General features: G+C 52.5%; 50 protein-coding genes and 3 pseudogenes. 25 read left to right on the top strand and 28 right to left on the bottom strand.

The window, feature by feature from the left end; genetic code table 11:
* From BLS94_RS14620 to BLS94_RS09990, 3 genes and pseudogenes are all read left to right on the top strand, one after another.
* Window positions 1-135 (top strand): annotated as a pseudogene (locus BLS94_RS14620) (IS3 family transposase); the annotation flags it as partial.
* Between the two features lie 198 nt (window positions 136-333).
* Window positions 334-846, top strand: coding sequence for an SLATT domain-containing protein (locus tag BLS94_RS09995; RefSeq protein ID WP_090960445.1), 513 nt, complete (start codon window positions 334-336; stop codon window positions 844-846).
* Window positions 847-1,614 (top strand): SMODS domain-containing nucleotidyltransferase, encoded by a 768-nt coding sequence (locus tag BLS94_RS09990; RefSeq protein WP_090960441.1) that lies wholly within the window; start codon window positions 847-849, stop codon window positions 1,612-1,614. It abuts the gene before it with no gap.
* 368 nt (window positions 1,615-1,982) lie between these two features.
* Here BLS94_RS09990 and BLS94_RS09985 read toward each other — a convergent pair whose 3' ends face one another.
* Window positions 1,983-2,447 carry a toll/interleukin-1 receptor domain-containing protein gene (locus tag BLS94_RS09985; RefSeq protein ID WP_256325378.1) on the bottom strand — a complete coding sequence of 155 codons (465 nt, stop codon included), beginning with the start codon at window positions 2,445-2,447 and terminating at the stop codon, window positions 1,983-1,985.
* A gap of 965 nt (window positions 2,448-3,412) precedes the next feature.
* Between BLS94_RS09985 and BLS94_RS09980 the strand changes: the two genes are divergently transcribed.
* Window positions 3,413-4,021 (top strand): DUF1353 domain-containing protein, encoded by a 609-nt coding sequence (locus BLS94_RS09980; protein ID WP_176767852.1) that lies wholly within the window; start codon window positions 3,413-3,415, stop codon window positions 4,019-4,021.
* 398 nt (window positions 4,022-4,419) lie between these two features.
* Here the strand turns inward: BLS94_RS09980 and BLS94_RS09970 are convergent, their stop codons facing one another.
* From BLS94_RS09970 to trbG, 9 genes are all read right to left on the bottom strand, one after another.
* Window positions 4,420-4,962: a hypothetical protein gene (locus tag BLS94_RS09970; protein WP_090960429.1), complete on the bottom strand. Its 543-nt coding sequence runs from the start codon at window positions 4,960-4,962 to the stop codon at window positions 4,420-4,422.
* Between the two features lie 42 nt (window positions 4,963-5,004).
* Window positions 5,005-5,229, bottom strand: coding sequence for a hypothetical protein (locus BLS94_RS14615; protein WP_143021684.1), 225 nt, complete (start codon window positions 5,227-5,229; stop codon window positions 5,005-5,007).
* A gap of 196 nt (window positions 5,230-5,425) precedes the next feature.
* Entirely contained in the window at window positions 5,426-5,881 is a 456-nt protein-coding gene (locus tag BLS94_RS09960; RefSeq protein WP_090960422.1) for a transglycosylase SLT domain-containing protein, read from the bottom strand.
* A gap of 2 nt (window positions 5,882-5,883) precedes the next feature.
* On the bottom strand, window positions 5,884-7,206 hold the full coding sequence (gene trbL / locus BLS94_RS09955; protein ID WP_090960456.1) for a P-type conjugative transfer protein TrbL: 1,323 nt from the start codon (window positions 7,204-7,206) through the stop codon (window positions 5,884-5,886).
* A gap of 5 nt (window positions 7,207-7,211) precedes the next feature.
* Complete coding sequence (gene trbK / locus BLS94_RS09950) at window positions 7,212-7,436, bottom strand: entry exclusion lipoprotein TrbK (RefSeq protein WP_176767851.1); 225 nt, start codon at window positions 7,434-7,436, stop codon at window positions 7,212-7,214.
* A gap of 11 nt (window positions 7,437-7,447) precedes the next feature.
* Entirely contained in the window at window positions 7,448-8,209 is a 762-nt protein-coding gene (gene trbJ / locus BLS94_RS09945) for a P-type conjugative transfer protein TrbJ (protein ID WP_090960417.1), read from the bottom strand.
* Between the two features lie 12 nt (window positions 8,210-8,221).
* Window positions 8,222-9,505: a TrbI/VirB10 family protein gene (locus tag BLS94_RS09940; RefSeq protein WP_090960414.1), complete on the bottom strand. Its 1,284-nt coding sequence runs from the start codon at window positions 9,503-9,505 to the stop codon at window positions 8,222-8,224.
* Between the two features lie 4 nt (window positions 9,506-9,509).
* Window positions 9,510-9,998: a hypothetical protein gene (locus tag BLS94_RS09935; RefSeq protein WP_090960411.1), complete on the bottom strand. Its 489-nt coding sequence runs from the start codon at window positions 9,996-9,998 to the stop codon at window positions 9,510-9,512.
* Window positions 9,999-10,000: 2 nt separating this feature from the next.
* Window positions 10,001-10,567: a P-type conjugative transfer protein TrbG gene (gene trbG, locus BLS94_RS09930; RefSeq protein WP_090960408.1), complete on the bottom strand. Its 567-nt coding sequence runs from the start codon at window positions 10,565-10,567 to the stop codon at window positions 10,001-10,003.
* A gap of 136 nt (window positions 10,568-10,703) precedes the next feature.
* Here trbG and BLS94_RS09925 point away from each other — a divergent pair, with 136 nt between their 5' ends.
* Window positions 10,704-11,168, top strand: coding sequence for a ferritin-like domain-containing protein (locus BLS94_RS09925; protein WP_090960405.1), 465 nt, complete (start codon window positions 10,704-10,706; stop codon window positions 11,166-11,168).
* Window positions 11,169-11,170: 2 nt separating this feature from the next.
* Here BLS94_RS09925 and BLS94_RS09920 read toward each other — a convergent pair whose 3' ends face one another.
* The 4 genes from BLS94_RS09920 to BLS94_RS09900 all read right to left on the bottom strand — a co-directional run bounded on the left by BLS94_RS09920 (window position 11,171) and on the right by BLS94_RS09900 (window position 14,266).
* Window positions 11,171-11,734, bottom strand: a complete 564-nt coding sequence (locus BLS94_RS09920; RefSeq protein WP_090960402.1) for a lipocalin family protein — start codon at window positions 11,732-11,734, stop codon at window positions 11,171-11,173.
* 16 nt (window positions 11,735-11,750) lie between these two features.
* A complete protein-coding gene (locus BLS94_RS09915) occupies window positions 11,751-13,154 on the bottom strand; it encodes an adhesin (RefSeq protein ID WP_090960399.1) in 1,404 nt (467 codons plus the stop codon).
* Window positions 13,155-13,187: 33 nt separating this feature from the next.
* Window positions 13,188-13,724 (bottom strand): Cif family virulence factor, encoded by a 537-nt coding sequence (locus tag BLS94_RS09905; protein ID WP_218124785.1) that lies wholly within the window; start codon window positions 13,722-13,724, stop codon window positions 13,188-13,190.
* Between the two features lie 239 nt (window positions 13,725-13,963).
* Window positions 13,964-14,266, bottom strand: a complete 303-nt coding sequence (locus BLS94_RS09900; protein WP_090960393.1) for a hypothetical protein — start codon at window positions 14,264-14,266, stop codon at window positions 13,964-13,966.
* Window positions 14,267-14,528: 262 nt separating this feature from the next.
* Here BLS94_RS09900 and BLS94_RS09895 point away from each other — a divergent pair, with 262 nt between their 5' ends.
* Window positions 14,529-15,410: an MlaA family lipoprotein gene (locus BLS94_RS09895; protein WP_256325377.1), complete on the top strand. Its 882-nt coding sequence runs from the start codon at window positions 14,529-14,531 to the stop codon at window positions 15,408-15,410.
* A 73-nt stretch (window positions 15,411-15,483) separates the two neighbouring features.
* Here BLS94_RS09895 and BLS94_RS09890 read toward each other — a convergent pair whose 3' ends face one another.
* Both BLS94_RS09890 and BLS94_RS09885 read right to left on the bottom strand, forming a co-directional pair.
* On the bottom strand, window positions 15,484-18,996 hold the full coding sequence (locus BLS94_RS09890; protein WP_090960389.1) for a YhaN family protein: 3,513 nt from the start codon (window positions 18,994-18,996) through the stop codon (window positions 15,484-15,486).
* On the bottom strand, window positions 18,993-20,279 hold the full coding sequence (locus BLS94_RS09885) for a metallophosphoesterase family protein (RefSeq protein ID WP_090960386.1): 1,287 nt from the start codon (window positions 20,277-20,279) through the stop codon (window positions 18,993-18,995). The genes BLS94_RS09890 and BLS94_RS09885 overlap by 4 nt, the downstream gene beginning before the upstream one ends.
* A gap of 695 nt (window positions 20,280-20,974) precedes the next feature.
* Between BLS94_RS09885 and BLS94_RS09875 the strand changes: the two genes are divergently transcribed.
* Together BLS94_RS09875 and BLS94_RS09870 are read left to right on the top strand one after the other, a co-directional pair.
* Window positions 20,975-21,337 (top strand): hypothetical protein, encoded by a 363-nt coding sequence (locus BLS94_RS09875; protein WP_072767437.1) that lies wholly within the window; start codon window positions 20,975-20,977, stop codon window positions 21,335-21,337.
* The gene (locus BLS94_RS09870) at window positions 21,304-21,750 is read left to right on the top strand and encodes a hypothetical protein (protein WP_176767850.1); all 447 of its coding nucleotides are present in this window, start codon (window positions 21,304-21,306) and stop codon (window positions 21,748-21,750) included. Before BLS94_RS09875 ends, BLS94_RS09870 begins: the two co-directional genes overlap by 34 nt.
* A gap of 209 nt (window positions 21,751-21,959) precedes the next feature.
* Here the strand turns inward: BLS94_RS09870 and BLS94_RS09860 are convergent, their stop codons facing one another.
* A complete protein-coding gene (locus tag BLS94_RS09860) occupies window positions 21,960-23,927 on the bottom strand; it encodes an ATP-dependent nuclease (RefSeq protein ID WP_090960373.1) in 1,968 nt (655 codons plus the stop codon).
* Window positions 23,928-24,236: 309 nt separating this feature from the next.
* Between BLS94_RS09860 and BLS94_RS09855 the strand changes: the two genes are divergently transcribed.
* The 6 genes from BLS94_RS09855 to BLS94_RS09830 all read left to right on the top strand — a co-directional run bounded on the left by BLS94_RS09855 (window position 24,237) and on the right by BLS94_RS09830 (window position 28,238).
* A complete protein-coding gene (locus tag BLS94_RS09855) occupies window positions 24,237-24,584 on the top strand; it encodes a DUF3024 domain-containing protein (protein WP_090960370.1) in 348 nt (115 codons plus the stop codon).
* Between the two features lie 80 nt (window positions 24,585-24,664).
* Window positions 24,665-24,868: a class I SAM-dependent methyltransferase gene (locus tag BLS94_RS09850; RefSeq protein ID WP_090960367.1), complete on the top strand. Its 204-nt coding sequence runs from the start codon at window positions 24,665-24,667 to the stop codon at window positions 24,866-24,868.
* 158 nt (window positions 24,869-25,026) lie between these two features.
* Window positions 25,027-25,752, top strand: coding sequence for a DUF4198 domain-containing protein (locus BLS94_RS09845; protein WP_143021683.1), 726 nt, complete (start codon window positions 25,027-25,029; stop codon window positions 25,750-25,752).
* Window positions 25,753-26,097: 345 nt separating this feature from the next.
* The gene (locus BLS94_RS09840) at window positions 26,098-26,349 is read left to right on the top strand and encodes a hypothetical protein (RefSeq protein WP_090960362.1); all 252 of its coding nucleotides are present in this window, start codon (window positions 26,098-26,100) and stop codon (window positions 26,347-26,349) included.
* Window positions 26,350-26,628: 279 nt separating this feature from the next.
* Window positions 26,629-27,075 carry a cupin domain-containing protein gene (locus tag BLS94_RS09835; RefSeq protein WP_176767849.1) on the top strand — a complete coding sequence of 149 codons (447 nt, stop codon included), beginning with the start codon at window positions 26,629-26,631 and terminating at the stop codon, window positions 27,073-27,075.
* A 179-nt stretch (window positions 27,076-27,254) separates the two neighbouring features.
* Window positions 27,255-28,238, top strand: a complete 984-nt coding sequence (locus tag BLS94_RS09830) for a hypothetical protein (RefSeq protein WP_090960356.1) — start codon at window positions 27,255-27,257, stop codon at window positions 28,236-28,238.
* A 111-nt stretch (window positions 28,239-28,349) separates the two neighbouring features.
* Here BLS94_RS09830 and BLS94_RS09825 read toward each other — a convergent pair whose 3' ends face one another.
* Complete coding sequence (locus BLS94_RS09825) at window positions 28,350-29,258, bottom strand: PEP-CTERM sorting domain-containing protein (protein WP_090960353.1); 909 nt, start codon at window positions 29,256-29,258, stop codon at window positions 28,350-28,352.
* 510 nt (window positions 29,259-29,768) lie between these two features.
* Between BLS94_RS09825 and BLS94_RS09815 the strand changes: the two genes are divergently transcribed.
* From BLS94_RS09815 to BLS94_RS09785, 7 genes are all read left to right on the top strand, one after another.
* Window positions 29,769-31,028: an NADH:flavin oxidoreductase/NADH oxidase gene (locus BLS94_RS09815; protein ID WP_256325376.1), complete on the top strand. Its 1,260-nt coding sequence runs from the start codon at window positions 29,769-29,771 to the stop codon at window positions 31,026-31,028.
* A 135-nt stretch (window positions 31,029-31,163) separates the two neighbouring features.
* A complete protein-coding gene (locus BLS94_RS09810; protein WP_072767427.1) occupies window positions 31,164-31,610 on the top strand; it encodes a VOC family protein in 447 nt (148 codons plus the stop codon).
* A gap of 143 nt (window positions 31,611-31,753) precedes the next feature.
* The gene (locus tag BLS94_RS09805) at window positions 31,754-32,038 is read left to right on the top strand and encodes an integrase core domain-containing protein (protein WP_371130270.1); all 285 of its coding nucleotides are present in this window, start codon (window positions 31,754-31,756) and stop codon (window positions 32,036-32,038) included.
* Between the two features lie 700 nt (window positions 32,039-32,738).
* Window positions 32,739-32,945: a hypothetical protein gene (locus tag BLS94_RS09800; RefSeq protein ID WP_090960348.1), complete on the top strand. Its 207-nt coding sequence runs from the start codon at window positions 32,739-32,741 to the stop codon at window positions 32,943-32,945.
* 168 nt (window positions 32,946-33,113) lie between these two features.
* Complete coding sequence (locus tag BLS94_RS09795; RefSeq protein ID WP_090960345.1) at window positions 33,114-34,313, top strand: cupin-like domain-containing protein; 1,200 nt, start codon at window positions 33,114-33,116, stop codon at window positions 34,311-34,313.
* Window positions 34,314-34,639: 326 nt separating this feature from the next.
* Window positions 34,640-37,300 (top strand): MMPL family transporter, encoded by a 2,661-nt coding sequence (locus BLS94_RS09790; protein WP_090960342.1) that lies wholly within the window; start codon window positions 34,640-34,642, stop codon window positions 37,298-37,300.
* A 723-nt stretch (window positions 37,301-38,023) separates the two neighbouring features.
* Window positions 38,024-38,428, top strand: a complete 405-nt coding sequence (locus BLS94_RS09785; protein WP_176767848.1) for a hypothetical protein — start codon at window positions 38,024-38,026, stop codon at window positions 38,426-38,428.
* 250 nt (window positions 38,429-38,678) lie between these two features.
* Here the strand turns inward: BLS94_RS09785 and BLS94_RS09780 are convergent, their stop codons facing one another.
* The 4 genes from BLS94_RS09780 to BLS94_RS09765 form a co-directional block, all read right to left on the bottom strand.
* The gene (locus BLS94_RS09780; protein ID WP_090960339.1) at window positions 38,679-41,051 is read right to left on the bottom strand and encodes a Tex family protein; all 2,373 of its coding nucleotides are present in this window, start codon (window positions 41,049-41,051) and stop codon (window positions 38,679-38,681) included.
* Window positions 41,052-41,522: 471 nt separating this feature from the next.
* The gene (locus BLS94_RS09775) at window positions 41,523-42,038 is read right to left on the bottom strand and encodes an NlpC/P60 family protein (protein ID WP_256325375.1); all 516 of its coding nucleotides are present in this window, start codon (window positions 42,036-42,038) and stop codon (window positions 41,523-41,525) included.
* 444 nt (window positions 42,039-42,482) lie between these two features.
* Window positions 42,483-43,835, bottom strand: a complete 1,353-nt coding sequence (astB, locus tag BLS94_RS09770; protein WP_090960336.1) for an N-succinylarginine dihydrolase — start codon at window positions 43,833-43,835, stop codon at window positions 42,483-42,485.
* A 45-nt stretch (window positions 43,836-43,880) separates the two neighbouring features.
* Window positions 43,881-44,177, bottom strand: coding sequence for a hypothetical protein (locus BLS94_RS09765; protein ID WP_090960333.1), 297 nt, complete (start codon window positions 44,175-44,177; stop codon window positions 43,881-43,883).
* A gap of 328 nt (window positions 44,178-44,505) precedes the next feature.
* Here BLS94_RS09765 and BLS94_RS09760 point away from each other — a divergent pair, with 328 nt between their 5' ends.
* Window positions 44,506-45,273: a hypothetical protein gene (locus tag BLS94_RS09760; protein ID WP_090960330.1), complete on the top strand. Its 768-nt coding sequence runs from the start codon at window positions 44,506-44,508 to the stop codon at window positions 45,271-45,273.
* A 153-nt stretch (window positions 45,274-45,426) separates the two neighbouring features.
* On the opposite strand, the gene BLS94_RS09755 is transcribed toward BLS94_RS09760, so the two are convergent.
* The 3 genes from BLS94_RS09755 to BLS94_RS09745 form a co-directional block, all read right to left on the bottom strand.
* Window positions 45,427-45,801 (bottom strand): VOC family protein, encoded by a 375-nt coding sequence (locus BLS94_RS09755; protein ID WP_090960326.1) that lies wholly within the window; start codon window positions 45,799-45,801, stop codon window positions 45,427-45,429.
* Between the two features lie 156 nt (window positions 45,802-45,957).
* Entirely contained in the window at window positions 45,958-47,742 is a 1,785-nt protein-coding gene (locus BLS94_RS09750) for an ABC1 kinase family protein (RefSeq protein ID WP_090960323.1), read from the bottom strand.
* An 89-nt stretch (window positions 47,743-47,831) separates the two neighbouring features.
* Window positions 47,832-48,509: an HNH endonuclease gene (locus tag BLS94_RS09745; RefSeq protein WP_090960320.1), complete on the bottom strand. Its 678-nt coding sequence runs from the start codon at window positions 48,507-48,509 to the stop codon at window positions 47,832-47,834.
* 524 nt (window positions 48,510-49,033) lie between these two features.
* On the opposite strand from BLS94_RS09745, the gene BLS94_RS09740 reads away from it, so the two are divergent.
* The gene (locus BLS94_RS09740) at window positions 49,034-49,471 is read left to right on the top strand and encodes a hypothetical protein (RefSeq protein WP_090960317.1); all 438 of its coding nucleotides are present in this window, start codon (window positions 49,034-49,036) and stop codon (window positions 49,469-49,471) included.
* Between the two features lie 625 nt (window positions 49,472-50,096).
* On the opposite strand, the gene BLS94_RS09735 is transcribed toward BLS94_RS09740, so the two are convergent.
* A complete protein-coding gene (locus BLS94_RS09735) occupies window positions 50,097-51,299 on the bottom strand; it encodes an SH3 domain-containing protein (RefSeq protein WP_090960314.1) in 1,203 nt (400 codons plus the stop codon).
* Between the two features lie 570 nt (window positions 51,300-51,869).
* On the opposite strand from BLS94_RS09735, the pseudogene BLS94_RS09730 reads away from it, so the two are divergent.
* A pseudogene (locus BLS94_RS09730) lies at window positions 51,870-52,001 on the top strand (IS110 family transposase); the annotation flags it as partial.
* A gap of 62 nt (window positions 52,002-52,063) precedes the next feature.
* On the opposite strand, the pseudogene BLS94_RS15305 reads toward BLS94_RS09730, so the two are convergent.
* Together BLS94_RS15305 and BLS94_RS15300 are read right to left on the bottom strand one after the other, a co-directional pair.
* Window positions 52,064-52,693: pseudogene (locus tag BLS94_RS15305) on the bottom strand (LPD38 domain-containing protein); the annotation flags it as partial.
* A 311-nt stretch (window positions 52,694-53,004) separates the two neighbouring features.
* Window positions 53,005-53,133 carry a hypothetical protein gene (locus BLS94_RS15300; protein WP_256325374.1) on the bottom strand — a complete coding sequence of 43 codons (129 nt, stop codon included), beginning with the start codon at window positions 53,131-53,133 and terminating at the stop codon, window positions 53,005-53,007.
* Window positions 53,134-53,378: 245 nt separating this feature from the next.
* On the opposite strand from BLS94_RS15300, the gene BLS94_RS09720 reads away from it, so the two are divergent.
* Window positions 53,379-54,371, top strand: coding sequence for an STAS-like domain-containing protein (locus BLS94_RS09720; protein WP_176767847.1), 993 nt, complete (start codon window positions 53,379-53,381; stop codon window positions 54,369-54,371).
* Window positions 54,372-54,874 lie beyond the last annotated feature (503 nt).

Genomic DNA, 54,874 nt, shown 5'->3' with positions numbered 1-54,874 from the left:
GCCACCCTGGAATGGGTATCGTGGTTCAACCATCAACGTTTGCTCGAACCCACTGGTTATGATCCACCGGTTGAGGCCGAGGAAAATTATTATCGGCAGCAGGCAGAAAAAGCCGCGGTAGAGGGTCTAACTTAAACCAACCAGCCTCCATGAAATCCGGGGCGGTTCAACCGCCTGTGTCTTTTGAGCCCAATCGCCAGCGGATAATCAATTGTAGTAGTACCTAAGTCCAATAGTTAAATCTTCCTTAAAGTCCGTAAGATTCAACCCGCCGGCGGCTGAGCCCACATGTCCTTTTGATCGAGCCTCTTTTGAGCAAGCCAGGAAACATTAATGAATAATTTGCTTGATCCGAAATTGGTAATTCAGACCGAGCTTAAGCGCATCGAAGAAGATTGCATTCATTCGGGTAAATCGCATTTTAACGCCAGCGATAGATGGACTACATACCACTATTGGCTTGGTGTTCCTTCTGTAGTACTCAGTGCGCTTGCGGGTACAGCCTTCTTACGGGATTACGGAAATATTGCCGGCATCATGTCCGTAATAGTTGGCATTCTTACATCACTCATGACATTTTTAAAACCCTCTGAGCGCGCATCGATTCATAAAGGAAGCGGGGGCCAGTATCTTGCACTTCGCAATGACGCTCGCGTATTCAGAGAAATCAGGCTGACCTGCGTGTGTGATGAACAAGCCGCTATTGATGGTATGGATGAGTTTACTAAACGAAGAAACGAACTCAACCAAGCTAGCCCTCAATTTTCAAAAAAGGATTTTCTGAGAGCCCGCGATGGTATTGACAAGGGCGAGGCGACGCATCGCGTAGATAAGGAAGGGAGCTAAATGTCCGTCATCACCTACCTTGAGAAACGCGCCAGTAACGCAATCCTTTCAGGTGCAGAAGAAATTTCAATCAATAGATCAATCGATACAATTAAAAATAGGCTCGATAGCTATTTTGGCCCAGAATTAAGCGCCCATTTCCGTTTTGGTTCGTCAACACGGGGAACGATTCTTCCGCGTTCTATGGATAGGCAATCTGATATCGACTATATGGTCGTCTTTAATAAAGGTGGATATGCTCCTCAAACGTATCTTGATCGTATAAAGAAATTTGCCGATTTCTACTATTCGAGCTCGGAAATCAAACAATCATCCCCCAGTATCGTTTTGCAATTGGATCATATTAGGTTTGATCTTGTCCCCGCCTTGAGCAATTGGCCTTTTGGCTATCGAATTCCCAATGGTGCGTCCGCATGGCGCGACACCAATCCGAACGATTTCAATGAGACACTAATTGCCAAAAATAATGTCGAGTCTTTTCTGATTAAACCGACGATCCGCTTGGCTAAGTTTTGGAATATGCAACGTGGTGCTATCTTCGATTCGTTTTTATTGGAAAAACATATTGTAGGAATATGGTTCTTCTTATGTAATAACCAAAAAGACTACCTCTTCAAAGCCATTGATAGTTTGGATAGTTACCATAACGCTCAGGGGAAAAGAGAAGAAATTGAGCGTGCCAAGTACATTGTTGCCAAAGTTCGCCAGTATGAGCGTGATGGCATGCCTAACAGTGCCGAGGCTGAAGTGAAGAAACTTATTCCATGACCTGCCCCAACCATTAGCTGTTGCGGCTCGCATTTGAAACGGGCCGTGCTCACATTTGAAGCGTTTTTCGGCTCAGAATATCTGTAAATAAAAAACGGTTCATGCTCAGATTAACTGCAAACATGCTCGCATTCCATTTTCGTGTGCTCAAATTAATTGAAAATGAAATGAGTGGCCGATAACGACGCGTTGCTGCCGGTGAAATTTCTCCAAAGCGGCCTTTCACGTTAGAGGTAAGGGGCCGTCTGGAGGCGGCACGCCGGAAGACGGTACCCGCTTGACCGAAAGGTTAGAGCGCGTTACTTAACATTCCCTCGAAAGCTGACCATGACGGAGCAACAGACAAAGCGACTGTGTGGGCAATAAAGCTAGACAGCGACCAGCTCGGCGATTTTTGCCGCGACCACCGCCATTGAATCTTCTGCAGTGTCCAGGCCGCTTCGAGAGGCGAGCAAAGGGCTGACATTGCGGAGAGCGTCATACGTCGTGTTGTGCACGATGGGAACGAGCCGGTTGCCCGCCAGGAGTGCCGAAAGCTCTTTGTCGGCGACGCTCTCTTTTGGGAGGCGGGCCAGCAGCGCAGGGGTCACCAGCACAAGCCCGATTCGCGAATTCGCTAAGCCCTTGTCGATGGCGCGCATCATCGGCACACCGAGGCCAAGGTCCTTCTCGCTGAACCAAACATTGACACCAGCCGCCACGAGCAAATTGTGCAGCTCTTTGGCTGGCCCCTGCCGGTCGTCCCACGCGTGGCACAGGAAGACGTCACGAAGGTCAGTTTGCTCCGCTGCTCGCGTCTCAACGGTTTGGCGGATTGGCGTGAGTGACTGCACTTGGGCAGGCGTGTACGAAATGGACGAACCCGCTCTCGACCAGCGCGGCCTTGAACTGCTGCTGGACCTACCACCACCGCCGCTGCCCGATGAGGAGTAGGACGAGCCGTAGCCGCCAGAGCGATAGCTACTGCGGTAACGGCATGCAGGGCAGGCTGCGGCTGCGGCCGCTGAGCTATGCCCGCGTACTGGCGCTGTGCATCTAGCCATGTCGTAATCCTTCCATTTGTAATCGCCCTTTCAAGTAGAGGGTTAAGCAGCCGATGCGCTCTAACGTGTTGTATACGACACGACGTGACGCATACTGGTTGATTGTCGCATATTCCGGCAAATCTACCGGCTCGAAATTCGCCTGTATACTGGCTCTCAGTTATTTTGCTGTGCATTTATACCGTGCTGCGTTGACCAATAAAATATCCATCTTCGCTCCTGGCCGTTAGCAGGCATTTCCTGCAATGTTTGTCTCGTATTGGTCTACCCCAGCGAGCCAATGCATTGAGACAATTTCTCTGTCTCAATAGGGTGAAAATTGTCTTTTCAAGACATGTTATCTTGAACGTCTAAAGCCTAATGAGACAGAATCAGGCCCTTTCATTTGCAGTTATTGTGAGCACGACCGGTTTCGATTGCGAGCCGTTACAGTTACTCGAACCTATCGGTTATATTCCGCCGGCTGAAGCTGAGATAAACTATTATCAGCAACTGGCTGAAAAAACCACGCTAGAAGTTTAACTTAAACCAAACAGCCTCCATGAAAGCCGGGGCGATTCAAAACCCCGCCTACCTGGTGAATTTTGTCATTTCGGAGTGACTTTTCCTCACTCTATAAAATATTTCTATCAGCGCTTCCCGAGAAATGCAAGTTAGTTCTTGATGATTTTGGTTTGTAATTACCTCTTTGCCTGCTAATCTAAAATAGCAATAACAAAAAGCTTTTAATGGGCTGCCGGCAGTTAAGAAATAACATGAAAAAACGAAGCGCCGCCATCATTATATTTGCTGCTTTCACTAGTCTCGCTGCTATGCCCGCCTATTCTCTTAATCTTCTGCAGTTCCGAAACTTTGTACAGGTCTCCCCATTCGCTGATGCCGAAAACTGGTTCCTAACCCAGCCGCTTGTGTATGACGTTCGCGATACAGGCAAGGAGATTATCATTCCAGACTATTTCGTTACTGACTTTGCGAGCATACCTCAGCCATTTTGGAGCATCTTGCCCCCTTGGGGAAAATACGGCCCACCGTCCGTTGTCCATGATTTTCTGTACTGGGATCAACGATGCACGCGCGAGCAAGCTGATCGCATTTTTCTCGCAGCCATGGAGGAGTCAAAAGTAACTAAATTTCGTCGGTTCTTCATTCATCTTGCAGTTAGATGGGGGGGCGCAATGTCGTGGGAGGCTAACAAAAAGATTAGAGCAGCTGGCATGACCCGTGAAATTCCCGAATCCATGCGACCCACAGACCCAAAAACCGAATGGAAAGAGTTGCAACAGGCAATATTTAATAGTGGTTATCGGCCAGAACAAAGGCCTTCGTCTGATCCTCCCCCCGACTATTGCTCAGCTGCTGACTGAGGTTCCGAGGTTAATCCTAGAAATGAAAGAGCTTGCGCCAACAGGTGCGCCGCGACGCCTTGGCTGAAGCGGATATCATCGTCGAGGTGATGCCGAAGCACGATGCAGAACAACTTGGGGAATCGTGCGATGGGAGCAGTGAAGATCAAATGCAGGTAGGCGGGGATAAATGCAGGTTCATTTGCAGTTAATTCCGGTTTGCGGGGATGGATAGTTGCAGTTATTCCTGGCTCAAAATCACGCCGAATGCTGGTCGGCACTATTTCAAATGCAGGTTGCTATACTTAGGTATTTTCATTTCGCCCCTTTGTACTTACGCTCAAACTCTTTAACCATTTCCCATATCGGGGTATCTCGGTCAACTGGAAGGGAGTTTTGTATTAAAACTCTGAGCTCGTTTATGATTGATTGGCTTCAGTGTTTTCATTGCGCAACCGCTCAATCTCGCTTGTAGTTGGTCGGACGTATAGTGGCGTGAACCATTTTTTGCGACTCTCATCTTGTAATTCTTCGTATTGGTCCACGTGCCATAACACGCTATTGCTGTCCATATATGCAGCCGGTTCAACGTGGTAGGTCTTAACCATTCGATCCCAAATTTCATCTATAACTGGTCTCGGAGCATCCTTCCCCAACCGCTCCACTTCAACCTCGAGCGCCGCGTTTTCTTGTTCTAGCAATAAGTTTTCTTTTCTAAGCCGCATCACTTCGTTCTGTAGTTCGGCGGGCGGACTGCCATCGATCAACGCCTTTCTATATCTTGCAACTTCTTCCGGTGAAGGCATGGTCGAGAGGATTTCTTCAGCGAATTTATAGACGTAAGGGTTTAAATCTTCTGTCCCATCCAGCTGCTGCTTGAGCTTGAATCCGCAATCCAGAGCTATTGCGCGGATTTGAGTGTCTTCTAGACCGCAGACGTATGGCGGCAACCCTTTTTTCATAGGAACTCCTGTTGGTTATTTTACCTGTTTGATGTAGAGCTATTAAATGCTACTAATCCCTCGCCCCATTAAAGACCGACAAGCACCACCAGAAAAACTCGTCCCGCTGAAAGCATTTGAAGTGGCGGCTGCACCGCGCACGAAAAACCACACTTCCCGCTTCCCTGATCCGCCCGGCGCGGCCTGGTTTAGCTGGTCAAACAGCGAATTGACGCTTTCGGCATGCGAATCCAAAGATTGCTTTCTCTTGCCCATCGATTTCTTCAACGAAAATTTCCGGTTTTATTTAAAGAAAAATCTAAAAATGGCTAGGGCAAGGCCGAAGGCAGCGTCAGAAGGGGCTTATGTGGTGGCGCCCGGTGTGCCTGTGGGCAATCCCTGTGGGAAAGCTGTGGGCGGGGATCTATCCGTCCATCAGATTATCCATAGGGTTGTCCATGGGCAGATTGATAACGAGATTGCCTTACCGTTTAACAGGTGAAGCCGTAATCTGATACGTGACAAAACGGGCATCAAGCCATTTTGTCCATTTAGCGGCCTTGCGCATTAGATCCGCCCGGTACGCTGCATTGAGATGCGGCGTAGCTGAGTGGTAGTTGGCCGCTTTCGTCCACAGATCGCCCTTGTCGTTTTTGATATGCATCCTGAGCCGCCACACAGCCAAATCAAACGCATAGCACCCGGCTCGCGCGACATGGCTTGCGGTAATGCCGAACCGTGCCAGGTCGGATAGATACGCGGTATTGAACTGCATCGGGCCTAAATCGTAGGTATCGTTCGAGTTGCGCACCCACTGCCCTGCCCTGCCGCTTTCCTTCTCCGCCACGGCCAGGACGATGTTTGCCGGCACTTCGTATTTCACTGCTGCCATGATGGAGCAGACGATTCGTTCCTGAATATGCGGCGGCAGATCGGCCATCGCTAGCGCTTGCTGTTCACGAAAGCTTCGGTTTCGGCTTCGCGGTCTACCGTTGTATCGGTGGAATTTGCAAACCGGTTTCCGGTGAATTCCGGCTGTCCCATGCTGGCACGAATGGCCGAGGCGACTTTTCCGCCGGGAGTTTGGCTAACGCGGTCGCCTGCGCCCGCCTTTGCGACCGCCATACTCCCCTTGGCAAGATTCGATCCCATGTTTGCAGCAAAACGCGCACCCGTTCCCATCGCCTGGCCCAAGCCGCCACCGCCACCGGATGGTGATCCACCCTGGCCCAGGCCGGTAGACATGCCGCCGCCGCTATTCATGGTGTCGTGCGCCGCATCGAATGCCGCCTTGATGGCCGAGGCGCCCCCAGCCGCATGGGTGGCTGAAGCCATCATCATGCCTGCTGCCATACCGGTCGCAGCCGCGGCCGTGCCGATCGCGGCGCCACTCCCGATATTGCCGATACCACCCCCGCTACCGCCGACGATCCCGGCCAGCATGGGCGGGATCTTGTTGACCAGCGTAAGCAGAACCATCGACGCCACCAGCATCACGCCCAACTCTCTTAAATTCGACCCAGCATCCATGCTCGCATAATAGTCGTCCAAGAAAGTCTTGCCGATGCCCACCAGCAGCACCATCGCCAATAGCGATACCGCGACGCCCAATACGGTCCGGTAGTAGTTGATCGCTATATCGGAGGTCCAGCGCGACCCGCCAAATCCCAGGAAGAAGATGCCGGCATAGGCCAGTATCCAGCCAGAAACAAGTAACAAAAGCATGTTGACGCTGATAAGCGCGAGGACGATGAGGATAATCAACGAGAGGATGATAGCTACGATGCTGTCGATCGGCTTGCTCAACATGGATTGATCCAGCGCCCGATTATAGATACTAAAACCAATATCCACGATGCTGGATGGGGAACCCATGCCGCGAAGCCCACTGGCCTCGCTGCCAATCTGCTTGAGTGAATCGATAATCGACATAGAGAAATTTGGCCCGTTAATCAGCAGCCACCAGAAGAAGCCCGTGAATACTGTAAAACGGATGAATTCGGCAAAAAATTCCCCCAGGTCGGCCCGCCGCACCGCCATCAACCCGAATGTCCATACCATGCTGATGACCACCAGCAGCCAGAAAAGCCAGGATGCCCTTTCCGTGATGGTTACGGCCCACGCGGATGCCGCTCCCTTGTAACGGAATAAAATGTCGTCAAGCACATTAGCGTTTTCAATCGTCGCATGCGCTTCAGAGACAAAAAGCACCGTGCAGAAGAACACCGACAACATAACCAGAGTTGATCCTGCTGGTGTCCTCATGGCCGCTACCATTCGTAGGGGACACTTTTCTTTGTCCCCCCTGCCATGTAATCCGGGCATTTTTCCAATAGTGCCTTGTGCTCGGCGTTATCGGTTATCTTCCCCAGGTCTTCGCAGGTCGGGTTGGCTATCTTTGTCCTTTTCTCAGATGGAAACTGGTCGCAGCCGGAAAGCACCGCAAGCATGATCCCTGCAACGACAAACAACCGGGTTGAACGCTCCGATTTCATTCTCTTCTCCTTTACCATTCGTAAGGCACGCTCTTCTTGAACGCGCCTTCCCTCATTTGTACCGAAGCGGCGTGCTGCTGGGCTTCGATATCCGCCAAGGCAGCCTGCCGTGCCGCTTCCGCATTCTGCTGCGCCATCAACAGCGCGCGTATAGTCATCAACTGGCTCGCCTGGTTGCTCGCAAGCTGGTTGGCGGCCTGTATGGCCTGCATCTGTCCTTGCGCGCCTTGCGCCTGCATCTGCAATGCCGTCAGCCGGCGCCCATCGGCTTCAAGTTCCTGCTGCTGAAGGTCCAGCCCGCGGATCATGGCATCGTTCGCCCGTTTCTGTGCGTCGGATGCCATCCTGCGGTTTTCAAAGAGCCGGTTGCGTTCCGATTCAGGACAACCGCTGATGCTAAAGCAAGGCGAACTCATGTAGTAGGACGAGTTCTGGTACTTGTACAGGTAGCCGTCGAGGTTGCCCGCCTGATTTCGATAGTAATTAAGCGTATTCGTCGCCCCCAGGATAGCCATGTTCACCCGTTCCACCTGGTTCCACACATACGCTGCCGGCGCCAGCGTATTCTGGATCATGTTTTCGTACTGCTGCAACTGGAGCTGGTACTGCTGCACCATTTTGAGTGTCTGGTTCACGCCCTCAATGGCTGATATTGTTTCTTGCTGCACGCTGGCGATATCGATAACCGGCAGGCCGCCCGCCGCTGCCGGCGTGGCGGCACCCAGGCTCATTGCAACCAATGCCGCAAGAATTCCAGGTGTCGTTGTTTTCATTGAACGCTCCCCTTAATAGTCGAATGCCTGATAGGGCTTGCTGAAAACCATATCCTTGGTGACTGTGACGTTGAAACGGTATCCGGGGCGAATCTCAAGCGTCGGCGAAATGTTGAGATTCTTTGAAATCAGTTGCGAAGTCACGCGCCCCAGCTGCTGCCCCAGGGCGGCACTCAATACGCTGTTGGTCGTGGGCGCGCCGAACGTGCCTGCAATCTGGTTGCGGCTTTGGCTTAATGACACGCCCGCCGTGATCGCCGACATAATCAGTGCCGAACCGAACAGCCGTACGTAGTGATTGTTGACCTGGTCCGACAATCCAGCGTAGCCCGCGCCGCTGGAGCCGGGCATGGCGCCGATATCCATCGTCTTGCCATCGGGAAACACGAAACGCTGTCCGGCAACCAACAGGTTTGCCTGCCCATACGCCACATCGCTGGAGTAAACCCCTTCGAGCTTGGTGCCTTGCGGCACCAGCAAGTGCTTGCCCGTGGGGGTGTCGTACACATCCTGGCTGACCTGCGCGAAGATTTTACCCGGCAGCGTGGAATTGATGCCGGTGATCAGCGTGACCGGTATCACAAAAGTGGTTTGCACCGTATAGGGCGAGCGCGGCGGGAGCAGGCGCGAATCGAGCTTCCACTTATCCTCTCCCCCGCCCGCGAAATCCTCGTAATTATTCCTGGGTTTTCCTGGCTGGCCGGATTCGCTTGGCCGTGTTTCTTCGCTATCTTCCATATCCTCGCGCCCACCCATGCTCGCTTTTCGCAGTTGCGCCAGCCGCGCGCGGTAGACCGCGGCCGGGTCTGTATGGGCGGGAAGGTCAGCCGGCCGCCCACTCGCCGCATCCGGCGCAGAATGCTCGCGCGGCTGCGCTATTTGCACGCCCGTCTTGGCTTTCAGTGCTTCCTCGAACTGTTGCTGCTTCATTTGCCGGATGCGCTCCATGTCCGTTTGATGCTGGGAGGACGGCAGGGACGGCGGCACCGGCGGCAGGTCGGGATTCGCGGGACGGAAATCGGCCTCTTCCGGAAGAACGGGACTGGATGCCGGAATGATTCCATCCGGGCGGTCCCCGGCAAGTTCCTTGGCAAAGAGCGACGTGTTGCCCTGGCGCCTGGGTGTTTCTTCTTCTGTCTGCTTCGGGTTGGCGCGGTCCATTGCCACCAATCCTACGATGAGACGAAACATGGCCACTACTATTCCTATCAGGTACAGCGGCAGATTATTGACCCGGCGCCCGCCTCCGGTTCGTGCCTGGCCGGGGGAGACTGACGGCGGCATTGTCTGGCTCATGGCGCTATTCCTTGAACGTCCAGGCCCCGGCAGGGGCAATGGCGCCGTTTTCGACCAGATAGGCACGGGCCAGCACGGCGCCCCCGACTACCATCGTGACGCGGGAAAGGTCTGCCGAATGGTTAAGCACGTAGCGCAGCTCGATCCCCTCGGGCGCAGGTGTTTTTATCGGCTTATTGCCCTCGTCTGCCGGCTTTGGCGAAAATACCGCGCCAAAGGTATCCGGCGGCATGAGCCGGGTTTTCTCTTCCTTCTCGGACAGCGCATAGCCTTTGGCGCGCAGCCGGTCCGACAGCAGCGCCCCAAAACTCTTAGGCTCGGAGACCACGAGGCTGAATTGCGTCTTGGCCGGCGGATAGAGCCGCGCCAGCTGGTTGACGGTATCGGAAGCAATCTTTTCGTCAAGGGCGGCGAAGGGATTCCCCTTCGTCAAGGGCTGGAATGCACAGGCGCCGAGGCATGCGCACAGAAAGGCGGAAAGGAGGATGCGCATTTTTATTTCCCTCGCTGAATGATGACGCGATCCTGGCTGGAACCCACGCCTGCGACCAGGATGGCCTTGTCGAAAATGCTGTCAACGATGTAGCGGTTGCCCTGCAGACGGTAGTTGACCTGCACCGACTCCTCGTCGGTGAAGAGGCCCCCGTCTTTTCGCACTACCAGCAGGATCGGCGCTTCCGACTGGCTCAAGGCGGCGGGCATCTGGATAATGGTTTTGACGCCATCGTTATAAACGCGCAACGGCTTCCAAGCGGCATCGGCGCCGTCGATGGTGTAGTCGAAATTGAGGTCGCCCAGGTATTCGCCGGTACCAGGCAATATTTGCCGGCTGTGGTTTCTGGCATCATTTTTCTTGATTTCATCCCACTTTGCCATCGCGTCTTGCGGGTAGATGAACGCCACCCGCGGCATGAATTCGGTGCGGTGCGAGCGCAGCCGCAAGTGGTAGGTGCGCCGGTCGGTGGTAACGATCAGGGACGTTTCCAGGCCGGTATCCATGAGCTTGATAATCAGGTGCTGTACTTCATTACCAGCGGCTCGACAGGCGGTTTCTTTTTTTATTCAAACCGGATGGAAGACCAGGCAATGAGAGCCAATATCTATTCTCAACGTTGTAGCAGAACGTGTGCCAACGTACAGACGCAGGTTCAGCATCCTTTTATCGTTGGGACTACGCATTATTTTCCGGAGAAGCGAAATGGACAACGATAAAATCGTAAACGTGCTGAACGGCTTGATTGAAATCTCGCGCGACGGCGCAAATGGCTTCAGGACTTGTGCGGCGGATGCGCATGACGCCGCGCTGAAGTCATATTTTGAAAACCGGGCGCAGAGTTGCGCGCAGGCCGTCAACACGTTGAGTGCCGAAGTCAGGCGGTACGGCGGGAACCCCGATACCGGCGGGACGGTAACGGGCACATTGCATCGCGTCTGGGTCGACCTGAAGACGACTTTGACGAGCAATGATAATCTGGCGGTGCTTGAAGAATGCGAACGCGGCGAAGCGGCTGCCGTGGTGGCCTATGAAAATGCGTTGAGGGAAGAATTACCGGGCGAACTGCGTGCCCTCCTCGACCAGCAATACGAAGGCGCAAAACGTAACCATGATAGGGTGCGCCAACTGCGCGACACCGCAAGGCATGGCAACGCCAGCCCGTTCTGAAGTTATTGCCGCATTGAAGAGAGTGCTCGACTTTGGTCTACATAGATAAGCTTGTCGATGTCGTACCCATGCTTACCCGCTTCGCTTATGAACCGGGTCAACACTTCATCCGAAGCGCGTGGAGTGCGCGAAAGGAGCCATAGGTAATTCTTGTCCGGCCCGGTGACGAAGGAATACTGGTAGTCAATCCTGTCCAGATCGAAGACTACGTACGAACCGTAAAATGGCCCGAAAAAAGACACTTTCAAATAGCCCGTATCGGGGTTTTCCACAGGATAAGCCTTCCCCTCGGCGATGCGCCATTCGTCTTTCTTAGCGTCGTATCCTCGGTTTACAACCTTGATGCCGCCATCATCACGCAGGCTGTAAGTAGCGGTAATATCGCTCAGGCCTTTTTCGAAAGAATGCTCCAGGCGTGCGATCTCATACCATACACCAAGATACTTCTGCGTATCAAAGTTCGTGACCGGGGCAACCCCCTGCGGAAGCCTCAGCTGCGGGACTCCGACACACCCGGTCAATGCCACCACGGCCATCATAGAGAATGAAAAGAGTAATGTACGCATTCCCAACCCCTCCAAGCTACTTTGATATCCGATGCAACGTCAATGCAGGACCACTCTTTGTTTCAAGCGTCGCTGTATTGCCGTCCGCATTCAGTTTGAACGCGGTTGTCTCGGTGTCGGAAAAACCCGCGCAGCCATTGTTATCGTAGGTGAATCCTTTAATCGTTAAACCCTTGCTGCCGGCATCGTAAGTGTATGAAGCGAATTCGATACCCGGGTCACCACAACTTTCATGGCCGGCACGTTCCGGATCCCCGATAGGATCAACCATCATGAACTTTCCGTTGGAAAAGAAAAAGTAGGTTTGTATCTTGATGGCAGCCGGGTCAGGCACCCAAGCCCCGATGATGCCTTTTGGGTCATTCTCCATTTTGGAATACCGGATCTCCTTGACCTCGGTCTTGATAGGTTCCTTCGAAGAGCTTACCTCGAGCGTGCCGGCAATATGGAAGAGCTCGCCGAAGAGACTGGCTTGTTTCCTCGGTCTTTGTACTGTCATGATATCCGAGGTAATCAACTCGGGGCCATCGGTGCGAACGCGCCAGGCGGGCCTTGGGTTTGATAAACCCGCATGAAGGTTGGTATCGATTGTGGGCTTGCCGACAAACTTGAATCCTCTTGTCTCAAACTCAGATACCCTCGCTGCTCCGTATTCCACTCCAGCTTTGCTCAGCAGTTTGCCGCCGCACACACGGTTGGTATCGCACGAATCGTCAGGTGTGGCTTCTCCGTTCAGATATTCGCCGCCGTTAGCGGCTGAAATACGGATGACGGAAGCGGTCGCGTCATCGTTTCTGACCCAGATATTGGTACTGAGCAAAGGTATCCCCTGCGAAAGGAAGTGAGCCTTGGCCTGTTCCGCCGTCTTCACGGCACCCGTAACGCCGCCCGCCTCTCTTGCCTTCTGCAATTCGGCCGATGCGACAAACGCAGCAGGTTCGCTATCCAGACTGATTGAAGCAGTGACAGCCGCCGCGGCGGCAGCCGGAATGGTAATGCCATTTACGGCATTGCCATCCGCGTCCAGCGACTGCAACAGGATAAGCAGGTTTTGCAACCTTTTTTCACTGTCACCGGCCAGTTCCATAGGGGTAATGATAGCCGCGCCTTTCGGTTTCCCGAGAATCAGGCTGCCCAGCTTGAATTCAATCGTATCCCCGTGGCTGTATTTGTAGATACCACTCTCATCTGTATTGCCGGCGGCGCCGGAAGACGCCAGGTAAGCCACGCCGCTCACGGCGGCATCCAGCAGTCTGCCCGTAGCCGGACCTTTTTCGGCGGTTGCGGCGCTATTGTCGCCGCTGCCATTGCTCGCGGCGGGTCCGCTGCCATCACCACCACACGCGACCAGTCCCAAGGCGATTGTTAGTGGCAGCAAGCGGCCCCATGAAATTATTCTTTTCTTGTGATTAGGTTTCATCCAGATGATCCATTCCACGTTTTAATCGACGCGTTATGATATCAAACTATAGCGCGACAATAATGAAAACATTGAGAATGACTTGGGTTTGCTTAAATGGTTTTCTTCGGGCAAAACGAACTGGAATTCCTGCTTGCCGCAAAACTCCCATGGCATACACCGACCGATAATATCGCCGGCCATCTTGCCCGTCGCCCTCGTTTTCATGGCGCCCGCCGTCATTTGTCCGGCACAGGCGCCAGCATGTTGGCATCGCGTGCCAGCACCCAATTTCCGCTTTGCTTCTTGAGGATGGACAGCGTATGGCCTGCGCACCATGGATCGAGCGCCGCCAGGCGGCGTAACGACGACGGTGAGCTTCGTCCACATAAAGGCCCACTCCCCGAGAACCCTGATCTCCTGAATCTCGCTTCTGCCGTCGAATTGCGGAGCTCCCTTGCCTGATTGAGCGCGTGTCGCCACGGCGAATTCAGCCTTGCGCATGACGGGCTGGCCTGCCACAAGAAAGACAACGTCATCCACCATCAATGACAGGACTGTCTCCGTATCACCCGCCTTGCTTGCGGCCATCCAGATGGAACCATCTGCCGGATTTCCTCTTCATCGCTTTGCATAGGGCCCTTTAGTTAAATCTCGATGAAAGAAACAACGCGACCGACAGGCTGCTAGCTCTCGGCATCAGGCGGTGAAGGCGGGACCTGAAGCTTTTCGGTAACGCGCAAGAATCGAACGACACGTGCTCGTCAGTCTTGCGAGTCATGCTGCATCTTATGCAAATTATTTGAATTCCGGCTATTGGAATCGTATGTTCATTCGTCCTCCAGTTCGATAAGTTCGCCGCCTTCATCGACTTCAATTTCAAATTTCTTTCCACCTGGATCCGGCTTTCTCGCCTGTACTTCATAAATCGTGACGGATTTACCGCTTATTGTCCTCGTCTTCTTCTTGATTTCTTCAATTTTGCCCTCGCCCATGTTTTGGGAGATCGTTTTTTGCGCTGCAGCCGGCACCTGAGACCATTTGATCTCGGTCGATTCTCCAGCAAAGCAGCTTGTGGCCGCGCATGCCATGACGAGCGGCAAAATAACGGGTGCGAGTGTTTTGGTCTTCATGACGATTCTCCTGTTTACTTTAACGAAGATTATTAGCGGAAGAAAAGAATAAACTCCGGATAACAAAGGAATCTGTACGATATCGCACGTATTCTTCCTGTCGGGAGCGGATACCAGCTACACTTTGGAAGGAACGGATGGCTTTCCGATAAGCGAATGGAACGATCTGATACTCATTCCATAAGATTGACCGCTGTTCATCGAACCTGCTCCTTTAATTGATATTTTCCCTGGCTTTAGAGTATAGTTTTGGATGAGTTCATTGGAACTGCCAACTGTGCATTCCGTGACGTTGCGGGGGCCGAACGGCAGTGGCTTCGGTATAAATCTCGATAAACTGTCGTCTATTCATTATCTGACCATGAAGCATAGCCATCCCGCCAAAGTCCTGTTGTTAATATGCACAATTCTGTTTACCGGTTGCGCAACCGTGGGTCCGCGCGGTCAGAGCACAGACGCAACGGATCCCCATGAGCACATTAATCGCAAGTCTTATGATTTTACCGATATGCTCGATCGAAAAATTCTGAAGCCAGTTGCCGACGTCTATATTGATTATGTGCCGTCGCCTGTTCGGCGCTCCGTCGGAAATTTTTATGACAACCTGGGATATCCGGACGTAATACTGAATGATTTTTTACAAGGAAAGGTACGCCAAGGGTTTAATGACACCTTGCGATTGACTGTCAATACGACTATCGGAATAGCCGGGCTCTTCGATGTGGCCTCGCGCATGGGTCTACCGCAACATGATGAAGATTTTGGACAGACGCTGGGTGTGTGGGGTGTCGACGCGAAATCCTATCTGTTTATTCCATTGCTCGGTCCAAGCAGCTATCGTGACGCGTTTAGTATTCCTGTAGACGTGTTCACCAATATTCTTTTTTATGTAGGGACTTTTCTGGGTCCTTACGCGATTGGCACCGCCATCGCTGCACCGCTTTCCATCCTTGGCATCATCGACATGAGAGCGAGGCTATCCGGCCCCATGCAACTTCGCGATCAGGCTGCGTTGGACCCTTACCTGTTCGTGCGCGATGCCTACCTGCAGCAGCGTAAGCACCTGATATACGACGGAAGCCCTCCACCCGAGAGTTACGATGATCAGCTGGAAGAAGAACCTGCGAACAAGCCATCGAACTGAGCATGAACAGGGGTTGGGGTCAGAGTATGATCAACTCGCTTTCCGCCATGGTAGTAAATTCATTCCGTTCAGATTATAGTGAGTGAATCGCCAAGACATCGGCCTGCAATACCCCGCTGGCTATATCGATGAGATGGCGGTGGTGCGTGAACAGCATCACCTGCCCACCTTCGGCAAAACGCGCCAGCGCGCTGAATACGTTCGCGGCGCGATGATCATCGGAAGTAATCAGAACATCATCAAGAATCAACGGCATTTGCCGCTGCTCGTTGCGTTGCAGTTCCAGTGCAGCCAAGCGTAGGGCGAGATAAAGCTGGTCTGCAGTACCCTCGCTCATGGCCGATACGCCAATATGCCTGCCATCGTCGCGCTCCGCCTGCAACGCAGGCTGCTCAGCCGAGTCATCCACGATCAGACGTCGATAGCGGCCATTCGTGATTAGCCTGAAATACTCGGAGGCCAGCGTCACCATGGGTGCTTGCGCCTTGTCACGAAAGCGCCTTAACGCCTCGCGCAGGAGTGATTCGGCCAGCTTCAGCTGCGCCCATGGTTTTACTCCAGCGCGATAACGCGCAATGGCCGACTCCATCTGCTCTCTGGCTTCTGCAGCATGATCGGAAGTATCGATCTCATCCAGTGAGCGTCGTGCCGATTGCTCTGCATCCGCCGCTGCGTTGACCTCCTCTTCAAGCTGTTTGATGGATGCCCGGCATTGCTCCCGCTCAACGTCTGTTTCCGCGATATCGAGCCCCGACAAGGCCTCTCGCAATTCCGGAAGCGTTGAGGTCGACGCTTCACGCAACTGCCCAATCAGCGATTCAGCCTTTTCCTGTAATAGCCGTTTTTTGGCCGACTGTTCCTCGACCTCGCTTAGATTATTTGCATCCACGTCACCCGCTGCTTGGCACAGGGCGAGAAGCGCCGCTTCACTCGCCGACTGCTCCGCTTCAGCTTCACGTTTCTTGCGCTGAGCAGCCTCAGCCCGGCGATCGAGTTCGTTATTGCTCCTTTCCGCTGAGCGGGATCTTGTTAAGCGGTCTTGCAAACGATCAACGAAATCATCCACGTGGCGGCACTCAGGCTCGCCCAGTAATGCCGCAAGCCGGTTTGCCTGGTCCAACAAGGCATCCTGGATCGCAACAAGAGCACGGATACGCGACAACCGGTCATCCTGAGCAATTCTGGCGTTTTGCAAGGCATCGAGTTCATCGAGCCTGGCCTTGATTGCCGCCGGCGAACTGTCTTCGGCAAGGAACAGCCGTGTATGCCAGGCAGCCAGCTTGTCCATATGCACAGACAGTGCATCACCGAACTTCCTGATATCCTGATTTGCCGCATTCAGGTCGTTTTCGAGGCTCTTTATTGCATTTTGGCGAGCCGCTTCGTCCGCAGCCACCTTGATCATGGCTCGAATCCAATCCGAAGCCCGCGCAATCATTGGGCTGAGGCTATGTACATCAGCCTGGACCACTTCCCCCACGGCGGACAGCGCCATGCCAAGCTTCGATGCAGCCTGTTCCGCTTCAGCGAGAAGACGGGACTGCTCATTCAATACCTTAACGTGATGGGTGATCCGCTCCAAAACCGCACTGCGCAGATTCAACCATTCCCGCAGCGCTGCCGGTTGATGGACAGGCAAGTTCGCGGCGGAGAGCCTGCCGAGCCAAGCTGACTGAGCCTGCTCTTGCGCGAGTACATTGGCTTGTTTCAACAGAATAATTTCTTTTAATCGTGCTTCCATTTCAGCGACACGTATCTCGCACTCAGCCACCTTGGCGGCTCGCTCGGCGCCTTCGCGCAACAGATCCGCCTGGCGGTCTGCCTCGTTCTGCGAATTCTCGAATGCTTCAGGCAAGGGGCGGTTCGGATCAAATTGGGCGGCAAGCGATTCCGGATTTTCGCTACGCTGAATAAATGCCTTGCGTATCAACTCCCAACCATGGTCGCGATGCACGCGGGCTGCGTGCAAAGTTTGCGCGGTGACCACTTCACCCTCCGCCGCAAATTCATGTTGACGCCGCTGTTGAGCTTGGAGGTCGTGCTTGAGCGCTGTTTCCTCCTTGTGCAGGCTATTGATTTCAGTTTCAAGCCGATCGAATTCCTTTTCCGCAGAGGTTATTTCCGCCCCCAATAATAGCTGGCTGCCTTGCAGTTGTTCCACGGCAGACAGCCCAAGGTCAGTCAAGCCCTGCCGCACTCGCCGCGCATGATCCTCTATTTCGCCTTGCAGCTTCTCGTGGCGCTTTGTGAAATCACCCATTGTTCGTGCCGTATGCAATGCTTCTTCAATTGCTCGTTGCGAAGCCGCATCCGTCATTGGCCGCTTGTCTTCCGGCTGCTGTTGCAGTTTTTTCAGAATGTCCGCAACCCGCTCGTGGCGCGAACTCAAACGTCCCTCCAAGGTATCGCACTGAGCAAGATGCTCATTCAGCATCACCCGGTCGGCCATAGAGGGAACGGCTGCCAGCACATCATCAATTGCACGACCTCCCGCAATTTTGGCTGTCATCGCAACCAGCGCGAGCCGGGCGCTATCGGCCTCAGCCTGGGTTTTCCGTAATTCAACATACGTATAGCTCGCCGTATCTCGATTTTTGATCAGACGCTCAATCGCGGCGGCGTGCCTCAACAATGGCGGCTCGATCATGAGTTGCGCCTTTTCCTGAGCATATTCCACCAGCTCGGCATCCGCTTGGGAAATAGCCTTTAGTGCTACCTGCAGCGACTGTTCGGCGGCCAGGCGATTTTCTCTTGCATCTGTGGGTAATAACGGGATCTCCGTCAGGCCGTTCAGCGCAGCCAGAGCGTCATCATATTGCTTCAGCAGGGGCTGAACTGCCCGCAATTCAGTCAACTCGTTTTCCCTGCGCCGCAGTTTGACCAATCGGTCCCTCAGTTCAGCAAGCTTTGCCTTTGCATCCGCATGGGTGCGCTTGCGGTCTTTCCATTCAGCAGGCCTGGTCAACGCCTGGCGATAGGCACGCTTGTATTCATCAATCTGGAGGCTGGCTTCGTTGAGAGTGGCCTGTTTGGAGCGTGGGATAAAATAGCGGCGGCTATCCTCCTGTAGCGAAGCCAATAGAGCCGTTACACCTCGCGTTCCGGCGCTGGCTTCGAACAATGCCGAGCCAAGCTCGCCATCCGCGCTCAACAGTAGCTTGCCGCCTTCGCGCAGGCGTTCATGATCGATTCCAAACATAACCTCAAACTGTTTCCGATCCAGGCCTCCGGTCAGGGCACGCTCAACGGCGGAAGCGACGGCGGTACCGCCGATCGGCTTACCGTTTCCTGGATCGGCATAGAGTAGCGTCTGCTTGTTTCCTTTGCGGCGCGCCAGGGCAACGCGTTCGCCGCCAATATTCGCGAATACGCCTCCGAGCAGTATACGGCTGTATTCATGAATGAAATCGTCCGTGCTACGCGGGTGGATGCCAAAACGCAGGTCGCCCATCGCGCGTAATGCCGATGACTTGCCAGCCTCGTTCGGGCCATAGATCAGGTGGAAATTGGCGGGCGTTGCCGCGAAATCCAGCGCACGATCCGTGAACGGACCGAAGGCGGATAAAAACAGCTTCTCTATTCTCATCGGATCCCACTTCCATCGGCACGTTCCACGTTCAGGCGCGCCAGCAGCGTTGCCTCGGCATCCGCCAGCAGGCTTCGCAGCGAGGCCGGGTCGTCGAGCCGGGGAAAACCATCACTTGCCACATCGGCCTGTACTTCCAGGGGCAGCTTGGCGAGTACGTCGCCCATCGCCTGCTTCGACCAGTCCGCCAGCATGGCATCATCCGCAGCCAGCTCATCTACCAGGCGGACCAACTCTGCAATGGCGTCTTGCCCTGCCATAGCCTGGGCACGATCGATCGGCGAGCTGATGGCGAGGCGCACTTGCTCGATCCAGACTTCGCAATCGTTAATATCCTGTGCCGCAGCCTGTACTGTGGCGGCCAACGTCCCCGGCTGCTTCGCTTCCAACTCGTATAGATGGGTTTGTCCGATCAGATTGACCCTGACCGCATGCAGGAGAGTGGTTGCACCCGCTATGGCTGCTGCCAGTGCTTTCCGCGCCTGCTCGGCCGCTTGCGCAACATCGTTCACGCCATCGAGTTGCACGGTCACTTGATGCCAGCGCACGACATCAAGTTCAATAAAACTTGCTTCGACAGTGCCCGCATTTACCGTGACCAGTTCGCAGCCTTTGGGGCCGGTTTCGTTAGCATGACGCCCTTGCAAATTTCCGGGAAACACGATGCGAGGCGCTTTCTCGGACACGACCTGCCGGGCATGGACATGGCCCAATGCCCAATAGTCATAGCCCTTGGCCGTGAGCACCGCCAGGCTGGTCGGGGCATAAGTGTCGTGGCCGATGGCGCCGGTCAAGCTCGTATGCAGCACGCCGATATTGAATAGACCGTGCACAGGCTCCGGGTAAAGCGGCACCAGATCATCCGGTACTTCGCGATCCGGAAAGCTGCGCCCGTGGATGGCCACCGCCAGATCATCGAGCCGCACTGTTTCGGATTTCTTGCTGGAAAACGTCGTTACATTGTCCGGCAGGGGTAACTGGCGGCTGATGACTCCCTGCGCATCGTGATTGCCCTGCACGATAAACACCCGAATATTGGCGCGCGCCAGCCGCACCATCTGCTCACGGAAAAATAGGCCGGTATGAAAATCATACCAATCGCAATCGTAGAGATCCCCGGCCAGCAGCACAAAATTTACCTGCTCATCCAGCGCGAGGTCCACCAGTTGCACCAGCGCCCGGCGGGTGGCATTGCGCAAGCGGTCAACAGGCGCCCCGTCATAGCGGCTCAAACCGCGTAGCGGGCTATCGATATGCAAATCAGCCGCATGGATAAAACGCATCTATAAATTCCCCTATTCCGATCGTTACGACCCGGCCGCGCTTGCTGTCCTCCCCTGCCGGTAATCACAAGTTAGCCGGTAATCACAAGTTATTCAGTCGACTCGACAGCAATATTCAAGCACATCCGTAGACAAGCTTTACAGGATATCTTTTTTCTCGGTAAGCAAACTGCCAATTCTAATGAGCGAATGTCTCCACCAAAGCTTCGATCCTGCACGCGCTATCGCTAGCGCAACTGTACTTGAGTCCAGTTGTATTCGCTTTGCGAAAATCGCATTCCTGAAAATCGGCTGAACGGAAATTCGCGACGTGCTGACCAGTTGTAACGGTCTGTCACTGATTGGCGAACACACATCACACGTCCAACTGCCGGATTCAGGATAATTTCCATACACCATTCAAATCTTGTTCAACTGTAGCTCTGCAAGGGCGGGCATTCTGAGCTAGACTATGCACGCCATTCAGTGGTCAGCCGGTTTTTCCATTCACGCGAAAGCGCGGTGGGCTCCAAGGTCGCTGAAGCCGGCCGATGGCGCAAAACGAAACTGGGCTGGGACATACTTCAAGGGTAGAATTCGAAATGTAGAGTTCGCCTGGAATCTACAAGTTTCCGGTTTATGTGACTTTGCGCTGAATAAACTATTTCCCGTCTTTTTTATGGCCACTTCAATTTAATATTTCAAGGAGAATAACGATGCGTATCTCTTACGTTCTGGCAGCTTCACTTGTTCTTGGCTGCTATGTCCCGGTTTCATTTGCCGCCGGCGCTTCGGCCGACGCTTCCGTCGCGATTTCATCACCTCCGGATGGCGCCAAAATTAGCCCGAAAGGCGATGTCAATATCGACTACGAGGTGTCACTGGGAAAAAAAGGTGATCATACGCATCTTTACCTGGACAGCAACGAAGCTGTGACGTTACGCGGATTAAAAGGCACCCACGCACTGGGAACACTTCCGGCGGGCCAGCACGAGATATGCATCAAGGTGGTCAACAAGGCGCACACGCCGATTGGCGCGCAGAAATGCATCAATGTCAGCGTAGAGCCAACCACATAATTGTGTTTGAAAACCTCGACTACGCCATTGTGCAACTCGTGCACAATTTTGGCGCCGCTGCCGTGGTAGGCGTTGCAATTTTTGCGCTCTACCCGGCAGCACAGCCCGTCCCCGTCCAGCGCAAGTTTGCGTGGCTGGTCGGGTTAGGCTGGGCAGCCCAGGCATTGAGCGGCATGGGGTTCAGCGTAGTCAGCTATTATTTTTACGAAAAGCTGCCCGACTTGCATGGAGTAGCCTTTGCCGCGCTGGTTATCAAAATCATGTGTGCGGTGGGCGGCCTCAGCATTGCTGTAATGTATCTGCGCCAGGGCGCTGGCTGGACTGAAGAAAAACGCCGCGCTGCCTGGAAACTGCTTATTGCGCTGGGCGTAACGGCGCTGACCGCAGCCGCTTTCTTACGCTGGTTTGCCTGATTTTACGGCCCTTCCATTACTTTCATCGGACTCAACCAGGTTACTTGGTACATACCAAATTCCTGATCGTCCCGAATAAACATCTCTGCTGCATAGAAGTACTGAAATCCGAAACGAGTTGCCAATTGGGGCTCCACCGCTACCAGACCCGGACCAAACCATCGGATCGGCCTTTTATGCAACGGCATCGCTCTGCCATCGGTATGCGACTATTCCGGCAACAGCGCATTCAACTCGGTAAATAATTTTTCAAACCGGGTAAGAGTGGCTTTCAGATCCGCGCCAAACAATTTCTTGATGATTTCGGATTGGTGCTCCGTGAAATAGACGGCGGGGGCGTAACGGTCGAACTTGGGATTCACGCCCGGGACAACATCTTGTTGCGTACGGAAATGTTCTTCCGCGTACGCGACAATGCGCGCCACCGCACCAGCTGAAGGGACAGGCAGGGCCTGCCGCCCCTTGAGGCCGTAACACGCATTTACGATCTCCACGTAAAGCCCGGTACCAAGCATATCTTCGACATCCGCCTCCTGCTGGCCTGTCGAGGCGCCCATCGAAAAAATATGCGTATCGCGCAAAGTATTCCATCGGCGCAGGTTTTCGACCCTCTCGTGATCTGATGCAAAATCTGTCAGCACCGCAACATGCAAACGGTTACCACCAAAAAAACTCATGAAGGCGCTGACTTTCTCGATACCGCCAGCGGGGCAGATAGTCCAACGCGGATCAAGCGGTATGCGCTTGTGAGAACGCAGTACTTCCGACATTGCCCGCAAGAAAAGAAGATCGGACGGTCTCGTCACCAGCAATGTATGTTCACCGACAAACAGCGATTGGGTCATCTCGTAACCCAGCGCACTCTGCAGTGGAAACAGCGTATCCGGATCGGTACTGAGAACCTCGCTGCCGACTTTGGTACCTTTAACTTCGGGCTCCCCATTCTCATGATAAACAACCATATCCTCGACAGTGCGCACCGAGAGAAGATTGTCGGACGGCACCATGAATGGGGAATGCGTCGTATAGATGACTTGATGGTCAGGTGCAAGACGCTCCCGGAAGTAGCGCAGAAGGTCGGCCTGCGCCTTGCCATGCAAGCTCAGCCCCGGTTCATCCAGCAGCAATACCATCCTTTTCTGGTGTTGCTTCTTCATCTGTGAGAACAGCACAAGAAAGGAGAAAAACCAGACAAAGCCCGTGCTGCGATCGTCGAACGGAACCGTCACATCGTGAAGCTCATTTAGAATGCGAGTCCGGAAGATGCGGCCACTATTGAAGGGAGGCGGGTCACCCGGCAGGGCATGGTCCAGCCGGAAAATTACCTTAAGGAATTTATTCTGGCTCCAGTAACGGAACATTTCAGCGGAAATCTTGTTGGATGCGCTTTCGAAGCGCGAAATGAGGCTCTCGAAATCCTGAATGGAGGCAACTTGTGCAATCGTGGTGGAGGCCATTTTGCAGAGCGCAATGAACACCTGGTCCGCCGCTTCCAGCGTGTTGCTTGACTCCCTCTGCTGAATCTGCTCAAGACTGACCTGACCTTGCATCCGTTGATATTGGGAGAACAGCATGAATTCCGGCAGGTCCAGCAGTTTCACAATAGCCTGGGAAACCGAGGCCTCCGGAAAATCAAGGTCAATTTTCTGGATGCATTGCCATCTGCCCGGTGACGATTCATGAAGCGATTCTGTTTTTGCCTTCAGTTCCGCCATCGTTTGAACTGAACCGATATGCGCTTTTTCATCATCATGGAGACTGCTGGTATCAATGAGATGTTGAACGATGGCCGCTTCATCGAACCTGATTGTCCAGCGGATTACGTTGCCATAGTCCTTTTTTACCACGACTTCGTCGCTCTGCAGTGCTCCAGCACCGAATGCGTTGGAGATAGCCTGTTTTTCGGCGGGTTCGATCGTCCACCATGTTGTGATTACATCCGCATCTTTGCCGTCGTGGCGTTCTTCGTAGTCCGATAAGTGGCGTCGGGGGTAGTCTATTTGCCACTGGAAACCCGCATCCCTGAAGATAGGATTGAGCCGATAAAGTGCCGTCAACAGCGTTGTCTTGCCCGATTCATTCTTCCCGACCAGGCAGGTTATGTGCTCATCAAGGCTGAACTCCCCGGAATCCTCGATATTTCGGAAATTCTGAATTCGTGCACGCACCAATTTCATGTAAGCTCCTCTACTTTAGCGACAATTGTAGACACATACGCGGTTAGTCAGCAATGGATTTACGACGCCACGTGTGCATACGGACTCGGCATCCACACGGTCAAAGTAATTTACGTGAATCATGAGAAGCAGATTTGGCTCCTATCTGTGAAATTTTAGATTTCCTGAAACAAAAGTACAGCAGGCGAATCAATCGAACTGATGAATAACATATGGAAATGCCTGCTGGACAACTCTTCAGTGAATCGGCGGCATTGCAGCGCATGAATATGTTTCAAAAATACGAAAAATACGTTAAGCGCGGCCGACATGGCCTTTAGCGAGATCGAACTCAAACGCTGCGAGAAGGCGCTTGCACAGTTCCTGGCACGCCGGCGACCACCTGTTCATATTCGTGATGAGCTCGATATCTCATACCGCATCGCTGGCCATAGCGTGGAAATCTTTGAGGTTCGCCCTGATTGGCAAAATCCGGCACTGAAGATGGAATTTCCCGTGGCGAAGGCTACGTACGTGCGAACCCGTGATCATTGGAAGTTGTTCTGGATGCGCCAGGATCTTAAGTGGCACAACTACGAGCCAAATTGTGTATTCAAGACGCTTGCGGCTCTTCTTGACGTCGTTGACAGGGATGAGTACGGTTGTTTTTTCGGCTGATATCAAATTAATATCAGATACTGCGCAGCCATCACCTGCTGATGCCCCCTTGACGATCCTCAAGAATTGCCATCGGTGGGATGACTGAAAACGATAAACTCCTGATGGTTGAAATGGTAATTCCGGAAGGCAATGCGCCCTCACTTGGCAAGCTCCTCGATCTCGAAATGCTGATGCTCTTCCTGCACGCTCATGAACGGACAGAAGCCGAGTACCGCGTCTTGTTTAAATGGGCTGGCGGCAGCCTGACCAGAATCTGCCGGCAAAATCCGCATAGAAAGTAATAGAGGGTATACGCATTTAACATAGCGCGGGGCCGCATTATGTGCAAGGCAGAATGAGCAGATCAACTCGAGTGCCATCGTTTACCATCAGTTTAATCGCTATTTTTAAATATTCCAGTTTGAGTTACCTTATCTTTTATTTTCAAGGGAATTACATCATGTTTAAGAAACTGCTTGTTCATGCCGCCCTGGTTCTAACCGGACTGATCCTCGCATTCCCCGCGGCCGCGCATTACATCTGGATCGAACAGGACAAGTCGCATCATGCACGGCTTTATTTCGGGGAATACCAGGAACAGGAAAGAGAGACGAGTCCTGGCAGACTTGATGAGATAAAAGGACCACGAGCATGGATACTCGACGCGGCCGGGAATCGGAATGAGATTAAAGTGGTACGAAAGGAGACTCACTTCGATCTCGGCGTAATTTCAGATCATAAATCACCGATTATCGCCGAGGAGCTTGCCTATGAGGTCAAGAATTGGACCAGGCAAGGTATCGGTATCGTGAAGCCAATGTTTTACACGCGCTTCAGTCCGCTGGCGGAACATACAGCCCCTAAATTGGAACTCATGCTGGATATAGTCCCGGAGAATGGATCCCCTAACGCATTCACTGTTTATTTTCAGAATGCGCCGCTGGCAAAAGCCAAAGTCATGGTCTACGCCCCCAATTTCTGGATGCAGGAACACACGACCGACGAAAACGGCAAGATCAACATAAAAACGCCCTCGCCCGGCCAGTACGTCCTGGAAGTCATACACTTGGAAAGGCAGCCAGGAGAATTTCAAGGGAATAAATTTGAAGCGTTTCGCCATCGTGCAACGCTGACATTCGATATCCCGGCAGGGGCGCACGAAAATAAGGCAAGTAACGAGAAATAAAGATCACATAATAAATAAAAACGGATCGGGCAGTCAGGTTTAACCCGATCTGTTTTCTTTTTCCCCTCCAACGGTTGTTCCTTCGAAACCTTCCCACCAGTACCAGGCTAATGATTTGGGGTCAGCTTTTTGGTAACGACTCAACCGCCTTTTTAAAGCCTCAACAGTTCACGCCTTCGGCAGAAGCTGCATGGCGCCCCGCGCTGTTGGCGGATTCGGCGAGGCAAGCTAGTACCAGAGTCCAATTGCTAACGCCGATCAAGCTCGTAAGATGTGCGCTTGCAGCTGCCGGTGCGCGTACATCGCGCTCACTTGCGGCAAGTACAGTTCCGGAGGCGGATAATCATGCGTCAAACTATTGGCTGGGCGGCTTCATGGGCACTCTATTATCTAAGCGGTTATGTGGACCTTGCCAGAGCACGTTATAAGGCAAAATGGCTTTCCTCCCTGTATTTAAAACTGTTGGACGCGTCCGATGACGTGCAGACCTGGGGAGGTGGCGGCGGCACCTGGGTTTATCTCACGCCCGGCGAGAACAAACGCGGAGCCTATCCATCACCCATTTATGGTAAACGCAACCGCTCGAAGCCTCGATAAACTACCAAACACTTTTCATGGGTTCCAAAAGCCGCCTGTATCCATGCGCAGCGGCCCCGGCGCGTGCCCGGCCACGAACAGAAGGAAGGCAGGTTTGTAAAGGATATGGATGCTCTGTGGTACGTTCTACAGGTATGTTCGTACTCGAGATTCCTGACATCCCTGCGAATAGTTGCTATATTGCGCTCTTTAGCGCGGCGGAAACAGCGGCTTTTTTCGCAGTTTCAAGGACGATTGCACGATTCGCATTCATGAGGAACATTATCGATGGGAACGACAATGAAGTTCGATTCAATCATGGGCCTGGAGCGCGTCATTAAAATATTTCTTGCCGCTGCCTTCCTGAGCGTTGGATGTTTGGCCGGAGCTGCAGAGGCACAAGCCGGGGAAACTTCCGATGGGATAACTCTCACGCCTGTCACGGCGGAGGTGCTTCCGAATGATCCTGGGCAGACACTGACAGCAGTCATCGTAAATCTGGCACCCGACGCCAGGAGTGCCAGCCATCGTCATGCAGGCATCGTCTTCGTCTATGTGCTTGAAGGGATTGTTCGTTCACAGCTCGACAGTGGCGAGCTGATAGAGTATCGCGCCGGGCAAAGCTGGAGCGAACCGCACGGGACCGTGCATTCATTCATGGAGAATCCCAGCAGGACGCTACCTGCGCGCCTGCTCGCCACGATTATCGCTCCGACGGGCGCACAACTGACCACCTACGACAAATAGCCCGGGCTGCGCTGCCAGCGTCGACCCGCTGATGCGGGCTATCCGGCGTTATCCGGCGTATCGCGCCGCTTTTCCGCACCAAACTCCACCACAAGATCGCTGAGGAGTAATCGGTATACTCGACGACACCGAAAAAGCCTCCATGGCATTTTCCCGGAAAAAGGATACGGAGCTTAGGGATGTTTAACGACGGCGTGTGGGTGATAAAAAAGCTCCGGGCGTACATTCCCGAAGATCCGTTCGAAGTCCTGATCAACGGCGAATCGATGGGGATGACAAAGCTTTTATCCTTTGCGAAACGCGTATCCAATACAAGCCGTTTTCCCCAGGTTCTTGTCATCTACTCTTCCGGTTATCTGCGGCTTAAGGCCGGGGCTGATCCAACGCCGCCACTGCCGTTCGGTCAAAGCCTGGTCCTCGGCCCTGCAATCTCCGGCACATCGGCTTCATGCCCGAAAAAGATTTTGTTCTTCCATCCCCAGTTAAAGCGCGTTGCCATTGACACCTCCCAGCTCAATCAAGGTAGCACGGGCAGGATGCTAATCCGGATTACGAACTCCCCCGCAAATCGTTTACGAGACAGCGGAACGACTAATCAGATCATGGATCTCACCTGGCTGTTGGCACTGGAAGAGCCGCATGAGCTTGCCAGCACACTCCATGTGGCGGGAACGTTTGAATTCACAGAGGACGTGATGCCGGATGCCCTGCAGACAAAAACATTCGAGTCGATGCGGCTCCTTCAGGTTTCCAGCATGTTTATTGATAATGTCCGGCATGATGTTGACGCGCTTCGTTTGCATACCGAAAACGATACCGCGACGTTATCCTACGATTCCTCATTGGCAAATCTGCTGCTGCCAGTGACGCCCCACGCACTGAACCCTGCAATGCCAATGTTCGACTCTATCCATACAGATGATGCCGGGTGGCCCAACGGGAATACGCCGAGCTACAGAATCAGGATAAATTCAACCACAGGCCCGACAGCAGGTCCCATTATGGTCCGGGCATTTTTCAACAGCAGCCAGAACCTGCGCCATGACAACCTCGGACTCTGGGCGTTCCAGCAAGTACCTGCATCGATAAAAAAGGGCACAACCGGAACCATCAACTACACTCTTATTGCAGGTGTAAATGCTCATTCCTTGGAAGAAATTTGAAGCTCGACCGCTTGTAGCAAACTACCTTACCGGCGACTTCGCAAGCATGGGTGTTACTTCATTTCCACAGAAAACAAACCCCGTCATCAAGACGGAATTGTCCGAACACAGCTAAACCAGGTTAAGCCTTGTTTTGTGACGCGCAGCGAAACCAATCAGGCACAGGCCAGCCAGCATCAAGGCATATGATGATGGCTCCGGAACAGCAGCCGCCATGGTCGGTTCGGCGAAGACGAAATCGTCGGTGACGGCAAGATCAGTATTACCACTGAGGTTTTCCGGACCAAATGACTGGAAGCTGGTACCGTCGAAGTTAAACAGGGTATTGGTTCCGACGGTCAAATTGACGTCAGTCACAACAGGGTTATCGAACAGCACGCCGAGAAATTGGGGTTCGCCGCTTGCGCCGGTGGGCACTGCGAATGTACCGAGGCTGACCTCGTGTCCGCCGGCGTCATGACCGAAGTATTCAATGCTGCTGCTTCCGGCTTTTTCCACATCGATAAAAATTGCACCGAAACCACGTGTGCCTGCCGCCGTTGCCGTGCCGGGAATGGTAAAGCTTTGACCGATGAAGCGATCGTCGAACTGGTACGGTGTCTGATCCTGCATGACGAAGGTATTGTTGGGGCTAAAAGCGGGGAATTGTCCGGCGGTGCCCGGGTTAACGCTGGCAAAACCGTCACCGCTAACTGCATAGGGGTCTTCGAATAATGCCCCCTGCGCCCGAAAACGGTCGACGGGGATGACGACCGTATGGCCGGAGTCCACCACCTGCGTATTCGGATTTGCGTCGGTGCCATCAAGCTTTACACCATCCCAGCTGATTTCACGGCGCCCACTCGCTTCAGGCCCAGCGGTATTCTTGGCCCCGCCAATCGCGGCGCGGAAAGCGTCGAGGGCAGTGGTGGCGTCAGCGCCAGATCCGCTGTAGACCACAGGCGGCGCGGACAATGCGGACGGAATGTAAAGACTGGCAGTAGCAGCCATTGCTCCGGCAATCATCTTGATTGTGCGCATGATAAATCTCCTTTTCCTTAAGAAGCTGTTTATGAATATATCCACGAAAAAAGCGCCGAACTTTTCCAGAGCTTTTTACAGGTATAGCACTCTATACTTTGAAAGCAAGAGACATTGACACATGGTTTGGAAGAAATCTTTCTGGATTATTCGCCCTTTATCATTCGGGCACGTTGCCACCGTTGCGTTGTTCCTTTTGTGCACCGGCTGCGTTCATACCGTTCCATTCACGGATGCGAAGAATCACATCATTCCCGGCAGCATTGCAACCATGGAAACTGTAACCATCGGCGGCATATCTCAAAGCATCTGGTTTCGTGGCGTAACCCAGTCCAATTTAGCGCTGATTCTCCTGCATTAATAGCATTGCAACAGCGATCCCTTAAGCTACATTACGTTAATGCGCCCCTGAATAGCGTCACGGTGTAGATTTAATGTACGGATCAAGCAACCGGCCGAATCCACGAAGTTGCACAGGGTCAACAGGTACTTTTTCAATAAAGGAAAATCATGACCTATTATGATCAGAGCAAACGCGACAAATCCGAAGGTCCCCCGTCCGTAAGCGAAACCGAAAATTTGATGACTACTGCCACTTTGCGCCAAAGCGCCACTTTGCCCGCTCACAGAAGCGCTGGCCCAAGCGCAATCCAGACCCAATGCCAGAGCGAACACGACCGTGAGGTCCCGGAGGTTGACCTGCTATCGCCGCTGACCATTCGCAGCGTCACTTTCCGCAACCGGATCGCAATGTCACCCATGTGCATGTATTCGGCGCAGGATGGTTTTGCCAATGATTTCCATCTGGTTCACCTTGGCAGTCGGGCGATAGGCGGTGTAGGGCTTGTAATGGTGGAGGCCACGGCAGTTACCGCCGAGGGACGCATTTCGCCGGGTGATATGGGAATCTGGAAAGATGATCATATTGAACCATTGGCTCGGATCTCGAGGTTCGTCGAGGCACAAGGCGCGGTTCCCGGTATACAGCTCGCTCATGCCGGGCGCAAGGCGAGTTGTGATGCCCCATGGACTGGTGGAAACAGCCTGAAAACGGCTGCTGAAGGTGGCTGGCCGGTTATCGGTCCCAGCCCCCTGCCCTTCGATGCAGGAGACCCGGTTCCGGCATCCATGTCTGAAGCGGATATCGAGCATTGCATCGATGCATGGGAATCAGCCGCGCGACGTGCGCTCCAGGCAGGCTTCAAAGTGATCGAGTTGCACGCCGCTCACGGTTACCTGATGCATGAATTTCTGTCGCCGATCAGCAACCACCGCACGGATGAATATGGCGGCAGTCTGGAAAACCGCGTGCGGCTATTGCTGCGAGTCGCGGGACGGCTGCGCGAAGTTATCCCTCAGGAGCTGGCTTTTTTCGTACGCATCTCGGCAACCGATTGGGCGGATGGAGGCTGGGATATTGAGCAATCCATCGTTCTTTGCAGAGAACTCAAAGCATTGGGCGCGGATCTAATTGACGTCTCCTCCGGTGGAACAACGCCCGATGCGAAGATTCCTGTCGCCAGAGGCTACCAGGTTCCATTTGCCGGCTGCATCCGCGCGGGGGCGGAAATCCGAACGGGTGGCGTAGGCCTGATTACCGACTCACAATACGCAGATGAAATCATTACCAGCGGCCAGGCGGATCTCGTCTTTATCGGGCGGGAATTGCTGCGAGAACCATACTGGGCTCTCAAGGCGCAGCATGCAATGGGGGTGGAGCCTGACTGGCCGACCCCCTATGGCTATGCTGTCAAGCGGCGCGCGAAATAAGGAGCGCGTGTACAAATCAAGAACATCGATAAAATTGGGCTCGGTTGGAAGGGGTAGCTCGGCCGTCCTGACCCAACAAGGCAGGCAAAGAGAATTCCCGGCAATAAAACCCGTTAATCATCCGGAGAAAACAGCATGGACGAAAATACCAAACCGCGCCTGGTCGGCATCAACCATATCGCGCTCGAAGTCGGAAATATCGATGAAGCGCTCGCCTTCTATGGCCGCATCTTCACCTTCGAATTGCGTGGCCGCGGCCAGAAATCAGCTTTCATCGATATGGGTGATCAGTTCATCGCGTTAACCGAAGGTCGAACCCAGGGTGCGGACGACGACAGGCATTTCGGTCTCGTGGTCGATGATCGGTCCCGAGTGCGTGAACTGGCAAAAGCGGCAGGCGCAAAAATTCTGGAAGGCGGCTTCCTGGACTTTCTCGACCCGTGGGGCAATCGCATCCAGGTGGTCGAATACCGTGACCTGCAATTCACGAAGACGCCGGCGGTGCTGAAGTTCATGGGGCTGAACCTGGATAAAAGCGAGGAAGCGAAAGCGGAATTGCGCAAAAAAGGAATCGAACCGTAAGAGAAGGAATCGAATCGCAAGAGCCATGCAGAGATGAGCGAGCATCTGGAAATTCGAAGAGGCAGATTAAAAATCCCTGGAAGCTATCAGGAAGCAGCCTTCTGTATTGATTCGATCGAGGCAGGCACACCGGTTAGTTATTCGTGGTCCTCCAACATGCAAATGCAATATACCGCCTTGGTAACCGCGATTCGGCCAATGAAGAAAGCCACGGACAGTTGCGGCAGGATGTCTTGGAGGACGCCAGGCGCAAGATTGATGAGTGGCGGCAGTACTATAATGAGACGCGCCCCCACTCTGCATTGCAGTGGGCAACACCCGCTGAATTCGCCCGCCAGGAAAGAGAAAATGCCTCCCGCCGGCAGACACGTGAACAGGGTTCACCGCAGGGCCTATGTGCGAAAACGTACAGAGACATTGAGAATTAAAACCTAATCTCTGTATTTTTAAGCCGTAAGCAAACCTTGCATTTAGCATCGAGGCAAGGATCAGGGGAGGTGTGAAATGAGCATTTGTAATATGCCGGGATTTACCGCTGAAGCGAGTGTCTACAGGTCGAGCGATCGCAACCCAATCAGAGCTGATGGGGTAAGTAAGCCATTCAATGTCGTTGAAGCCGCGCAAAATCGGACTGCTCCAATGCGGGTGGAGATGTCTGCGCGTAGACCGGAAATTTCGGTTGCCGATTTTCACTTCCAGACCGCGTGGCTCGAGTGCTTCTGTTCGACAACAGAAGGTTGGTGTTCTTGTATGCCAAGGCGGGACGTTATTACTGCCTAACTCAAAACGCGACAAGTGCCTCCCGTCGGTTTTCTATTCGTCGTTTCTCATTGCCGGTACTGCTCCATTTCCTCAATCACGATGCGCTGATAAGCAATGTGAGAGACTAACCCCTCCCAGTCATTTGCTGAGGGCAAATATTCTTCATAGCTATATCGCAAAGCGCGATACCGCACAAGTCAAGACAACCCCCACCTGCAATTCATCGTGCTCCCAAAAACAGATGGGCAGGTCAACGGGACGCTCCGCATGCAGCAATTTGCTCCCGGTTTAATTTAACTGGCCGACCTGAATACTTTCCCCGTTTTTGAAACCAACCTCTATCATGGACTCTCACAGTAAACAGGAATGAGTCGCACCCCCCCTGCCGGCACATTCCGCCAGCCGATCAAGACAGGTGACATAATCTTCATCGAAGAAAAAGCAGGCTTGACGATTGCCGCGGCGTTGTCTAATGTGAAGGGCGTACCAGGCAGCATAAGACGGACGCGCTTCATCGTATGGCGTATGGCTCCAGTGCTGAAATTAATTAGAATCGCTTCCCGCCACCTCTAGCTCGATCGAGACAACTGAATTAATTCGCAACCTTAATTTGTATCTTTCCATCATTTCATCGCCATACCAAACCGGAATCAGACTTGGCTGAACAAATAACGAAGTTTTGCATGAACTAATTCTCAAGGTGAAATTAAACGTAGAGAAGCGAACCAAAGGAGGCATCCGATGGCGAGTACAGGCAAGACAAAAAAAAGAACGACACTGGCGTATGCGAGAAACCTGCTTGCCACACCGCTAGCTGGAGTGGCCACGATTCTATATGTTATGTGGCAATTGGTGGTGGAGCAGCAACTTTTCCTGCACACATTTCTTATTGAGCGAATAGGCAAACGCGGGGTAGCGAAACTGCCCCTGGGATACGGCAATGTGCTGGCGCTGAAAAGCATCATGTTGTGTCAGCACCTATCCCATAATCCCGACTTGTTGCGAGACGTTCGTCGGCGCAGGGAGCAGCGGATACTACGGCGATTGCAAAACTACGGCGTACCGCGCAAGCAAGTTCTGGCAATTTCCGAGTATGGGCCTGGTGAGATTGATCCGCACCGATTTTACCGCGAGCACGTCAAACGATCCATTCCCTGCGTGCTGCGCGGATTTGTAGAAAATGCCTCCGAGGACTGGACCCTTACAAGGCTCGCGGAACGATTTCCGAACACGGTGGTGCAGGCTTTGGACAAGGGTACCAAGAAGATGGTTAATACCTCCCTGCGCCGGATCGCCGAGGATCGCCGCCGCAATTTCATCCCGCAACAATTGCTGCTCGACCAAAACCCGACTTTTTACGAATATTTTGGCATCCCGCGGTCACACGGATATTTTCCTGTCATGGGGCGGCCGTCGAAACCCGTTCTGAGTTTTCTGATTCTGGGCTTGGGAGCGGGTTTGAATGCGAACTACCACTGCGAGGAAGGTCCCAATTGGTATCTGGCCGTATCTGGGTCCAAACATTGGACGCTGATCGAGTCTGAATACTCCTGGCTGTTGTACCCGGCGGCGCGTGGAAACGGCATGCGGCGGTTTGCAGAGTTCAACGCCGATGAGAATGGCGAACCGAGTGATCGTGATGCTTATGCACTGACAGAATATGCGCCGCGCTATGAATTCGACCTGCACCCAGGTGATGTTTTGTTTTTCCCGGCATGGATGTGGCATAAGACAATCAACCTCGATGAAGAGGGCCTGGGCATTACCTGCAGGTATACCGCGCCAACGGAGGTCTCGAACCGGTATTTCCGCGGCCTGCAACTCCTTTCGGGTGGTTTCTGGAAAAGCTGCATCGAAGTCATCAGCTGCAGCATACGCGGCAATATTGCCGATCTCGCCGCCGACACCGCCCATAACGAGCAGGAAACCACGTTATACTGAGAAAATCCGCCTCCGATATAAGAATAGGACGACCTCGGTTGAATTGTTTTCAGAAGTCGTTCTGACAAGGGAATATTTCCCACAAACTGAAGGTGTTCGGACATGCCGCCGCATCGATACCTGTCGTTCACGTAACGGTCTTACAGGATTTCGATATATTACAGATGGAAGCGAGCGTTGTTTATTCGTTTGCGCTTGGGCTCCATTCAAGATTCCCAACCGTATCGAATTTGGTAGTCGCGTCTTCCGCAAAGCTGCTCTCAAATTAATCGAGTCTCAAATAAATTAATCCTCCAACAAATTAATCGAGCCCGATCCGACCGATTATGCCAACAATCCGCAGTTACGCGTTTTGGGGAAACTGGACACTGCGCCACCCTTTTACCGTACTGTCAATGATAATCATGTTCGGTATTTTGGCCGGACACTACGCAGCCGATCATTTGCGCATCGATACCGATACCAGCAAGCTGATCGCGCCCGATGCGCCTTTTCAGCAATATCGCCGCCTGTCTGAGCAAGCTTTTTCCCAGGATTTGAGCACGTTGTTGCTGGTGGTCGAGTCGGATACGCCTGAACTGACCAAATCCGCGAGTAGAAGACTGCTGGGCCTGCTCAGCAATAACAGGGACCACTTCCATTCCGCCTATATTCCCGATGACAACGTATTTTTCCGCCAGAACGGCCTGCTTTATCTGGATACGGACGAGTTGCAGGCGCTATCCAACAACCTGTCGATCGCCCAGCCGTTTATCGGCAGAATTGCCCAGGAACCCGATCTCGCCGGCTTTTTTTCTATTTTTGAGGATGCCCTCAAGGCTACAGATAAGGAGGCAACAGACAAGGCCCAGGTTGTACCTGTCGATTTAGCCTCGCTGGCCGACAAAATAGCATCTGTTTTGCATAAAACGATCAATGGGGAAAAAGCTTTGCTCTCCTGGGAATCATTGATTGCCGAGAAGAGAAGGCATTCCAACAAGGCGTTCATTATTGTCTCACCCAAGCTCGATCACTCGCATATCCGTCCTGCCGAAAGCGCGATCGAGGCTATCCGCAAAGCCGCTGCCGATATCCAGGATCCCGGTCTGCCGGTTGTCAAGGTCTGGGTGACGGGCGAAGTCGGCCTGGAGGATGATGAGCTTGCAGGCATCAGTACCGGCACCTTTACCGCCAGTGTTTTCTCCGTTGTCCTGGTGTTATTTATTTTACTGGTTGCCTACCGGTCCATTTTGCTTACGGTAGCCACCTTGCTGACCCTGACCTTGGGCATGGTTTTCTGCGGCGCATTCGCAGCCATTGCCGTTACAGAACTAAACCTGATTTCAATAGCTTTTGCAGTATCCAATATCGGCCTGGGCGTGGAATATGCGATTCATTTTTGCTTACGCTATCGAGATAATTTGAACGATGACGTCGATAAAGAGCAAGCGCTACGCGATACCTTCATGACCGTTGGACCTTCGCTGCTGCTGGCCGCCGGCACGACATCCATCGGGCTTTATGCCTTTATGCCCACCGATTACAAAGGCGTCGCCGAGCTTGGCTTGCTGGCAGGGACCAGTCTGTTTATTTGCCTGCTGATCACTTTGGTTACCATGCCGGCACTGTTAAAAATCCTGCCGGCACCGGGAAAGTTCAGGCCGGAGGAAAATCGGCATCTGGTCTCAGATCTGTCAAAGAAACTGGCAGCTTTACCGATCCGTTACGCCAAGCCAATCTCCGTCGCCACCCTCGTTGTGGCGCTGATTTCCATCGTGCTGGCGCTTAATGTGAAAACCGATTTTAATCCGATCGACCTTCGCGACCCCGGCACCGAATCAGTTATCGCGTTCAAAAAATTAATGGAAGACGAAGAAACCACGCCACTGACGCTGGATGTCCTGGCGAAGGATGGAAATAGCGCCAAAATCCTGCAGCAAAAGCTGTCGACATTAGGTTCAGTTGGTAAAACCATCAGCCTTTTTGACCTTCAACCCACAGACCAGGATGAAAAACTGTTCTTGATTGAAGACCTCGGGCTGATGCTGGGGCCGCAAGTGCAGCATTTCCCCCAGCTAAAAACCGATGTCGATCCGGCCCCCGGCATCACTCACCTGGTAGAAACCATTGATAAACAGCTGCCGCAAAAAACCAACGTGCAGGATCGCGCGTCATTAACGCGCCTTAAAAAGGAATTGCAGGAAATTTTGGTCCAGCTTGACGAAGGGCAACAGCCTAGCCGGACAATTTTCATTGAAAAAATCCAGACCGCGTTGCTCAGCACATTACCGCAGGTCATGAAAGAGCTATCAGCCAGTCTGGAAGCCAGAAAAATCAGCCTGGACGATCTGCCTCCCGATATCCGGAACCGATGGCTGAGCAAGGACGGTTTGTACCGTGTCCAGATTTTTCCAAAAAAAGACCTGAATGATCTGACTAATCTGAAAGAATTTATTACCGAGGTGCAATCGGTCGCACCGGAGACAACCGGCCTGCCGATCATATACTGGGAATCCATGAAGGTAGTGGTCGATGCTTTTCAAGAGGCTATCGTGATTGCCCTGGTCGCCATCACGCTTGTTTTGCTCGCCATCCGGCGCAGTGTTATCGATACCATCCTGATCATGGCAACGCTCATACTGGCCGGGCTCTTTACCATGGCAAGCGCTGTTCTCACCCACACTCCCATTAACTTTGCCAATATCATCGCTCTGCCGCTGTTATTGGGACTGGGGGTTGACAACGGCATCCACATGCTCGTAAGGCTGCGCCATTCGCTTTCTGATTCTGAAGAGCAGAATATCTATCAGTCCAGCACCGCCAGGGCCATATTTTATGGGGCCCTGACCACTTCCTCCAGCTTTGGCGGATTGGCTTTCTCGCCGCATGCCGGCATCTCCAGCATGGGTTTGATCATTACCATAGGCATATTCTGGATCATGGTCTGTACATTTATTATCCTCCCTGCCCTCAGTAAACTTGTGTTAACACACAAGGAAGGCAACTGACCTCGGTTGACGGGATAAAAAAATATAGAACCACCCTTTGGGTGCCAGGGCAACGCGGAACCCACCCTGTCATGGATTGCAAAGACGGCAGCCTTGCTGCATTGGGACGCCTTCCTGCTCTATCGGTGTTGCCAGGAAAAACCAACCCGTCCCTAAACAGGCGCGGGTGAATTCGTCCAGCAAGCGTGAACGGTATTCGGTGATCTTTCTGGCACGCTTGCTTCTGCAACAACCGGCGTTTCGATTATTGCCAGCCAAATCTGGCAATCACTTACAACAATCACTCCTTATATCAAAAGCTTATTGTGTGCCTGAATTTGTCGGAATTAGCTCAGGCCCTGCTCGCTTCTTTACCCTTGTAGCCTCTTGCACCCGCCGCATGATCGTCTGGTTATGACTGACGACGCCGGTCACCGTCCTGCTCCTGTTCCGTATGTTCCCCCTCGGCCTCCTGCATATTGCGATCTCTCTACGGAATAACCCCTCCAAAACCTCATGCTTCGTCGGCCATTTTCTGTGAGAAATTTTTGAGAACCCAGTTGATCAAAAAGCATCCTCACATTAAAATCACAAAAACTTCACAGTTTATTCACAGATGTGATTCTTTCTTCACAAGTGTGATTCTTTCGATATCGGGTTTGAACAGAAAAATAGAGGAGAGGAATGAAAACAGGAAAAGTTATTGCCCTTTTATATGTCCCGGGCATGGCGGCAGCGCTACTCGTGGCAGTACTGTTTTCATCCGCAGTTTCTGCGACAGATGCTGATGCGGAAGTCCAGAGTGCTGTCACCCTGGATGATTATGAAACAAAGGCAAAGTTTCACGAAGATGCAGCCAGAGAAATGCAAGCCAAGGCTCAGGAACAAAAACGGCTGCTGGAACATTATGAGGATAAAAGCTACCTCTACGGTGGAAAAGCCCAGGATCTACAGGGATATGCCCATGCGTTGGCCCGCAAATATGATAAAGATGCAAAAAACCATGCAAGACAAGCTGAATTACATCGGCAAAGGGCCATACAACTTGCAACTTTGAATGCCTCCCAACCGCAGAGGCCGAGCGGTGTTGAAGCCCGGGCCAAATCAGTTTCCATCCCGGAGTCTTACCGCACCTCAGGCAGCCAATAATTCTTTGTTTTAAAAGGAAAGTTAAGTTTGTTGGGGTTTAGGCGTAGCTCCCCATACTAGATACGTCACACGTACTTGTGCCTTGGGCGTGTAAACGCGGGATGCGGCTCCCATAAAAAATGCAGGTTTTCATGGTGGAGCATTTGGCACAGTCGCTGCAACGTATTTAATGAAGGGGCAGGATGAAATTTCCCTCCGAATCCCTTTGTACCAGGAAACCTTGGTGGTGAGTCTTAATACGTAAGCACAGTTAACCTTTCAGCTTCGCAAAAGCAGCAGCCATTGCGGTATTAACCACAGGCTCCCGTTTTTGTAGCTGTTTTTGTTTTTGTTTCTGTTGTTGAGGTCGGGATAAATACTCCTTCCCGTCTCCGCGCTGTTCAGGTTTATCGGCGCCTTGCCCGCGTTGCGAGGGAACCTCCTTCAAGCGCATGGTAAGCGCAATCCGCTTGCGCTTTTCATCGATCTCCACCACCTTGACCTTGACGACCTGCCCTACCTTGACCACGGTGTGCGGGTCCTTCACGAATTTGTCGGCAAGTGCGGAAATATGCACCAACCCGTCCTGATGCACGCCAACGTCGACGAACGCCCCGAACGCGGCTACATTGGTCACCACGCCCTCCAGGATCATGTCCGGGCGCAGGTCCTTCATTTCGTTCACGCCCTCCTTGAATGTCGCGGTAGTAAACTCCGGGCGGGGGTCGCGGCCCGGCTTTTCAAGCTCACCCAAAATATCGCTGATCGTGGGTATGCCGTATTTCTCATCCGTATACCTGGCCGGATTCAATGACTTCAGCAGTTCGCCATTACCGATGAGCGACTTGATATCCTGCTTGAGGTCGGCGATGATCTTTTCCACGAGCGGATATGCCTCGGGATGCACGGCGGAGGCATCCAGCGGATTATCGCCGTTCATGATGCGGAGAAAACCTGCCGCCTGTTCAAAGGTTTTGTCACCCAGGCGCGGCACCTTGCGCAAAGCCCCGCGCGAGGTGAACACGCCTTGCATGTCGCGATACGCGACAATGCTTTGCGCTACGGTGCTGTTAAGTCCGGAGACCCTTTCCAGAAGAAGCGATGAGGCCGTGTTGACATCCACGCCAACCGCGTTGACGCAGTCTTCGACCACCGCGTCGAGCGAGCGCGCCAGTTGGGTTTGTGCAACATCGTGCTGGTATTGGCCGACACCGATGGATTTGGGATCGACCTTTACCAATTCGGCCAAGGGGTCCTGCAAACGGCGGGCAATGGATACCGCACCGCGCAACGATACGTCCATGCCGGGCAATTCGCGCGAGGCGAATTCCGAAGCGGAATAGACCGATGCACCCGCTTCCGATACGACGATGGAGGTCAATTTGAGTTCCGGGCGCAGCTTGATCAGGTCGCTTGCCAGCTTGTCGGTTTCACGCGATGCCGTGCCGTTGCCAATGGAAATCAACGATACCTGGTATTTTTCAGCCAGCTTTTCCAGCACTTGAAGCGATCCCTCCCAATCGTTCCTGGGCTGGTGCGGATAAATAACGGCGGTATCCATGACCTTGCCGGTCGCATCCACTACCGCGACCTTTACCCCTGTACGCACGCCGGGGTCGAGGCCCATCGTGACACGTGGCCCGGCAGGCGCAGCCAGTAGCAGCGCTTTCAGATTACGCGCAAAGACGTCTATCGCCTCGGCTTCGGCGCGCTTGCGCAGCGCGCCCATCAATTCGGTTTCAAGATGGAGAAAACTTTTCACCCGCCAGGTCCAGCGTACCGTATCGCTCAGCCATGCGTCAGCCGCTCGATTCTGGTTCTTGATACCAAAATGCATGGCAATGCGGGCTTCGCAGGGGTTATGCGGCGCATCCCATTTCGGCCTTTCTGCTTCAGAATCCAGCCGCAAGGCAACATGCAGGATTTCTTCGCGGCGGCCACGGAACATAGCCAGGGCGCGATGTGAGGGAATAGTGTTGATCGCTTCGAAATAGTCGAAATAATCGGCGTACTTGGCGCCCGCCTCTTCCTTTCCCTTGACGATTCGTGACTCGACCATGCCATGCGCCAGCAGATATTCCCGCAGCCACTGGAGCAGCACTGCGTCCTCGGCGAACCGCTCCATGAGGATTTGCCGTGCGCCCTCGAGTGCTGCCTTGGTATCTTCCACACCGGGATTGTCGCCTTGCTCTGTGGCGAAAGCGGGCTTCAGGTATTTTCCCGCCTCTTCCTCGGGTTGCAGCATCGGGTTGGTCAACAATGCATCCGCCAGCGGTTCAAGCCCCGCCTCCAGCGCGATCTGCGCTTTTGTACGGCGCTTCTTCCGGAAAGGCAGATAAAGATCTTCCAGCCGCGTCTTGTCTTCCGCCTGCAGGATTGACGCCAGCAGGGTCGGGGTCATCTTGCCCTGCTCTTCAATGGATGCGACGATAGTAGCGCGCCTGTCTTCCAGCTCGCGGAGGTAACCCAGCCGCTCTTCCAGCAGCCGCAACTGGGTATCGGTCAGCCCGCCCGTGGCTTCCTTGCGATATCGTGAAATAAATGGAACCGTCGCGCCTTCGTCCAGAAGGGCGATAGCAGCGGCAATCTGAGGTGGCTTGGCGACAAGTTCAAGAGACAGGCGTTGTTCGATGGATGGCAGCATAGCGGCGAAGCATACCACGCCTCTGCCGGATGGGACTACCTGGCTGTCGATTCCCACGCCGGTATTATGGGCACGTTCTGTCGGAGCCAAGGGGAAAACAACGTGGTTGGGTTATGCTCGACAACAAAACCGAGAATGGCTCAAGCTATATTGACGCGATTCCGCTCGGGTAACATCACTTCTGTAGGATGGGTGGAGCAAAGCGTAACCCATCATTCGTTTTGTTAATGTGTGCATGCTGATGGGTTGCGCTTTGCTCCACCCATCCTACTAGACTGGCTAGACTGGCAGGTAAAGCAGCCGGGACTGGTCTGGTTGTCGAAAGTCAAAAAAATGTCAGGCGTTGCCTGACCTACAAACCTCGACAGTCGGATAGTCAAGAGTAAGGTCAGGCGTAGCCTGACCTACAGAGAGAGATTTTTCCGATAATCGACGTAATGGTGTTGCTGACTCTTGTACAGTAATCTTATGTCACATTTCCAGCCGCTTCGCTTTCCAATAGGCGGATTTCCAATAGGCGCTGTTCAAATTTGAAATCGAGACGCCCTGCTTGGTCGATGCATGCATGAACCTGCCGCGCTCGAGATAGACCCCGACATGCCTGAGCGATATACCCGTCTTGAAAAAGACCAGATCGCCCGTACGCAACTCGTCTTTATCGATGTGGACTCCCAGCTCTATCAGCGAATCGGTTGATCTTGGCAGTACAATGCCCAGCTTCGATTTAAACGTTAAATAGACGAACCCGGAGCAGTCTATGCTGTCCCTGCTCAAGCCGCCGATCTGGTGCGGCGTACCCTTCCATTCCTCATACTGGGCGTAGAGAATCGCCTTCAGCGAATCCGAATCGCTCAGGTCGATGTCCTTGGCTGCGCTCGTATCCATCCCCGGGTAGGCCGCCCTTGTCATGCCTCTTTCAGGCACATGGGAGCAACCCATGAGCGTCATGATTACGAGCAAGCCGATAAACCAGAGTTTATTTTTCACAAGCGACCTTTCCTCTGGAATAAGCCGTCCTTCTCCAGTAAACGGAGGGATAACGGTATTCAATACGACATATTCGGGGCGCGTTTTCGCCAAAGTTTAATGCCTGCAACCTTCCATCGCAATAAATTAGCAGAATCATTATGAAACGAATTCTAATCCAGCAGCGCTAGCTCAGCAATAACAGATGTTCCGAAGGTTGCCAAAGGCCAAGTAGACTCAGGTATACGTGAGCCAGCCCGAAAAAATATTCAATTTCGTAGGATGGGTGGAGCAAAGCGCAACCCATCAAAGCAAAAACCATGGGTTACGGCTTGCAGCCTTCACCCAACCTACTATTTCGTGAAACTCCAGCCGGATCGAATTAGCCCAAGTGTAGGATAATCCGACAATAAAACCGAAACTGCGACAGACCTGTCGCAAAGAACCCGCCTGATTGTCCGAACGCTACACCTTCTGGAAATCATATATCGGCCCCAGCAATAAAATGCGTGTAAGTTCATCGAGCGCAGCGCGGCTCTCGTGCAATAGCGCGGGATCTCCCAGATCATTCGGGGAAATGCGTTCGCGATAATGCTTCTCAATCCACGACTTCAGCTCGTCATAAAGACTCTGGTCGAGGATAGTGCGGCTATCCCTGGCGACAGAATCGAATTGCGGTTCGGTTAGGACAACACGGAGCCGCAGGCAAGCCGGTCCTCCGCCGTTTCTCATGCTCTGACGCAAATTCACATATTCGACACGTGAGATGGGATTAGACGCGTCGCTGGCAATACGTTCGAGAAAAGTCCGTGCAGACTCGGAATTCTGGCATTCAGAAGGGGCCAGGATCATCATTCCCCCGTGGGGAAGACTGATCAGCTGACTGTTAAACAGGTAAGTGCTTACTGCCTCGGCAAGCGGGATGTCCGATTCGCCGGCTCTTATGAAGTGAACCGGGTAACTGGGGAAATTGGACGCTTCAACGATGGCATCTTCGGTTTTCCGCGGATCAAGGAATGCCGCTTCGTGATAGAGCAGGACATTGCAATTTGTCACCGCGACCACGTCATTGTGAAACGCGCCGGCATCGATGGCTACCGGGTTCTGCTGGACGAACAGTTGCCTTCCGGGCTTGATCTTGTGAAGCCTGGATATCGCCTCACACGCGTCCAATGATTGGCGCGCGGGAAACTTCAGCGGTTGCGGCGCGCCACCGCCCGCGGATCGGCCGAATACGAAAACCTCCAGCCCGGGCTCACCGTGATCCGAACACAACCGCATATGGTTGGCGGCGCCTTCATCTGCGCAGTACAGGTTAGGCGGGAGCGGATCATGATGCTCGAAAAACTGCTCATCGCCAAAGATCCGTTTCAGGATTACCGATGTGGCTGCCGCCTCGATGCTCCGGTGGAATTGAGAGGGCAAATTAGCCGGGGTGATGTGGATTTTGGCATCTTCCGTATCCGCGCTCGGGGAAACCGTGGCGGCATTCGCCACCCACATGCTCGATGCCGAGCAGCATGCGCGAAGCAACCCCGGCGCCACCGCTGCGGCTTGGCGGACAACCGAAGCATCATTACCGGAAAAACCCAATTTCCTGAGCGCGCCAACCGCCGGGCGATCTTGCGGAGGCAATACGCCCTGCCGAATTCCCAGATCGGCGAGGCGCTTCATTTTCTCCAGTCCTTGAAGAGCCGCCTGCCTGGGGTTGGATTCAGTCAGCGCGTTCTCTGCCGCGGCAATGTTACCCGTAGCCAGTCCGCTGTAATTATGCGTTAAGCCCACCAAGCCATCAAAATTGACTTCGTGTGCGCTCATGCACGCAGACCGGCAGCTAAATTATGCGCTGCGGAAGATTTATCTCTACGATGGCTCATGACTATGTGTTTTCCCTGGAAGCGTAGTCGCGTTCGCGGCTGCGTTTTCGAGCCGCCGGGCCTTTTTCTCCAATCCGCCAATCACCAGTTTCTGGATGCGCTTATGCGGAAGTGCTTCGCCCGCCGCCCACCGTGAAACCGTTGACGGCGCAAATTCGAATTCATCCGCGATAGCGCGTTGAGAGAACCCCACGATGTCGCCATGCTCGACCAGCCATGAAAATTCCTCGGGATCGCCCGTCCACTTCGCGCAAATCCGGCGGTACTGCTCAATGGTAACCATGCCTTATTTCATCTCCATTCAAACCTGTCCGATCTCAGGATATAGTTGAATAACGCAATTATTTATATTCCAATTCTATTTTAATGTCAATGGATTATATTGACAAAAGCAATTTCTATAAAACCAGCAATCAGGTAGTTGCCATTGGGGAAAATTTCGTGGATTGATTCCCGCCTCGCCGCCCCTATATGGGGCAGTTCATGGATGAACGAAGAGGTTATCCAGATGTCCTAGACATCTGAATCCGCACGCGGGGTGCAACGGCGAAATAGCAACAGTAATCATGTGAGGCACAGTGGCGCGAGCAGCGCGACAGGGAGGCAATACAGTGACGATAACTCATGCAGTTGTCCGCGCGGCGGGCCTTGGTGATGTTGGTCACATATTGGCGGAGTATCGCGAAGCGATTAAAAATCTGCCGCTGGAAGAATCGGCAAATCTCCTGTCGCGGCCCTATGATGAATTCAAGGCAGCCGTTGAGAACGGGCTATTTTTCGTTATAGAGAATGCTGTCGGCAATTTCATGGCTGGCGCAGGCGTATTCGATCTTGAAAACCCAACCGAGAAAGAGCTGGGAATGTGCTACGTGAAAAAAGAGTGGAGGGGCTTCGGGTTGCAAACGCTTCTTTTGCAAGTCAGGGTTTGCGCCGCGACGCTCGGTCAGGTCCCTGAGAAAAACGGGAATCACAGCACGAACAAAAACCATGATCAAAACTATGCAACGTTAATTGCTGGCGTCAAACCGGCAAATGCGCACTCGGCCGCAAACACGACAGAACTTGGATTCGAACCGCTCGCCGTACCCTCGGCTGCGCTGTTCGCCGCATGCGCATCCTGCCGAATTCCGCCAGCTTCGGGCTCGGGGAGAAAATGCTGCTGTGATTTCTTCTATCTTTCTGATGACAGACGAGCTGAAGCCATAGAGAAAAGCTTGCAAATGGAAAACTGGAGCAGGATAAGGAACGGCAATCAGCTCATCATTACATTGAAAATTCGCCATTTACAAGATCCTGACTTCCGAAACGCGCTGCAGGATATCGTGCATGAACTACGGCATGAGATGAGCGGCGCAGGCGAGGCGATGGCCGGCTATTAACAATAAATACTGCCGGGGGCCATCGCTTCGCAAGGTGACTTTGAAGGTTTGCATCGTAAAGGTTTGCATGTGAGCGACGGTCGATAAAGTGGACGACGATCATCAATAAGTGAAGCACATTGCGCCGTACGAAAGTGCCTTCAATCCTTATGATCACATCGCATAATCAACGGTCAGCATCTCCAGGAGGTGGCCGCTGGGATCGCGGAAATAAACTCCGCGACCGCCATCATTATGATTGATGCTCATGTTTTCCGGCTCAAAGGGACCGCTGCCATACTTGATATTTTCGGCTTTGATGCGTCCGAATATCTCGTCGAATTCCTGCTCGCTAACCTTGAACGCATAATGATGAGATTCGAATTTCTCCCTGTTGTCGAAATCCAGGGATAACGTATCGTTCACCTTTACAACAACGAAGTGCGAGAACTCGCCAAAATAGTCGAAGCCAAATATTCTCGAATAGAACCTGGCCGACTCAGTCTTGTTATGCGAAGGCACAATGGTATGATTAAGCGTGATTGTCATGTGTAAGACTCCCATTCAAATAGACAATGCGGGAATCTCACCTTACCCCCAACCGTTGCGGGTATCAAGCGAGCCCCAGGCATATTCCATGCATGCCGTGGCCAGGCTGAGCTCTTTTATTGCCAGCCACTCCTTAATGAAAGAATTCGAAAAACTTCAGGGCCTTCTCTCCCGATCCGCTTTGCTGCTGCGCGAAATAGAAAACATCAACCAGATTCCGCCGACCGACGCGAACAGGTAGCCGAGCAGTCCGAAGAAGGGCAATCCCAGCAGGGTCGGACCACCTGATACAGTCATGACGATGGACGAGCTGACGATAATCGCCGCCACGACGATGCCGACGGTGAGCCGGCTGGCGGCGCCGTCCAGCTGGGCGCCCAGATGCTTGAGAGGCAAAACGTCAACCTGAATGTCCAGCTTGCCGCGGCGGGCGGCCCGCAACAACCGGGTGAGATCTCGGGGCATATCAGCTATCAGGCTGGCTATCTGAGTTGCCGTCCGCATGCTCCGTTTCGCCATTGCTGACGGAGCATAGTGGGCACTTATCGCATCGCGAAGAACGGGCAGCGCTTCGCCGGCCATATCCAGATCCGGATCGAGCTCTCGTCCCATGCCTTCGAGCGTAATGAAGGTCTTGACGAAGAGCGCCAGGTCCGGCGGCAAATGAAGCCGATGCCCACGCAGGATGCCTACCAGATCGGATAGCATGAAGCCAAGCCTAAGCTGCTTTAATGGCACGCCGAGATATTGGTCGACGAACGCCTGAATTTCGGCCGTCAGTGTTTCTTCACTAACCTCCCCATCTACTGCCCAGTCGAGTAGCACATCGGCGACTTGTGCGGGTTCATGTTGCACCAAACCCAGCAAAAGCTGGATCAGCTGGCCCCTTCGATCCTCCGTAAGCCTCCCGGTCATACCGAAGTCGATCAGAGCGATGCGATTGCCCGGTAAATAAAACACGTTGCCAGGATGCGGGTCGGCGTGGAACACCCCATCCAGGACAATCATCTTTACCACTGCGGCGACACCACGCCGGGCGAGAATCTTTCGGTCAAAACCGGCACGATCGACAGCGGCGAGATCACGGCCAGGGATGCCTTCAATATAGTCCTGCACGCACACCCGCTCCCCCGTCCATTGCCAGTAGACTTTGGGGATAACAATGATGGGAAGCGGGGGATGGAGTTCGGCCAAGGCTTCCGCAGTAGCGTCATCGTCCAGAAGACTGTCGTCGCGCGGGTGAACAGGTCCGGTGTATTCCACGAAATTGGACGCGATGCGTTCTGCGCTACGGCATTCAGCTGCGAAATCAAGCTCTCCCCGAAGCGATTGGGTAAATTGCCGAACGATATCCTGCCCGCGAAAATGGCGCAGCTCGGAGTTCCCCGTCTCGATCAGTTCGGCCAGCCGTGAGAGCCAGCGCAAGTCAGCCTCGATGACCGCCCGGATGCCGGGTCGGCGCACCTTCACTATCACCTCGCTGCCATCTTCCAGGCGGGCACGGTGCACTTGTGCAATCGAACCAGTTGCCAGAGGCTGTGGATCGAACGCAACAAATACCTCCTCGGGCGCCGCGCCAAGGTCTTCGGTAAGCTGCCGATGGATCTCGGGATAAGGAGAGGGGGGAGTGCTGTCCTGCAACTTGCTGAATTCGGCGATCCACTCGGGATCGAAGAGATCGACACGGGTCGCGAGAATCTGGCCCAGCTTGACGAAAGTCGGCCCCATCTCCTCCAGCGCCCGACGCACGCGAGCGTGTGGTTCGAGCTGAGCCAATTCGCTCGCTTCATTCCAGCGCAATACGCGGCCGGTCCGCTCCAGCGCATTTGCGAGCCCCATTCGCCGCACCATATCGCCGAAGCCGTAACGGATGAGTATAGATGCGATCTCGTGCAAACGTCCGAGGTCTCGTGCCGCCATAATTGCCTGCCAGAAGAGCATCAGCGATCCTTCCAATACATTTGTGTCATAAATTTACCGTTGTCTCATAAAAGTTATTTCATTTCGTCAGTATTGGTAGTCTCACCGACCTAGTCTCGCAACAGCCTGGCGACGTTATCGTATAACCAGGCCGTCAGCGCCTGAGCGTTGGCGCCATGATGTATCTCGCGATGACAATTGGGACAGAGCGCAACCGCATTCGATACCGTGTCCCCTCCGCCCTCCGCCAGTTGGCGGACATAATGCAATTCGAGGTAAGGCAAACCGTCGGCGCCATTAAACGGAGCGGGCTGCTCGCAGCATTCGCAAATTTCCCCCGCTTGCCGTAAAACCCAGGCCTTGACTGCGGTATCCCGCTGAAACTGAGTGATTGCTATACGTCTGGCCTTCGGGCTGGGATTACCGTTCGGCTTGGGGAGATTTTTTCGCCGGGCTTCTTCTCGCACGGCGATCTCGAAGGCAGCGACGGCCACCGCCTTTTGACCGTCGAGCTGGGTAAATAATTTTTCGATCCGGTCCGCAACGTCAGCATCGACATTTTTTGCAGGCTTGAGGCCGGTCAACCAGCTGCGCCCCATAAGCGAGAGTATGTATGAAATGTTCTGCATCCGATTTTCGAATGCCTTTTCGCTTCGGCCGAACCGCTGCGCCAGTTTCCTGTAGTACTGTTTCTTTGCGATAAGCTGGCCTGCACGCTCTTTGCGCTGCATCTCGACATAGCATTCAACTGACGCCTTCAGTTCTTCGTTGCTCCAACCGTCACTCATGCACGTACGTATTGAACATAATAATATCTTTGCTTGTTTACAGTCGGGCGCTTTAGCGCTTCTTGATGCGCTACCGCAAATGTACACTGACCAGGCAGGTATCGGTAAATTCCCCAGTTTTAAAATCACCGCCCCGAGGGCTACGGCTACGCCGATGGCCATGCTTGGGTGGCGCTATACCAGTGCCTGGACAGCCACGCATCAATCGACCAATATCTTACACAACTTGACGCATCCGTGAATGACCGACAGTCCTTGATGCCCATCTTATCCTGTATCAAATCCTGCATCGCGTTTCGCCAGCAAATGCTTGCCGGGTCGCTTTTCATTCATCGATGTGTAGATACAAATTACCTCTGCAATAAGTGCGGCACCGCACAGAACCAGGCAGTCCCCTGTCCGCAAAATTAGTGCGAATTTCTATCTTATTTTCGATACCCGCATAAAAAAACAGACAGCGGTTTTAACAAAAAGAGGGAGATTTTTAGCTGATACCATTATTCTCTTACTTGAATGGAGCTACCATGAAACGTTACCGGATATTTAATTCAGCTGCTAAATTTATAGCGGCACTTGGCTTGACTGTTGGCTTGACTATTGGCTTAAGTGGCGCTGTTCATGCACAGGACGGGGCATCTGCGTCGGGCGCATCAGCTCCACACGGAAAATCCGCTGGAGCGAAACAACTACCTTGCGGTGGACCCAGCGTAATTCAATGCCCGCAGGGCCTGTCGTGCGTTGATGATCCCGGGGATAAGTGCGACCCTACCAAAGACGGCCTTGAGTGTCCCGGAAAGTGCGTTGCCGGTGCCGGGGGAGAAAGCAAATTCAAGCAGCCCTGCGGTGGACCCAGCAGGATCAACTGCATCGGTGGCATGGTGTGCGTGGATGACCCGTCCGACAACTGTGATCCCACCAAAGATGGTCTTGATTGCAAGGGGATGTGTGTGACCAAGCCGTAACAGATCCGCCTGTGTGGTTACGGCATGTGATGAAGCAGAGGGATGAGATCACAGAGGGATGAGATCAAATCGATCTGAATAGCCCCATCCGTCCTTCGAAGCGTCTTGTTGATCGCGGCGAGAAATTGTTGCCGATGGATGACCATTCAATCAGCCACCAGTACCAAGGGAAAACTGAATGCACTCACTTTAACCATTTCACAAGTGCCGAGCAAAATGGCCACGAAATGCATCACCTAGCGCAGGTATAGCGCCCCTGAATGCCTGGTTTACCGGTTGATGCCGCCGAGCAGTTTATGCCGATCTTTCGCGGCATCGGCGGCTGACGCCAGAAAATTCATCAGAATCTGAATCCAACCTGAGTTAGCTTGCTGTATCCGTTACAAAATCAAGCTAAAAACAGGGGGTTTTGTGGCGTCCCCAAGGGGATTCCTCGTTTCTTTAGAAGAAATAAGTAGAATCAATATATTAACTCGATCCAATGTACCGCTGTGCTATACAGTAAAGTGTAACACTAATTGTTCGTGTACATACCACGTTCACGATTTGTACATAAGACCCCCGAGTAAAATAACTTGTTACGCCGAGCTCTTAAACTTCGTAATAGCAAATTTCCCCGTGCCCATCAATCGGCTCGGAACTTTCCTAAATATCGACGGAAAACCCAGCCGTGATGATTTTCTCCATCATCCTGCCCATAGGTTATTTCGGCCCAGTCCCCCTGAGTTGAAACAAGCCTGACAACTTTGCCAAACTCAAGCCTAGCCACGATTCTACTCTTCTCGCGCGGACGCTGCCGCATCGTTAGGCCCTTCTTCGCGAGGACAAATCGATGGTTACTTAAATCCAATCCGATATCTAACCTTTCAATCTGTTTTACCTTGTCCCTTTTTGCTGGCTCTGGTGCTTCAAGTATCCCCTCCACCTTTGGGGTAAGGATATTGCTTGTGATGTTGTTGAAGATGGGCAGTATGACGAAGAGAAAGAGACCAATGAGCGCCTGTTGCAGCAAAGGGGGCAGTTTTCTAAAGCTTTCACGAAACTCATGTGGGTTATCTGCACTCGTGAGCCCTTCGAGCGCCACGTCTGCGGACAAAGTCTCATCAGGTGAAGGGAACTCCTGATTGGAAAGAGCAATTTCGAGAGCAATAGGAAAGTTTTCTTTCTTTGAGAAAGTTTCTAAAGCTCTAGGAAGATAAGCGCTCTTACTTATTTCGTTTAGCCGTTGCTGAAACGAATTACCAGGAGAAAATGCGATTGCTTCCTTGGAATAAAAAGAGATTTGGTCTAGAGATTCTTTTAGCTTGCTTGAAAGCCCACCGAAGGAAGCTGATTCTCTTAACGCTTTATCGACCTCCGCTACCTTGAGATACGGAGCGAAAGCATGCGCCTGCAACTCTTTCACACGGATGGCGGATTTTTCGAAGTCTCTGAGTAGGGGCTCTGTAATGGCTTGAAGAGAACGAGCATTATTCTCGGTAAATTCTTCGACTATGCTTGAAAACCCACTGAAGGAAGCCGATTCTCTTAGCGCTTTATCGACCTCTGCTAACCCGCGATAAGGAGCTAAAGCTCGCTCCTGCAACTCTTTCAGGTGGCTAGTGGATTTTTCGAAGTCTCTGAGTAGGGGCTCTGTAATGGCTTGAAGAGAACGAGCATTTTTCTTGGTAAATTCTTCGACTATGCTTGAAAACCCACTGAAGGAAGCCGATTCTCTTAGTGCTTTATCGACCTCTGCTAACCCGCGATAAGGAGCTAAAGCTCGCTCCTGCAACTCTTTCAGGTGGCTGGTGGATTTTTCGAGCTCCTTAATTACGTCCAGTCGCATGGATTCTCCTTATTGTTTTTGCGCATACCAACGCGGGTAGTAATGAATACCTCACTATTTCCGGTAGTGGGGTATTCGCATTTTTAGGGTTTAAATAAAAAGCTCCTAGCTTTTTCGGGGTTTCTTTGAAGCTTAAGAACACCATATATAGTATTGATAGTCTTGCATTTTACCACACTTAGTGTATTTTGCCTAAATGGTGCAGTATTTTTTGATAAGCGTCAAAAGTTTTTACTTCCCCCTCACGGCCTTGCATTCACGCTCCAGCGAGTCTTCGTAAGACTTTTTTGTTCGTACCTGTAACCTTAGATAATTTCACCAAATTTGTCTCAGGGTACCCTCGCTCAAGCGTTACGATTTACCCCCCTCTCTACCGCTCTTCCATATGATATAAGGTCCTCAAATGAATCGCCCCGGGTTTCATGGAGGCCTCCAACATCTGAGAGAAATGGTATGGACGCCTCCTCCCGTGAGGCAGGGAAGGATGGGACTCTCACGGGGCCATTGGCATCGGCGTGCTTACAGTGAAAGATCGCATAAATTTTCACATTGCAAACCGGAGGAGCCGAGATAAAGCTGACGCCAGTTGGAATCGATATTGCAAAGATGGTCGTCCAAGTGCACTACGTGGACGAGGAAACGGGTGAGATCGTGAACAAGCCCGTCAAACGTGCGGTGTTTCTAGAACATTTCGCGAACCGGAAAGCATTTTCTTGGCTGGATGAGTTTTCTGAGTTTCCATAAAACCTTCCAACAAGCGGGGCCTTATGTGGCGGCAAATCTTCACCAGTCAACACAGCTGCAACTGATTGCTGCACCTTCCCTGATTCACGCCCTACCCCGCTCGTTACCTGCCCAGCAAGATAATCAATTTGATTTGCGGTTGGGCTGAATACGCTCGGCACGTACTTATTCCCGCCAGATATTGTATTGATCGCTTCTGCTATCAACTTCGCAGGACTGCTTCCCGTATCCTTGTTTCGAGAAAATCCGGGTGTCGGCGATAACTTATTAAAATCCTCCTTAGCGATCGGCTTCCGGGTTTAATCCTTGTTTTCGGATAACTCAACAAGCGGATCGATTGCGGTAGGCGCGATGGTCTGAATAGAGAATCCAGCGCTGCCAATCGGATTGAACGCTTCAGCGAATACCTCGGCGAGTCGCAGAGTATGATCAACCGGCTTCTTGAATCCGCCCATGGCGAACTCTGTGCTGATACGTCCGATATTCGGGATGGCGTGAAAGCCCAGCGGCATTGGGACCGTTACATACTTTTTATCACCAACCGAAATGATCAGGCTGCGCTCGCGCACGGTAGCGTCATCGCGATAGAGCAGAGTTCTGCGGCCCGGTATCTCGGCGGCCTGAATGCCTTCTGGTAGCGCATCAGGCATAGGCTCGCAGGGAGCAAGTAACATCCCCGGTTTAGTTCCGGCCGCCAGGGCGTTGAGCTGAGCGTTCAGTGTTCCTATAGGCTCGGGAGTTGGAGTCGATCGTTTTGCCAGCGTCGGCAACCTGATCGTCAACCATATTAATGGCGCCATTAACATGATCCGGTTCATCAAACACATCATCCTAAATCGCATCAGAAGCAGCCGGCCGTGTTTTCCGAATCTCGTCTTCCTTATCCTTCCCGGTAGAAATGATGCGGTCTACGGCCTCGCTGGGTGATTCAGGGGCATTCGCAATATTTGGGTCAACGCCTTCAGTCGCGCGACGGTCTAGAGACAACGGACTTTACCTTATCCTGTTTTGAGGGCTCATCCAACTCGCCGCCAAATTCGACATACCCGCTCTCGCCATCCAGTTCGCCGTCAAACTCAGTAAATGCCATGTGTTTCCTTTAGGTAATAAAAAACCGCCCCGAAGGCGGTTAGTTGTGGTTCTTGTTGAGGTAATAAAAACCCGACCAAGCGGGAAAGATCATCATTTATATATAAGAGTTTAATGTATGAAAAGATTGACAAAATATGTCATAGAGTTTACAATAAATTCTTCTAAACTTTACAATAAAATATCTATACGATGCTGAGCCTCCCTGGACGCACAAAACGATCACGCTTAATCCAGCAATTTCTGATGAATGCGATCAAAGCAGGGGATTCTGAATTTATTCGTCATGCAATAGAAACATTTAAGGTCTCGCGCCAAGCAATATTTAGCCATTTAAAGTCGTTAGTCAATTCGGGTTATTTAAAACCCACAGGCAATACGCGTGCTAGAGTTTATGTTTTGGGTCCGGTACGTAACCATACAGCAGTGGTCCCACTAGGCGGACTTGATGAAAGTGTAGTTTATTATCGTGATTTCGGTTTTATATTTGATGATCTGCCGTCCAATATTGAAAGTATTTGTCATTTTGGTTTTACGGAGATGCTCAATAATGCAATAGATCATTCGGGAGGAACATTCGTTACTATTATAGTTAAACGAGATTCTGAGCGAATAAATATTCAGATTTCTGATAATGGAGTAGGCATATTTAATCATATCGCACGTGTTTTTAATCTCAGCGACCCGCGTGAGTCCCTTTTTGAATTACATAAAGGCAAACTTACCACTGATCCAGTAAATCATACAGGTCAAGGCATTTTTTTTACGTCCCGAGCTTTTGATAGATTTTATATCGTATCAGATGATCTGATCTTCTCTCATAAAGATGGAGATGAGGATGATTATCTTTGGCATAACGAAGGAAAAAATAAAGGAACACATATACTCATGCATATCAACCTAGAAAGTGACAAGACTCTTAAATCGGTTTTTGATGACTTCACGGGTAATGAAGAAGAGAATTTTGTGTTCAATAAAACCGTTGTTCCTGTCAAACTTGCGCTGTACGAAGGTGAGAAATTGATTTCTAGATCGCAAGCCAAACGTATACTTAATCGTGTCGAAAAATTTAAAAAAGTCCAATTGGATTTTAAGGGAGTCGACATGATTGGCCAGTCGTTTGCTGATGAGATATTCCGTGTTTTTGCTAGAAGAAATCCACATATCCAACTTGTTCCTGTTAATGTTACTGAAGAGGTTGGGAGAACAATCCAAGCAGCAGTCAAAGGTGGGGACTAGATACGATAGTTAGCTTTTTAATCCCTTCGGCGGCCTTTTGATAGGCTGCAGGTTCGAGTGAATACTTCGCGGCTGATGGTTCACTGCTATTACTCGCCTCCCATACTGCTTAGCATAGTTAGCAGCAATCTCATTCGCCCGTAGGACTCTGAATGAAGCGTTTCCCATTGACCTCGTAAACCGGCTTTCCTTTAGAGGTCCCGACCTGCTTGGCGCCATTCGGCAAAGTTGGAATGCGCTGGCTCGGCTGCGATTGTGACAGGAATGAGTCTACCTCTTTTGCGGCCTCGCCAATCGATGCGTCGCTCTTCAACGACGCTTCTATCAAGTCCTGCCTTGCCGGCGACTTGTCGTTCAGCGTCTTGACGGCATTGAAAGCATCTTGTGGTTCGAGTAAATACCGTTCTGAGAAGTGGCCCCAAGAATTTGAACAAACCCATAAGTGGAAAATCTGCTACCTTTTGATGGTCCCTGCGGGACTTTGATATGGAGCAGAGAAATGG

Source organism: Nitrosospira sp. Nsp18 (genome assembly GCF_900103145.1).
Lineage (GTDB): Bacteria > Pseudomonadota > Gammaproteobacteria > Burkholderiales > Nitrosomonadaceae > Nitrosospira.
The sequence above is the reverse complement of the archived record's forward strand: the minus strand, read 5'-3'. Positions and strand labels throughout refer to the sequence as shown.

What these genes read in the sequence shown, in the direction of transcription:
- BLS94_RS09750 (WP_090960323.1), bottom strand. Translation starts at nt 47,742, where the DNA reads ATGCTCTTCTGGCAGGCAATTATGGCGGCACGAGACCTCGGACGTTTG.
- BLS94_RS09780 (WP_090960339.1), bottom strand. Translation starts at nt 41,051, where the DNA reads ATGCTGCCATCCATCGAACAACGCCTGTCTCTTGAACTTGTCGCCAAG.
- trbL (WP_090960456.1), bottom strand. Translation starts at nt 7,206, where the DNA reads ATGAGGACACCAGCAGGATCAACTCTGGTTATGTTGTCGGTGTTCTTC.
- BLS94_RS09840 (WP_090960362.1), top strand. Translation starts at nt 26,098, where the DNA reads ATGCGTCAAACTATTGGCTGGGCGGCTTCATGGGCACTCTATTATCTA.
- BLS94_RS09905 (WP_218124785.1), bottom strand. Translation starts at nt 13,724, where the DNA reads ATGGCCGCAAGCAAGGCGGGTGATACGGAGACAGTCCTGTCATTGATG.
- BLS94_RS09790 (WP_090960342.1), top strand. Translation starts at nt 34,640, where the DNA reads ATGCCAACAATCCGCAGTTACGCGTTTTGGGGAAACTGGACACTGCGC.
- BLS94_RS09795 (WP_090960345.1), top strand. Translation starts at nt 33,114, where the DNA reads ATGGCGAGTACAGGCAAGACAAAAAAAAGAACGACACTGGCGTATGCG.
- BLS94_RS09800 (WP_090960348.1), top strand. Translation starts at nt 32,739, where the DNA reads ATGAGTCGCACCCCCCCTGCCGGCACATTCCGCCAGCCGATCAAGACA.
- BLS94_RS09940 (WP_090960414.1), bottom strand. Translation starts at nt 9,505, where the DNA reads ATGAGCCAGACAATGCCGCCGTCAGTCTCCCCCGGCCAGGCACGAACC.
- BLS94_RS09860 (WP_090960373.1), bottom strand. Translation starts at nt 23,927, where the DNA reads ATGAAATTGGTGCGTGCACGAATTCAGAATTTCCGAAATATCGAGGAT.
- BLS94_RS09740 (WP_090960317.1), top strand. Translation starts at nt 49,034, where the DNA reads ATGAAACGTTACCGGATATTTAATTCAGCTGCTAAATTTATAGCGGCA.
- BLS94_RS09755 (WP_090960326.1), bottom strand. Translation starts at nt 45,801, where the DNA reads ATGACAATCACGCTTAATCATACCATTGTGCCTTCGCATAACAAGACT.
- BLS94_RS09900 (WP_090960393.1), bottom strand. Translation starts at nt 14,266, where the DNA reads ATGAAGACCAAAACACTCGCACCCGTTATTTTGCCGCTCGTCATGGCA.
- trbJ (WP_090960417.1), bottom strand. Translation starts at nt 8,209, where the DNA reads ATGAAAACAACGACACCTGGAATTCTTGCGGCATTGGTTGCAATGAGC.
- BLS94_RS09915 (WP_090960399.1), bottom strand. Translation starts at nt 13,154, where the DNA reads ATGAAACCTAATCACAAGAAAAGAATAATTTCATGGGGCCGCTTGCTG.
- BLS94_RS09885 (WP_090960386.1), bottom strand. Translation starts at nt 20,279, where the DNA reads ATGCGTTTTATCCATGCGGCTGATTTGCATATCGATAGCCCGCTACGC.
- BLS94_RS09890 (WP_090960389.1), bottom strand. Translation starts at nt 18,996, where the DNA reads ATGAGAATAGAGAAGCTGTTTTTATCCGCCTTCGGTCCGTTCACGGAT.
- trbK (WP_176767851.1), bottom strand. Translation starts at nt 7,436, where the DNA reads ATGAAATCGGAGCGTTCAACCCGGTTGTTTGTCGTTGCAGGGATCATG.
- BLS94_RS09990 (WP_090960441.1), top strand. Translation starts at nt 847, where the DNA reads ATGTCCGTCATCACCTACCTTGAGAAACGCGCCAGTAACGCAATCCTT.
- BLS94_RS09960 (WP_090960422.1), bottom strand. Translation starts at nt 5,881, where the DNA reads ATGGCCGATCTGCCGCCGCATATTCAGGAACGAATCGTCTGCTCCATC.
- BLS94_RS09980 (WP_176767852.1), top strand. Translation starts at nt 3,413, where the DNA reads ATGAAAAAACGAAGCGCCGCCATCATTATATTTGCTGCTTTCACTAGT.
- astB (WP_090960336.1), bottom strand. Translation starts at nt 43,835, where the DNA reads ATGAGCGCACACGAAGTCAATTTTGATGGCTTGGTGGGCTTAACGCAT.
- BLS94_RS09935 (WP_090960411.1), bottom strand. Translation starts at nt 9,998, where the DNA reads ATGCGCATCCTCCTTTCCGCCTTTCTGTGCGCATGCCTCGGCGCCTGT.
- BLS94_RS09845 (WP_143021683.1), top strand. Translation starts at nt 25,027, where the DNA reads ATGTTTAAGAAACTGCTTGTTCATGCCGCCCTGGTTCTAACCGGACTG.
- BLS94_RS09765 (WP_090960333.1), bottom strand. Translation starts at nt 44,177, where the DNA reads ATGGTTACCATTGAGCAGTACCGCCGGATTTGCGCGAAGTGGACGGGC.
- BLS94_RS09825 (WP_090960353.1), bottom strand. Translation starts at nt 29,258, where the DNA reads ATGCGCACAATCAAGATGATTGCCGGAGCAATGGCTGCTACTGCCAGT.
- BLS94_RS09970 (WP_090960429.1), bottom strand. Translation starts at nt 4,962, where the DNA reads ATGAAAAAAGGGTTGCCGCCATACGTCTGCGGTCTAGAAGACACTCAA.
- BLS94_RS09870 (WP_176767850.1), top strand. Translation starts at nt 21,304, where the DNA reads ATGCATCAATGTCAGCGTAGAGCCAACCACATAATTGTGTTTGAAAAC.
- BLS94_RS09815 (WP_256325376.1), top strand. Translation starts at nt 29,769, where the DNA reads ATGACCTATTATGATCAGAGCAAACGCGACAAATCCGAAGGTCCCCCG.
- BLS94_RS09920 (WP_090960402.1), bottom strand. Translation starts at nt 11,734, where the DNA reads ATGCGTACATTACTCTTTTCATTCTCTATGATGGCCGTGGTGGCATTG.
- BLS94_RS09835 (WP_176767849.1), top strand. Translation starts at nt 26,629, where the DNA reads ATGAAGTTCGATTCAATCATGGGCCTGGAGCGCGTCATTAAAATATTT.
- BLS94_RS09745 (WP_090960320.1), bottom strand. Translation starts at nt 48,509, where the DNA reads ATGAGTGACGGTTGGAGCAACGAAGAACTGAAGGCGTCAGTTGAATGC.
- BLS94_RS09995 (WP_090960445.1), top strand. Translation starts at nt 334, where the DNA reads ATGAATAATTTGCTTGATCCGAAATTGGTAATTCAGACCGAGCTTAAG.
- BLS94_RS09850 (WP_090960367.1), top strand. Translation starts at nt 24,665, where the DNA reads ATGACTGAAAACGATAAACTCCTGATGGTTGAAATGGTAATTCCGGAA.
- BLS94_RS09830 (WP_090960356.1), top strand. Translation starts at nt 27,255, where the DNA reads ATGTTTAACGACGGCGTGTGGGTGATAAAAAAGCTCCGGGCGTACATT.
- BLS94_RS09855 (WP_090960370.1), top strand. Translation starts at nt 24,237, where the DNA reads ATGGCCTTTAGCGAGATCGAACTCAAACGCTGCGAGAAGGCGCTTGCA.
- BLS94_RS09810 (WP_072767427.1), top strand. Translation starts at nt 31,164, where the DNA reads ATGGACGAAAATACCAAACCGCGCCTGGTCGGCATCAACCATATCGCG.
- BLS94_RS09735 (WP_090960314.1), bottom strand. Translation starts at nt 51,299, where the DNA reads ATGCGACTGGACGTAATTAAGGAGCTCGAAAAATCCACCAGCCACCTG.
- BLS94_RS09720 (WP_176767847.1), top strand. Translation starts at nt 53,379, where the DNA reads ATGAATGCGATCAAAGCAGGGGATTCTGAATTTATTCGTCATGCAATA.
- BLS94_RS09875 (WP_072767437.1), top strand. Translation starts at nt 20,975, where the DNA reads ATGCGTATCTCTTACGTTCTGGCAGCTTCACTTGTTCTTGGCTGCTAT.
- BLS94_RS15300 (WP_256325374.1), bottom strand. Translation starts at nt 53,133, where the DNA reads ATGGCATTTACTGAGTTTGACGGCGAACTGGATGGCGAGAGCGGGTAT.
- BLS94_RS09925 (WP_090960405.1), top strand. Translation starts at nt 10,704, where the DNA reads ATGGACAACGATAAAATCGTAAACGTGCTGAACGGCTTGATTGAAATC.